The sequence below is a fragment of the Photorhabdus kayaii genome, from assembly GCF_025384895.1.
GTDB classification, from domain to species: domain Bacteria; phylum Pseudomonadota; class Gammaproteobacteria; order Enterobacterales; family Enterobacteriaceae; genus Photorhabdus; species Photorhabdus kayaii.
Genome location: NZ_JAJAFZ010000021.1, coordinates 1 through 57,671, shown reverse-complemented (window position 1 = coordinate 57,671; position 57,671 = coordinate 1). Strand labels below are relative to the sequence as shown.

The 57,671-nt window shown below is 40.3% G+C and carries 41 protein-coding genes, 1 tRNA gene, 2 pseudogenes and 1 other annotated feature; of the genes and pseudogenes, 25 read left to right on the top strand and 19 right to left on the bottom strand.

Annotation, left to right across the window (positions count from 1 at the left end):
• Nucleotides 1-241: 241 nt before the first annotated feature.
• The 3 genes from LGZ98_RS10250 to LGZ98_RS10240 all read right to left on the bottom strand — a co-directional run bounded on the left by LGZ98_RS10250 (nucleotide 242) and on the right by LGZ98_RS10240 (nucleotide 1,872).
• Nucleotides 242-326: transfer RNA gene (locus tag LGZ98_RS10250), tRNA-Tyr, on the bottom strand.
• A 172-nt stretch (nucleotides 327-498) separates the two neighbouring features.
• Entirely contained in the window at nucleotides 499-1,347 is an 849-nt protein-coding gene (gene purU / locus LGZ98_RS10245; RefSeq protein ID WP_113041326.1) for a formyltetrahydrofolate deformylase, read from the bottom strand.
• A gap of 45 nt (nucleotides 1,348-1,392) precedes the next feature.
• A complete protein-coding gene (locus LGZ98_RS10240) occupies nucleotides 1,393-1,872 on the bottom strand; it encodes a YchJ family protein (RefSeq protein ID WP_262978051.1) in 480 nt (159 codons plus the stop codon).
• Nucleotides 1,873-2,029: 157 nt separating this feature from the next.
• On the opposite strand from LGZ98_RS10240, the gene rssB reads away from it, so the two are divergent.
• The 4 genes from rssB (at nucleotide 2,030) to LGZ98_RS10220 (ending at nucleotide 6,792) form a co-directional block, all read left to right on the top strand.
• Complete coding sequence (rssB, locus tag LGZ98_RS10235; RefSeq protein WP_113041328.1) at nucleotides 2,030-3,055, top strand: two-component system response regulator RssB; 1,026 nt, start codon at nucleotides 2,030-2,032, stop codon at nucleotides 3,053-3,055.
• 398 nt (nucleotides 3,056-3,453) lie between these two features.
• Nucleotides 3,454-4,401 carry a UTP--glucose-1-phosphate uridylyltransferase GalU gene (gene galU / locus LGZ98_RS10230; protein WP_113041329.1) on the top strand — a complete coding sequence of 316 codons (948 nt, stop codon included), beginning with the start codon at nucleotides 3,454-3,456 and terminating at the stop codon, nucleotides 4,399-4,401.
• 25 nt (nucleotides 4,402-4,426) lie between these two features.
• A complete protein-coding gene (locus tag LGZ98_RS10225) occupies nucleotides 4,427-5,770 on the top strand; it encodes a UDP-glucose dehydrogenase family protein (protein WP_113041330.1) in 1,344 nt (447 codons plus the stop codon).
• An 8-nt stretch (nucleotides 5,771-5,778) separates the two neighbouring features.
• Complete coding sequence (locus tag LGZ98_RS10220) at nucleotides 5,779-6,792, top strand: NAD-dependent epimerase (protein ID WP_262978050.1); 1,014 nt, start codon at nucleotides 5,779-5,781, stop codon at nucleotides 6,790-6,792.
• Between the two features lie 298 nt (nucleotides 6,793-7,090).
• Here the strand turns inward: LGZ98_RS10220 and hns are convergent, their stop codons facing one another.
• Nucleotides 7,091-7,495, bottom strand: coding sequence for a histone-like nucleoid-structuring protein H-NS (gene hns, locus LGZ98_RS10215; protein ID WP_113041332.1), 405 nt, complete (start codon nucleotides 7,493-7,495; stop codon nucleotides 7,091-7,093).
• 645 nt (nucleotides 7,496-8,140) lie between these two features.
• Between hns and LGZ98_RS10210 the strand changes: the two genes are divergently transcribed.
• Nucleotides 8,141-8,746, top strand: coding sequence for a thymidine kinase (locus LGZ98_RS10210; RefSeq protein ID WP_113041333.1), 606 nt, complete (start codon nucleotides 8,141-8,143; stop codon nucleotides 8,744-8,746).
• 130 nt (nucleotides 8,747-8,876) lie between these two features.
• Here LGZ98_RS10210 and adhE read toward each other — a convergent pair whose 3' ends face one another.
• Entirely contained in the window at nucleotides 8,877-11,510 is a 2,634-nt protein-coding gene (adhE, locus tag LGZ98_RS10205) for a bifunctional acetaldehyde-CoA/alcohol dehydrogenase (protein ID WP_113041334.1), read from the bottom strand.
• A gap of 424 nt (nucleotides 11,511-11,934) precedes the next feature.
• Between adhE and LGZ98_RS10200 the strand changes: the two are divergent.
• The 7 genes and pseudogenes from LGZ98_RS10200 to oppF all read left to right on the top strand — a co-directional run.
• A pseudogene (locus tag LGZ98_RS10200) lies at nucleotides 11,935-12,164 on the top strand (MarC family protein); the annotation flags it as partial.
• 554 nt (nucleotides 12,165-12,718) lie between these two features.
• Nucleotides 12,719-14,356 (top strand): ABC transporter substrate-binding protein, encoded by a 1,638-nt coding sequence (locus LGZ98_RS10195; RefSeq protein WP_113041335.1) that lies wholly within the window; start codon nucleotides 12,719-12,721, stop codon nucleotides 14,354-14,356.
• Nucleotides 14,357-14,493: 137 nt separating this feature from the next.
• Nucleotides 14,494-16,134 (top strand): oligopeptide ABC transporter substrate-binding protein OppA, encoded by a 1,641-nt coding sequence (gene oppA, locus LGZ98_RS10190; RefSeq protein ID WP_262978049.1) that lies wholly within the window; start codon nucleotides 14,494-14,496, stop codon nucleotides 16,132-16,134.
• 85 nt (nucleotides 16,135-16,219) lie between these two features.
• Nucleotides 16,220-17,140: an oligopeptide ABC transporter permease OppB gene (gene oppB, locus LGZ98_RS10185; RefSeq protein ID WP_113041337.1), complete on the top strand. Its 921-nt coding sequence runs from the start codon at nucleotides 16,220-16,222 to the stop codon at nucleotides 17,138-17,140.
• Between the two features lie 14 nt (nucleotides 17,141-17,154).
• Nucleotides 17,155-18,063 carry an oligopeptide ABC transporter permease OppC gene (oppC, locus tag LGZ98_RS10180; protein WP_113041338.1) on the top strand — a complete coding sequence of 303 codons (909 nt, stop codon included), beginning with the start codon at nucleotides 17,155-17,157 and terminating at the stop codon, nucleotides 18,061-18,063.
• 9 nt (nucleotides 18,064-18,072) lie between these two features.
• On the top strand, nucleotides 18,073-19,071 hold the full coding sequence (gene oppD, locus LGZ98_RS10175) for an ABC transporter ATP-binding protein (RefSeq protein WP_113041339.1): 999 nt from the start codon (nucleotides 18,073-18,075) through the stop codon (nucleotides 19,069-19,071).
• Nucleotides 19,068-20,069: a murein tripeptide/oligopeptide ABC transporter ATP binding protein OppF gene (gene oppF / locus LGZ98_RS10170; RefSeq protein ID WP_113041340.1), complete on the top strand. Its 1,002-nt coding sequence runs from the start codon at nucleotides 19,068-19,070 to the stop codon at nucleotides 20,067-20,069. The genes oppD and oppF overlap by 4 nt, the downstream gene beginning before the upstream one ends.
• Nucleotides 20,070-20,263: 194 nt before the next feature.
• On the opposite strand, the gene LGZ98_RS10165 is transcribed toward oppF, so the two are convergent.
• Together LGZ98_RS10165 and cls are read right to left on the bottom strand one after the other, a co-directional pair.
• The gene (locus LGZ98_RS10165) at nucleotides 20,264-20,593 is read right to left on the bottom strand and encodes an HI1450 family dsDNA-mimic protein (RefSeq protein ID WP_228901988.1); all 330 of its coding nucleotides are present in this window, start codon (nucleotides 20,591-20,593) and stop codon (nucleotides 20,264-20,266) included.
• 111 nt (nucleotides 20,594-20,704) lie between these two features.
• Nucleotides 20,705-22,165, bottom strand: a complete 1,461-nt coding sequence (cls, locus tag LGZ98_RS10160) for a cardiolipin synthase (protein WP_113041342.1) — start codon at nucleotides 22,163-22,165, stop codon at nucleotides 20,705-20,707.
• Between the two features lie 246 nt (nucleotides 22,166-22,411).
• On the opposite strand from cls, the gene LGZ98_RS10155 reads away from it, so the two are divergent.
• Together LGZ98_RS10155 and tonB are read left to right on the top strand one after the other, a co-directional pair.
• The gene (locus tag LGZ98_RS10155) at nucleotides 22,412-22,594 is read left to right on the top strand and encodes a YciY family protein (RefSeq protein ID WP_112875877.1); all 183 of its coding nucleotides are present in this window, start codon (nucleotides 22,412-22,414) and stop codon (nucleotides 22,592-22,594) included.
• Nucleotides 22,595-22,696: 102 nt separating this feature from the next.
• A complete protein-coding gene (tonB, locus tag LGZ98_RS10150) occupies nucleotides 22,697-23,377 on the top strand; it encodes a TonB system transport protein TonB (protein WP_113041343.1) in 681 nt (226 codons plus the stop codon).
• Between the two features lie 61 nt (nucleotides 23,378-23,438).
• On the opposite strand, the gene yciA is transcribed toward tonB, so the two are convergent.
• Together yciA and LGZ98_RS10140 are read right to left on the bottom strand one after the other, a co-directional pair.
• Nucleotides 23,439-23,870, bottom strand: a complete 432-nt coding sequence (yciA, locus tag LGZ98_RS10145) for an acyl-CoA thioester hydrolase YciA (RefSeq protein ID WP_113041344.1) — start codon at nucleotides 23,868-23,870, stop codon at nucleotides 23,439-23,441.
• A 77-nt stretch (nucleotides 23,871-23,947) separates the two neighbouring features.
• Nucleotides 23,948-24,484, bottom strand: a complete 537-nt coding sequence (locus LGZ98_RS10140; protein ID WP_112875880.1) for a septation protein A — start codon at nucleotides 24,482-24,484, stop codon at nucleotides 23,948-23,950.
• 213 nt (nucleotides 24,485-24,697) lie between these two features.
• Between LGZ98_RS10140 and LGZ98_RS10135 the strand changes: the two genes are divergently transcribed.
• The 3 genes from LGZ98_RS10135 to LGZ98_RS10125 all read left to right on the top strand — a co-directional run bounded on the left by LGZ98_RS10135 (nucleotide 24,698) and on the right by LGZ98_RS10125 (nucleotide 28,311).
• On the top strand, nucleotides 24,698-26,455 hold the full coding sequence (locus LGZ98_RS10135; protein ID WP_165577560.1) for a SulP family inorganic anion transporter: 1,758 nt from the start codon (nucleotides 24,698-24,700) through the stop codon (nucleotides 26,453-26,455).
• Nucleotides 26,456-26,720: 265 nt separating this feature from the next.
• A complete protein-coding gene (locus LGZ98_RS10130) occupies nucleotides 26,721-27,260 on the top strand; it encodes an Ail/Lom family outer membrane beta-barrel protein (RefSeq protein ID WP_262978048.1) in 540 nt (179 codons plus the stop codon).
• A gap of 523 nt (nucleotides 27,261-27,783) precedes the next feature.
• Nucleotides 27,784-28,311 carry an Ail/Lom family outer membrane beta-barrel protein gene (locus LGZ98_RS10125; RefSeq protein WP_011146703.1) on the top strand — a complete coding sequence of 176 codons (528 nt, stop codon included), beginning with the start codon at nucleotides 27,784-27,786 and terminating at the stop codon, nucleotides 28,309-28,311.
• Nucleotides 28,312-28,478: 167 nt separating this feature from the next.
• Here LGZ98_RS10125 and LGZ98_RS10120 read toward each other — a convergent pair whose 3' ends face one another.
• Nucleotides 28,479-29,249, bottom strand: a complete 771-nt coding sequence (locus LGZ98_RS10120; protein WP_011146702.1) for a YciC family protein — start codon at nucleotides 29,247-29,249, stop codon at nucleotides 28,479-28,481.
• Between the two features lie 449 nt (nucleotides 29,250-29,698).
• Between LGZ98_RS10120 and ompW the strand changes: the two genes are divergently transcribed.
• Nucleotides 29,699-30,340: an outer membrane protein OmpW gene (gene ompW / locus LGZ98_RS10115; RefSeq protein ID WP_262978047.1), complete on the top strand. Its 642-nt coding sequence runs from the start codon at nucleotides 29,699-29,701 to the stop codon at nucleotides 30,338-30,340.
• A 36-nt stretch (nucleotides 30,341-30,376) separates the two neighbouring features.
• Here the strand turns inward: ompW and trpA are convergent, their stop codons facing one another.
• Genes trpA through LGZ98_RS10085 form a run of 6 tightly spaced genes read right to left on the bottom strand, consistent with a single transcriptional unit; the run spans nucleotide 30,377 to nucleotide 36,963 of the window.
• Entirely contained in the window at nucleotides 30,377-31,183 is an 807-nt protein-coding gene (trpA, locus tag LGZ98_RS10110) for a tryptophan synthase subunit alpha (protein WP_262978046.1), read from the bottom strand.
• Nucleotides 31,183-32,373, bottom strand: a complete 1,191-nt coding sequence (gene trpB, locus LGZ98_RS10105) for a tryptophan synthase subunit beta (protein WP_011146690.1) — start codon at nucleotides 32,371-32,373, stop codon at nucleotides 31,183-31,185. Before trpB ends, trpA begins: the two co-directional genes overlap by 1 nt.
• A 58-nt stretch (nucleotides 32,374-32,431) precedes the next feature.
• Nucleotides 32,432-33,796, bottom strand: coding sequence for a bifunctional indole-3-glycerol-phosphate synthase TrpC/phosphoribosylanthranilate isomerase TrpF (gene trpCF / locus LGZ98_RS10100; protein ID WP_262978045.1), 1,365 nt, complete (start codon nucleotides 33,794-33,796; stop codon nucleotides 32,432-32,434).
• Nucleotides 33,797-33,798: 2 nt separating this feature from the next.
• Nucleotides 33,799-34,797 carry an anthranilate phosphoribosyltransferase gene (gene trpD / locus LGZ98_RS10095; protein ID WP_262978044.1) on the bottom strand — a complete coding sequence of 333 codons (999 nt, stop codon included), beginning with the start codon at nucleotides 34,795-34,797 and terminating at the stop codon, nucleotides 33,799-33,801.
• Nucleotides 34,798-34,810: 13 nt separating this feature from the next.
• Nucleotides 34,811-35,389, bottom strand: coding sequence for a glutamine amidotransferase-related protein (locus LGZ98_RS10090; RefSeq protein ID WP_262978043.1), 579 nt, complete (start codon nucleotides 35,387-35,389; stop codon nucleotides 34,811-34,813).
• Entirely contained in the window at nucleotides 35,389-36,963 is a 1,575-nt protein-coding gene (locus LGZ98_RS10085; RefSeq protein WP_113041355.1) for an anthranilate synthase component 1, read from the bottom strand. The genes LGZ98_RS10090 and LGZ98_RS10085 overlap by 1 nt, the downstream gene beginning before the upstream one ends.
• Before the next feature lie 28 nt (nucleotides 36,964-36,991).
• Nucleotides 36,992-37,092 (bottom strand) — a sequence feature (Trp leader region).
• Between the two features lie 919 nt (nucleotides 37,093-38,011).
• Between LGZ98_RS10085 and LGZ98_RS10080 the strand changes: the two genes are divergently transcribed.
• From LGZ98_RS10080 to LGZ98_RS10050, 7 genes are all read left to right on the top strand, one after another.
• Entirely contained in the window at nucleotides 38,012-39,646 is a 1,635-nt protein-coding gene (locus LGZ98_RS10080; RefSeq protein WP_262978042.1) for a glycoside hydrolase family 18 protein, read from the top strand.
• Between the two features lie 96 nt (nucleotides 39,647-39,742).
• Nucleotides 39,743-43,270, top strand: coding sequence for a Tc toxin subunit A (locus tag LGZ98_RS10075; protein WP_262978041.1), 3,528 nt, complete (start codon nucleotides 39,743-39,745; stop codon nucleotides 43,268-43,270).
• Nucleotides 43,263-47,354, top strand: coding sequence for a Tc toxin subunit A-related protein (locus tag LGZ98_RS10070; protein WP_262978040.1), 4,092 nt, complete (start codon nucleotides 43,263-43,265; stop codon nucleotides 47,352-47,354). The genes LGZ98_RS10075 and LGZ98_RS10070 overlap by 8 nt, the downstream gene beginning before the upstream one ends.
• Nucleotides 47,355-47,481: 127 nt before the next feature.
• Entirely contained in the window at nucleotides 47,482-49,350 is a 1,869-nt protein-coding gene (locus tag LGZ98_RS10065) for a glycoside hydrolase family 18 protein (RefSeq protein ID WP_262978039.1), read from the top strand.
• Between the two features lie 200 nt (nucleotides 49,351-49,550).
• Nucleotides 49,551-50,411, top strand: coding sequence for an RNase RNM (rnm, locus tag LGZ98_RS10060; RefSeq protein ID WP_113041360.1), 861 nt, complete (start codon nucleotides 49,551-49,553; stop codon nucleotides 50,409-50,411).
• A gap of 27 nt (nucleotides 50,412-50,438) precedes the next feature.
• Nucleotides 50,439-51,059 (top strand): L-threonylcarbamoyladenylate synthase, encoded by a 621-nt coding sequence (locus LGZ98_RS10055; RefSeq protein ID WP_113041361.1) that lies wholly within the window; start codon nucleotides 50,439-50,441, stop codon nucleotides 51,057-51,059.
• Nucleotides 51,060-51,379: 320 nt separating this feature from the next.
• A complete protein-coding gene (locus tag LGZ98_RS10050; protein ID WP_262978038.1) occupies nucleotides 51,380-52,528 on the top strand; it encodes a C2 family cysteine protease in 1,149 nt (382 codons plus the stop codon).
• Nucleotides 52,529-53,040: 512 nt separating this feature from the next.
• Here LGZ98_RS10050 and LGZ98_RS10045 read toward each other — a convergent pair.
• From LGZ98_RS10045 to LGZ98_RS10035, 3 genes and pseudogenes are all read right to left on the bottom strand, one after another.
• Nucleotides 53,041-53,523 (bottom strand): immunity 42 family protein, encoded by a 483-nt coding sequence (locus LGZ98_RS10045; protein WP_262978037.1) that lies wholly within the window; start codon nucleotides 53,521-53,523, stop codon nucleotides 53,041-53,043.
• Nucleotides 53,520-56,123 (bottom strand): DUF637 domain-containing protein, encoded by a 2,604-nt coding sequence (locus LGZ98_RS10040; protein WP_390904669.1) that lies wholly within the window; start codon nucleotides 56,121-56,123, stop codon nucleotides 53,520-53,522. Before LGZ98_RS10040 ends, LGZ98_RS10045 begins: the two co-directional genes overlap by 4 nt.
• Nucleotides 56,124-57,091: 968 nt before the next feature.
• A pseudogene (locus tag LGZ98_RS10035) lies at nucleotides 57,092-57,671 on the bottom strand (DUF637 domain-containing protein); the annotation flags it as partial.

Below are 57,671 nucleotides of genomic sequence, written 5' to 3'. Positions count from 1 at the left end.
TAAGCTTCACATAAAGATGTGATAAGAAATATGATCGTGGGTACATTAAGGTTGGGGGAGCGCATGTTTCGTTGAGTACTTTTAAGGGTGCTAATAGCCAATTCAGAAATGTGCAGACTCAGATTAGGTTTAGGGGATGGAGAGTATAAGAAATCAATCCGGTTGCCACTTCTAAGAGAAAATTTATCGGATTGAGAATTTGAGGTCTTGCTTTAATGTCTGGAGGCTTGAAGAATATTTATGGTGGTGGGGGAAGGATTCGAACCTTCGAAGTCTGTGACGGCAGATTTACAGTCTGCTCCCTTTGGCCGCTCGGGAACCCCACCAGATTTTGAAATGTATCACTGTTGATTACAGCGGGCGGAATCATATCAAATGAGCCGCCGCTGTAAAGCATATATTTAAAAATAAGTTACCGTATGCTGTTTTTTTATCCTTATTGATCCCGTTGTGAGCAAATGAGCGGCCTGTTTGTTGGTTGCCCCAACTAATTCAGCTTTAAAGAATTACAGTACGGTTGCCGTAAACAAAAACCCGCTGAGCAAGAACCCAATATAAAGCATGGCTCAGAACATTTTTTTCAACATCCCGGCCCGCTCTCATCATATCTTCAGCCGTGTATGTGTGGTCTATGTTAATGACATTCTGAGTAATAATTGGACCTTCATCCAGATTATCATTCACATAATGCGCTGTTGCTCCGATGATTTTTACCCCTCTTTCATAAGCTTGATGATAAGGACGTGCCCCGATAAATGCCGGTAAAAAGGAGTGGTGGATGTTAATAATCTGATTTGGATAATGCTGGACAAATTCTGGTGTCAGTACTCGCATGTATTTAGCTAATACCACGTAGTCAGGTTTGTATTGGTTAATTTGTGCAATCAGTTTTTCATCGTGTTGTTCACGAGTTAAACCCTCGTGACTGATTAAATGGAAAGGAATGCCAAATTGTTCAACCAACGATTGTAATATTGCATGGTTGCCGATAACCGCCGCAATTTCAACATCAAGCCCGTCATAAGCGCTTTTCATGAGCAAATCCCCAAGACAATGCGCTTCTTTTGTCACCATAATGACAATACGCCGACGCCCCGCGCTATTTAATTCCCGTTGAGAACCCACCGGCAGTGCATCATCTAAATCAGCAAGAAATGTCTCATCATTGAAAATGCCTTCAAGCTCTGTACGCATAAAAAAACGGCCAGTACGATGATCGACGAATTCATTATTCTGAACTATATTCAGTTGGTGTTTGTAGCAAATATTAGTAATTTTGGCGATCAGTCCTTTGGCATCAGGGCAAATAGTGCGTAGAATTTTCTTTTGTATATGTTGGTGCGGCATGAATGGGATTATCCTTAAATATTTTGCGTTTTCTGTTTATGGGTCTTAACCACAACATTTTTTGTATTTTTTACCCGAACCACATGGGCAGGGGCTATTACGGCCAATTTGAGGCTTTACACCATCAATAGGTTTTACTCCATCAATATAGTACCAACGCTGGTCTATACGAAGAAAACGTGAACGCTCATGAATAAGTTGCTTATCTTGGGATTTCTGATCAAGAAAGCAAGCTGAAAATTCAACATAGGCTTCGTTATCATTTTTGCCTTTTTCAGTGGTAATGACATGTAGTCCGAGCCACTGGGTAACAATAAAACTCTGCTCTATGTCTAAACGCCACTTTTCAGCCTGGCAGTTAGGATGCCAACTGGTAATTAGATAATCGGCGTTGTGCTTTACATAGGCACTGTATCGGGAACGCATCAGTGATTCAGCGGTTGGGGCAAATTTTATGTTTTGGAGATAAGGGGAACAGCAATCCGCAAAATCTATTCCACTACCACAAGGACATAGCTCTGTCAAAATAACTCCAATTGTAAAGGGTGAAATACCATTTTTATGGGTTTTCTATTGCAAAGAAACGTAAGAGAACAAATGATAGTCACTTAATTGAACTAATATGAGTGATAGTACCTAAGAAAAGGTGAAGGTCGCAATATTAAGGTAAGGGAGCGTATTTATGGAAAAGGCATTGGCAGGCAAAAAAATTCTGATTGTGGAGGATGAACCTGTTTTTTGTTCTTTGCTGGCAGGGTATTTGCGAACGTTGGGCGCTAAGGTATTAGTCGCATCTAATGGCGCTGTCGCACTACAGGTGCTAGGACGCGAAGCTCATGTTGAACTTATTTTATGTGATTTAGATATGCCGGTCATGAATGGCATTGAATTTATTGCGAAATTGACGAATGAGGGTATTAGCATTCCAGTTATTATTATTTCAGCAACTAACAAGATGGCCGAAATTGATGAAGTGCTTCGTTTGGGTGCAAAAGATGTTTTATTAAAACCAGTGTCAGATCTTAATGAGATAAAAAAATCGGTGTTGGCCTATTTACATCCTACGGTCTTTATGTCTGGTGCGATTGAACAGAATAACTTGAATAAAGATTGGTTAACCCTAAAGCATAATTCAGATGAAGCATTAAATATGCTTAAGCAGTTGCAACCCCCAGTTTCTCAAGTGATTGCCCACTGTAAAGTCAATTACCGAAAATTAAATATGATTGATAATCCAGGATTAATTCTCGATATGGCGGCGTTATCTGACAATGAATTAGCTTTTTATTGTCTAGATATTAGCCGTTCAAAAGAGTATGGCGTGATTTCAGCATTATTACTTAGAGTCATATTTAATAGTTTGTTACAAGAGCATATCATCCACCATTCCCGACGTTTACCCAATATGGCAGGTATTCTAAATAGAATTAATAAGTTACTGGAAGGTGCAGGGTTACAAGGGCAATTTCCATTGCTGCTTGGGTATTATCATACAATCAATAAAACGGTTCTGCTCACTTCTGCGGGGTTACATGCCAGTATTAAGTCGGGTAATCGCCAAATCCAATTAGACAGTGGTGTTCCTCTTGGGACATTGAGAACGATTTGTTCGAACCAAGTTTGTTCTCATAGCGCTGAATGGCAATGTCGGATTTGGAATACAAATAGTCAAATAAATCTGATGCTTTCTTCAATGTATTCTGAGTGAATATTACCAAGGTGGAATGTTGTTTAAAATGGATTTTAAACATCAAGTCACGGTAATGTAATTAAGCAGAATGGTGATGTTTATCGAAGAGAATTAGCTGGTATACTCCGCCTATTATGCTTGGAAGTCTATCTAATCAGGCTATTTTATTTGCCGCTCTTTAGTACAAAGAGCGGATTTAGTACTGCTCAGATAAAAGTGATAACTTTTTGAGTGGTCAGAAGGGTGAACTGAACGAAGCAGTGAACTTTTGTATGCCTTGGTTCCTGTGTGCTGTTCGTGTGCGCGGTTTATTGACACAAAATAATCAGTAATAGTGATGCCTTATTAAAGAATTGGCACTGATTTTGAGTTGAAGACAGATTTGTTTTAGCCAAAAAACATCGGGAGAAAGGTTAATGCCATCAGTAGAAAAACGATCAGTAGACAAACTATCAGTAGGAAAAATAGTAAAGAAAGCTGTTATTCCAGTCGCGGGCTTGGGAACGAGGATGTTACCTGCTACGAAAGCAATTCCTAAAGAGATGTTACCTTTAGTAGATAAACCTCTTATTCAGTATGTTGTTAATGAATGTATTGCCGCTGGCATTAATGAAATTATCTTGGTAACTCATTCATCAAAAAATTCAATTGAAAACCATTTTGATACCAGTTTTGAGTTAGAAGCTATCCTTGAGAAAAGGGTGAAGCGTCAGTTATTGGACGAAGTTCAATCTATTTGTCCAAGTCATGTCACTATTATGCAAACTCGTCAGGGAATTGCTAAAGGATTAGGACATGCGGTGTTATGTGCCAAGCCTTTAATCGGTGAGGAACCTTTTGCTGTGATACTGCCTGATGTGATTCTTGATGAATACAGTACAGATCTGACTAGATATAATCTGAGCGAAATGTTGGTTCGGTATAATGAAACGGGTGCTAGTCAAATATTAGTAGAACCTGTACCTCATGAAGAAGTTTCTAGTTATGGTATTGTCGATTGTCAGGGAGAAAATCTTCAACCCGGTGACAGCAAACTCATTAAGCGCGTAGTTGAAAAACCTCAACCTAAAGAAGCACCATCAAATCTTTCCATTGTTGGCCGTTATGTGTTGTCCGAGAAAATTTGGTCATTATTAGCAAAAACAGCGCCAGGTGCCGGTGATGAAATTCAACTCACTGATGCAATCGCTATGTTAATAGAAAGGGAGCCTGTGGAAGCCTATCATTTGCAGGGTGTAAGCCATGATTGCGGTAATAAGCTTGGTTATATGCAGGCATTTGTCCGGTATGGTATGAAACATCATACTTTAGGCAAAGAGTTTACTGATTGGTTAGTGGCTTTGCAGGATCAAGCTAAAGAATAATCTTGTGGAAATTTTTAGGTATCATATGAAAGTTACAGTATTTGGTATTGGCTATGTTGGCCTGGTTCAGGCTACGGTTTTAGCTGAAGTAGGGCATGATGTCCTTTGCATTGATGTAGATGAAAATAAAGTTGAGAACCTGAAAAATGGTCAAGTCCCCATTTTTGAGCCTGGTTTAGCGCCACTGGTTAAGAAGAATTATGAAGAAGGCCGTCTGAATTTTAGTACGGATGCAAAGGCCGGTGTTGCACACGGTAAATTGCAATTTATTGCTGTCGGTACTCCTCCTGATGAAGATGGTTCAGCGGATTTGAAGTATGTGACAGCGGTTGCTCGTACTATTGCGGAACATATGGATAGCTATAAAGTTATTATTGATAAATCTACGGTTCCTGTTGGTACCGCAGATAAAGTTAATGCGGTTGTCAATGAGACTCTGCGTAAACGCAATATTGATATCCCATTTGATGTGGTTTCTAACCCGGAGTTTCTCAAAGAAGGGGCCGCTGTTGCAGATTGTATGCGCCCTGAGCGGATTATTATTGGGTGTGACAACGACAGAGTCGTTGACCTGATACGTGAGTTGTATGAGCCATTTAACCGTAATCATGATCGTATGATTGTGATGGATATCCGCAGTGCAGAACTGACTAAATATGCCGCGAACTGTATGTTGGCAACGAAAATCAGTTTTATGAATGAGATATCTAATTTAGCTGAGATGCTTGGCGCTGATATTGAGCATGTTCGTCAAGGAATTGGTTCTGATTCCCGTATTGGCTATCATTTTATCTATCCGGGCTGTGGTTATGGTGGCTCATGTTTCCCGAAAGATGTGCAGGCGTTAATTCGTACCGCAGAGCAAATTGGTTATCAGCCTAAAATTCTTCGTGCTGTGGAGCAAGTGAATGAACTGCAAAAGCATAAATTACCTTCTTTTGTAACGCGCCATTTCGGTGAAGATTTATCCGGTAAGACATTTTCTGTCTGGGGATTATCGTTCAAACCGAATACCGATGATATGCGTGAAGCATCAAGCCGTGTTTTGATGGAAGCATTATGGCAGGCCGGAGCCAAAATACAGGCTTATGATCCTGAGGCGATGCAGGAAGCTCAGCGTATTTATGGTCAGCGTGATGATTTATTATTGATGGGAACTAAAGAAGCAGCGCTTAAGGGAGCCGATGCCTTGATCATTTGTACTGAATGGCAAAGTTTTCGTGCGCCAGATTTTGATGTAATCAAAGAGTCTCTCAAAACGCCGGTTATCTTTGATGGCCGGAATCTCTATGATCCTGAACGCCTGCAATCCCGAGGTTTTACTTATTATGGGATTGGTCGTGGTGCATCCATTAATCCGGTTATCTGAGTAATACAATGAAATTCTTAGTCACAGGTGCTGCTGGTTTTATTGGCTTTCATGTGAGCCAGAGATTATTGCAAATGGGGCATGAGGTTGTGGGTATCGACAACCTTAATGACTATTATGATGTGAGTCTCAAACAAGCACGGTTAGATCTATTATTTGATAAGTCAGGTTTTAAATTTAAAAAGCTAGATTTAGCTGACAGAATAGCCATTCCCGATCTTTTTTCGCGACACCAATTTCAGCGGGTTATCCATCTGGGGGCTCAGGCGGGTGTTCGCTATTCGTTGCAAAACCCAATGGCTTACATTGATTCGAATATAATAGGGCATATCAATATCCTGGAAGGTTGCCGTCACAATAATGTTGAGCATTTATTATATTCTTCTTCTAGTTCTGTTTATGGATTAAATAGAAAGCAACCGTTTTCTACAAATGATTCAGTTGATCATCCAGTTTCACTATATGCGGCAACGAAAAAATCAGATGAATTAATGTCTCACAGTTACTCTCATCTTTATCAGTTGCCAACGACAGGCTTGCGCTTCTTTACAGTATATGGCCCGTGGGGACGTCCTGATATGGCTTTATTTAAGTTCACCAAGGCCATGTTATCAGGGCAGCCTATTGATGTTTATAACCACGGTAATATGGTTAGAGATTTTACGTATATAGATGATATCGTTGAATCAATAATCAGATTGCAAGACATCATTCCCACACCAAATGAGAGCTGGGTGGTTGAAGATGGGCAAATATCTGCCAGCTCTGCCCCTTACTGTATTTATAATATTGGTAATGGTCAACCAACTAGACTAGGTGATTTTATTGAAGCAATAGAAGAATCATTAGGCATTCTGGCTAAGAAAAATTTTATGCCCATGCAAGATGGTGATGTTCTGTCGACCTGTGCTGATTCAAGTGACATTTTTCAAAAAATAGGGTTTGCCCCAAATACATCTGTGAAGCAGGGTGTGAAGCAGTTTGTAGAGTGGTATTTGAGTTTCTATCATAAGTCTAAATAAGATAAGGAGCCGTTGGCTCCTTATCTATTGAATCAACGACAGTGACCAGAGAGAAGTAAATAGTTGTGTCTGTTTGATTATTAATTTATCTATGCATTGGCTAAGTGAGTAACTGGCCTTGCTTTACCATAAAGAAATGATACAAAAAACGGGCAACTCGACTAAATTCTTCTCAAGGATACTTATCTCGCTTATACGATAGACGTTAATTCTTTTGTCAGCTAAGTTGTTTTATAATAAAAACACCCTTCTATTTTAAAAGGGTGTTTTTAATTAAATTAACTTGAAAAACAATGACTTAGAGTAAGAAGCTTTCCAGCGTTCTTCCTTCTTCTTCAATTGCTTTTTTGATAACAGCAGGTGTACGTCCTTGGCCAGTCCAAGTTTTAGTTTCACCGTTTGTATCAACATATTGGTATTTAGCTGGACGTGCAGGACGTTTTGCTTTACCAGCAGATTTGCCGGCGCTCATTGTCTGAAGCAATTCGCTTGGATCAATTCCTTGGTCAAGAATCATTTTACGAACTTCTTCCAATTTACGTGTACGTTCCTCTAATTCAGCTTGTACCTGACTTTCTTCTTCACGACGTTCTTCAACAACGACGGTCAGTTTTTCAAGTATTTCATCTAAGAACTCAAGTGGGCATTCTCTTGCTTGGGCTCGTAAAGTACGGATGTTATTTAGGGTTTTTAAATCGCTCATTGTCCTGGTCTCAAATTATTAATGATGATTGCGGATGTGGATATAATAATAGAATGCTATTTTATTTTCTGCAATAGTCAATTTCTCATATTCCGATAAAATAGCTCTTTTTTTTAAACGTAATTTCTTTACAAAAGTTATATAGTGCTTTTTATACAGCTATTTTGATTGTCATTCCCCAATAACATGTTCAGGGTACCTTTAACAAAGAGGAGACATGATAATCTCTCTAATTTATAAACCAGGTATATACTAAATCGGTAAGTAATTTTAACTGTTTCTTATCATACCTGATAAACCAGGATAATACTAAGTTAAAAAAAACTTATGACTAATCCATGAGTTATCGCTGATTTACTGTTACCGTTTTCTGGAAGTAAATCACGCACATTATTAATTTGCATACGATATGCAACAAATCAGACTAGCTTTCATTTTTTAATTTAAACATGAACATTTGTCATTCAAATGCGCTTTATTACTCGGCTGGTGTGATGGTGGTCATGAATCATTAAGACATCACTAAGCTAAATATTTCGGTATATCAACCAGTGTAGCTTACTGAGATGGATAATCACAACTCAAGTTTATGGTAAACTCATCTGACTATTATGGCCTTATAAATTTTGTTAAGGGGCAGGGTTGATGGCTCAACTTTATTTTTATTACTCCGCAATGAATGCTGGAAAATCGACATCCTTGTTGCAATCCTCTTATAACTATAATGAAAGAGGGATGAAAACGCTGGTTTTTACCGCGGAAATTGACACCCGGTTTGAAAATGGAAAAGTCAATTCTCGGATTGGATTATCTTCTGATGCACTTCTATTTAGTCAACAGACAGATATTGGTGAGTTGATCAGAAATGAAAATAAGCAGGCAAAAGTGCATTGTGTGCTTATTGATGAGTGCCATTTTCTCACGAAAGCACAGATTGAACAGATATGTAAGGTGACCGACTACGATGATATTCCGGTTCTTTGTTATGGGCTGAGAACTGATTTCAGAGGCGAGCTTTTCAGTGGTAGCCAGTATCTTCTAGCGTGGGCTGATAAGTTAGTTGAATTAAAAACTATTTGCTATTGTGGACGCAAAGCGAACCGTGTATTACGTTTTGATAGCGAAGGCGCGGTCATTTATGATGGCGAACAAGTTGATATCGGTGGTAATGAAAAATATGTGTCTGTTTGCCGTAAGCACTATATGGATGCTATTAGTGAGGCGAGGAAAAACAGAAAAGACAGCGTGTAATGGATAGGCTTTCTGTGAAGCGGTCGGGTGCTCTGTTTGAGAGTTTGTATTAAGAATAGAGCAGCGGTAAGTTAAAGGGAGCTGATATCAGCTCCCTTAAGTGGTATTTAATCAGTTAATAAATTTGTTCTTATTGGCTTTTTTCTGTTGCAACGGTTTCTGTAAATTCTCGTCCATAGTATGAATCCAACAGCAATTGTTTCAGCTCAGAAATCAGCGGGTAGCGCGGATTAGCACCGGTACATTGGTCGTCGAAGGCATCTTCAGATAACTTATCAATTTTTGCCAAGAAGTCAGCTTCTTGAATGCCCGCTTCACGGATAGATGTCGGGATACCTAGCTCAGACTTGAGCTCTTTCAGCCAGGCTAACAGTTTTTCAATTTTTGTGACAGTATGGTCACCAGTAGCAGATAAACCGAGATGATCGGCAATTTCAGCGTAACGACGGCGGGCCTGTGGGCGATCATATTGACTGAATGCAGTCTGTTTGGTTGGGTTATCATTAGCGTTATAACGAATAACATTACAAATCAGCAATGCGTTAGCCAGGCCATGCGGGATATGGAACTCAGAACCCAGTTTATGCGCCATAGAGTGGCATACCCCCAAGAAGGCATTAGCAAATGCAATCCCTGCAATAGTTGCTGCATTATGAACCCGTTCACGGGCAACTGGGTTAGTGGCCCCTTCATGATAGCTGGTTGGGAGGAACTCTTTCAGTAGTTTTAGCGCTTGCAGTGCTTGTCCGTCAGAGTATTCGTTTGCTAAGACTGATACATAAGCTTCCAAAGCGTGAGTGATGGCATCTAATCCACCAAAAGCACAGAGTGATTTCGGCATATCCATGACTAGATTGGCATCAACGATAGCTATATTAGGCGTCAATTCATAATCAGCCAGTGGATATTTCTGACCGGTTGCATCATCAGTGACAACGGCAAATGGTGTCACTTCAGAACCGGTGCCGGAAGTTGTGGTAATGGCGACCATTTTCGCTTTAACCCCCATTTTGGGGAATCTATAGATGCGTTTACGGATATCCATAAACCGTAGAGCTAGCTCTTCGAAATGAGTTTCAGGGTGTTCATACATCACCCACATAATTTTGGCCGCATCCATTGGGGAGCCTCCCCCCAGGGCAATAATGATGTCCGGTTTGAATGAGTGCATTTGTTCCGCACCCTTACGAACAGTGCTCAGGGTAGGGTCTGCTTCAACTTCAAAGAAAACTTCTGTTTCTATCCCATGGGATTTCAGCACATCAGTGACTTGATCAGCATAACCATGATTAAATAAGAAACGGTCTGTTACGATAAAAGCGCGTTTTGCACCGTCGGTTGCAACTTCTTCTAATGCCACAGGCAGGGAGCCGCGACGGAAGTAAATTGATTTCGGAAGTTTATGCCACAGCATATTTTCTGCTCTTTTCGCCACGGTTTTGGTATTGATGAGATGTTTTGGCCCGACATTTTCAGAGATGGAATTCCCTCCCCAAGAGCCGCAACCTAGTGTCAGAGAGGGAGCAAGCTTGAAGTTGTAGAGATCACCGATACCGCCCTGAGAAGCAGGAGTATTCACGAGAATACGAGCTGTTTTCATTTTATCGCCGAAATACTTGATTCGTGCCGCCTGATTGTCCTGATCGGTATACAAGCAGGAAGTGTGACCAATTCCGCCCATTTCAACCAATCTTTCTGCCTTTTCTACGGCATCTTCAAAGCTATTGCCACGATACATAGCGAGAAGTGGAGACAATTTTTCGTGGGCAAAGGGTTCTGCTTCATCAATCAAACTCACTTCTCCAATCAAGATCTTGGTCCTTTCAGGAACATTAATGCCTGCCATTTCGGCAATTTTTGTTGCAGATTGACCAACAATTTCCGCATTTAGACTCCCGTTTTTCAGAATGATATCTTGAACAGCTTTCAGTTCCTTGCCTTGTAACAGATAACCGCCATGAGTAAAGAAACGTTTACGCATCTGATCATAAACGGCATCCACCACGATAACGGATTGTTCTGAAGCGCAAATGACGCCGTTGTCAAAGGTTTTAGACATCAGAATAGATGCGACAGCACGTTTAATATCAGCTGATTCATCAATGACAACCGGGGTGTTACCGGCACCGACGCCGATTGCGGGCTTACCAGAGCTGTACGCCGCTTTTACCATACCTGGGCCACCGGTCGCCAGGATTAGATTGATGTCTTGGTGGTGCATCAATGCATTGGAAAGTTCAACGGAGGGTTCATCAATCCAGCCAATAATATCTTTTGGCGCACCAGCGGCAACCGCAGCGGATAGAACCAATTCTGCTGCTTTGGTTGTTGCTTTTTTGGCGCGTGGGTGGGGTGAGAGAATAATACCGTTACGGGTTTTTAGGCTGATGAGGGCCTTAAAAATAGCGGTAGATGTTGGGTTGGTGGTTGGCACGATACCGCAGATTAAGCCAATAGGCTCGGCGATAGTGATGGTGCCGAATATTTTGTCCTCAGACAAAATGCCGCAGGTTTTATCATCTTTATAAGCGTTATAGATATACTCGGAAGCAAAGTGATTTTTGATTACTTTGTCTTCGACAATGCCCATACCGGATTCTGCTACGGCTAATTTTGCTAAAGGGATACGTGCATCTGCCGCTGCAAGGGCCGCTGCGCGGAAGATTTTGTCAACTTGCTCCTGAGAAAAGTTAGCAAATTCACGTTGTGCTTTTTTTACCCTGGCAACGAGTTCGTTCAGTTCAGTAACATGAGTTACAGTCATAAAGAAGTACTCCTGAAAATATTTAAAATCTTTTAATATCAATGAATAAGTATTTTTTAGACTATTTAACTTGGTGATTTTTTGGTAACTAAAGGTTACCATTTGGTATTAAATATATATTGATCTTAATCACATAAATCCCCAAGCTGATTCCTTTCAGCTTGGGTTAGCGATAGTTATTATTGATTGGGTTTAAATAACGTTAAGAAGTTGAATTTTTAATCTAATAAAAATATCGGGTTAACAACTTGTTATATAAGATATTTTAAATTAAAAAATACGTTGTGGTTGATGGAAAATAGAACTTCGCCAGTATAAGGTGAAGAGAAAATTAAGTTTTCTATGATTTTTGGGAGAGCAATCATGAGAATGTTTTTAACAACACAGCGTAACTCAATAGAGGTTCTTTGTGGGGGACTTACTGCTGGATCTGCCTGACTCGATACTGCGTATGTTTGGCATTTCCATTGACTCTTTTCGTACTGCCGGTAGGATTTTGGTTGTGACCATCGCGATGTCGATGATTAACGGTAAACTTGGAGAGGACAAACAGGCATTAACGTTATCACCCGAATTATGGGACTGCTATTGATGTCTTTGGGAATTGAACTGATTGTGACAGGGATCAGAGCGCTATTCCCAGGGTTGCTTTGATATGATTTACGATAAAAGGTGTTAGTTTTCATTCTAGTGAAATTACAAATTATAATATTCTTATCATTTTTATTATAAAGCCTATTTCATAGGCTTTTCTCCCTTCTTTTACCGGTACTTCCTGAATTTTATACAAATAACCCAATATTTTTCTAAATGATTCTTTCCTGTTAGTTCGATGTGTAACTGGTTGCTTCCACCACTGTTTTGTGATGAATGTAGGTTTTTAATTTGCATTGATTGCAATTTGTTAAAATTATGTTTATTTTCATCTTTGGTCTCGCTTTGTTTACTATTTTATTTAAGTTCTAAGTTAATAATGCTATATATATCAACTTGTTATAATGAACTTTGGGATGTTTTATCAATTAATGTAATAAGTCGTACTAAGTTGTTTGTAAGGATGATTTTTACAATATGAGAGCGATATTTTAACAATCGATATGATAAGTTGCCTTTAATATTTAATCCGTTACTTTGGGCTAAATAATGTGAAGATACCGGCCTTGATGGGATATGTGGAATGAACCGGTCCATCAAACTGGAGGTAAAAAATGAAGATTAAACAATTAAAATTACATAAGTTTATTTCCTGTATATTTTTATTATCAGCATTTCCTGTTACCGCCGTGTCTGCCGTTGAACTTCCAGATGGTGTGAAACTTGCGGATAAACAACAAATTATTATTAATAATGGCACCGAAGTTGCCTCGCTTGATCCACATAAAGTTGAAGGTGTACCAGAAAGCAATATTATTCTTAATCTCCTGGAAGGGTTAGTGAGGATGGGTTCTGAGGGAGAAGTTGTGCCAGGCGTTGCGACCCATTGGGAAAATCAGGATTACAAGGTATGGACTTTTTACCTGCGTGATAATGCTAAATGGAGTGATGGAACGCCCGTCACTGCCCACGATTTTGTCTATAGCTGGCAACGGTTAGCTGACCCAAAAGTGGGTTCACCTTATGCCAGCTATCTTCAATATGCTTACGTTGAAAATATTAGTGATGTTCTAAAGGGTAAAAAATCGCCTGATCAGTTGGGCGTAAAAGCGCTGGATGATCATCGTTTACAGGTGACTCTGACGCATCCTGTGCCTTATTTCGTCAGTATGCTCAGTCATACGGCAATGAAACCCGTCAAAAAGGATGTGGTCGAAAAGTTAGGTAATAAATGGACGCTACCAGAAAACTATGTGGGTAATGGGGCGTATCTGTTAAAAGAGTGGGTGGTCAATGAGCGGATAGTGATCGAACGCAACCCGCAATATTGGGATAATGCAAAAACAGTTATTGATCAAGCGACGCTTTTACCCCTTCAATCCGAAACCAGTGATATAAACCGCTATCGTAGCGGAGAGATAAATATTACCAACAGCGTCATTCCGCCGAATCTATATCAGAAAATGAAAAAAGATATCCCTGAACAGATTCGTGTCAGTCCTTATCTTTGTACGTTTTATTACGAAATTAACAATAAAAAACCGCCGTTTACGGATGTTAGAGTCCGCGAAGCCATCAAATTAAGTCTCGACCGGGATATTATCGCTGGAAAAATTATGGGTCAGGGGCAAATACCGGCTTATGGTTTCACGCCAACATTTATCGGTGGTGGCGATTTCGCTAAGCCAGAATGGGCTAATTGGACACAAGAGCAACGCAATAAACGCGCCAAAGAATTGTTAGCCCAAGCCGGTTTCAATCAGGCGAATCCATTGAAGTTCACATTGTTGTACAACACCTCTGAGCAAAATAAACAACAGGCTATTGCTGCCGCTTCCATGTGGAAAAAGAATCTGGGAGCGGATGTGATTTTGCAGAATCAGGAATGGAAAACTTCTCTTGAAAGCCGCCATCAAGGGAATTATGAGGTGACCAGAGCGACCTGGTGTGCTGATTACAATGAACCTACCGCATTTTTAAACATGTTGTTGTCAGACAGCAGCAATAACACGACTTTTTATCAGAATAAAAATTTTGATAGCTATCTGGAACAGGCATTAATCGCTAAGGATGCTATTGAGCGTAAGAAATTATACCAACAAGCCGAGTTTCAATTGGATAAAGACTCGGTGCTGATTCCCGTTTATTACCGGGTGAGTGTACGGCTTGTTAGCCCATCAGTGGGAGGGTTTTCAGGGAAAGACCCATTGGATTATATGGATATTAAGCGACTGTATATGATAAAAAATTAGACAGTAGCTTTATTCAAAAGAGTTACTAGACCCTGCAAACAAAATCGTTCCTTTTGTATGCAGGTGGTAATCCACCCTTTATTTCTGGGCCGTCGGCTGATAACAAATCTGACGGTATAAAATTGGAGTAGAAAAAGATGATAAACACAACGAAAAAGAGACTACTTACTGTCAGCATCAGCGCTGCACTGAGTATGATAATGGCGAGTCAGGTCTTTGCTGCAAAAGTGCCTGATGGTGTTCAATTAGCTGATAAACAGGTTTTAGTCCGTAATAACGGCTCTGAACCGCAATCGTTAGACCCGCATAAGATTGAAGGAGTGCCAGAATCACATTTGGCACGCGATCTGTTTGAAGGTGTTGTCATCGTTGGTCCGAATGGCGAAATTTTGCCAGGTTCTGCGACCAGTTGGGAAAATAAAGACTTTACCGTCTGGACATTGCATATGCGTAAAGATGCTAAGTGGTCTAATGGTGATCCTGTCACGGCTCATGATTTTGTTTACAGTTGGCAACGTCTGGCCGATCCTAATACTGCTTCTCCCTATGAAAGTTACCTCCAGTATGCCCATATCACCAATATTGATGACATCATCAGTGGTAAAAAGAAACCAGATACTTTGGGAGTAAAGGCGCTGGATGACTATACATTGCAGCTTACATTGAGCGAAGCGGTTCCTTATCTGCCAAGACTTTTAGCCCACTCTTCAATGTCACCGGTGCATAAAGCCACGGTAGAAAAATATGGCGAAAAATGGACTCAGCCACAGAGTTTTGTCGGTAATGGGGCTTATAAACTGAAAAATTGGGTAGTTAACGAACGTATTGTGATGGAACGCAGTCCGACATACTGGGATAACAAGAATACCGTTATTGATCAGGTTACTTTCTTGCCAATTTCGTCAGAGGTCACGGATGTCAACCGCTATCGCAGTGGCGAAATTGATATGAGTCATACTAATTTACCGATTGAGCTATTCCAGAAACTGAAAAAAGAGATCCCGAACGAGCTGCGCATTAGCCCATATTTATGTACTTATTACTACGAAATTAATAACGAAAAACCCCCATTTAATGATCCCCGCGTTCGTACCGCACTGAAATTGGCTATGGATCGCGATATTGTGACCAATAAAGTAAAAGCACAGGGTGATATTCCCGCTTCTGGTTATACACCGCCGGTTACTGATGGTTTTAAAGAAATAAAACCAGTGTGGTTTACTGGTTGGAGTCAGGAACAACGCAATCAGGAAGCCAAAAAATTACTGGCTGAAGCCGGTTATACTAAAGACAATCCACTGAAGTTTAACCTGCTTTATAACACCTCTGATCTACATAAAAAAATTGCAATCGCCGTAGCTTCAATCTGGAAGAAAAATTTGGGTGTTGATGTTCGTTTAGAAAACCAAGAGTGGAAAACTTTCCTTGATACTCGACATCAAGGGAATTATGACGTGGCCCGTGCTGGCTGGTGTGCCGATTACAACGAACCTTCTTCATTCCTGAATTCAATGCTTTCTTATAGTAGTAATAACACGGCTCATTATAAGAGTGATGAGTTTGATAAGCTGATGAAACAATCTCTGAAAGTGGCAACAGATGATGAACGTGCTGCTGTTTACCAGCAAGCAGAAGCGCAGTTAGATAAAGATTCGGCTATTGTCCCTCTCTATTACTATGTAAATACCCGGTTAGTGAAGCCCTATGTTGGTGGCTATACAGGAAAAGATCCTTTGGATAATTTACACACCAAAGATTTTTATATTATCAAACAATAATCGTTGTAAAGCAGCCCGGAAAGGGCTGCTTTAGTGTCAAATTATTTTAAGGCCAGGGTTAAGGGCCAATACATAGGAACGGGCAATGCTTAAGTTTATTCTACGCCGTTGTTTAGAGGCTATCCCGACACTTTTTATTCTTATCACTATTTCGTTTTTCATGATGCGGTTAGCGCCGGGCAGTCCATTTACCGGTGAGCGGAAATTGCCACCAGAGGTGCTGGCAAATATTGAAGCGAAATATCATCTGAATGACCCAATTTATAAACAATATTTTGATTACTTAATTCAGCTCACTAAAGGAGATTTTGGGCCTTCGTTTAAATATAAGGACTACACCGTTAATGATCTGGTCGCCGTGGCATTTCCGGTATCTGCCAGGTTAGGTGCTGCGGCATTTATTATGGCAGTTGTGTTGGGGGTCAGCGCCGGGGTTATTGCCGCACTTAATCAAAATACCAAATGGGATTATACGGTTATGGGGTTCGCCATGACGGGGGTTGTTATCCCGGGGTTTGTCGTAGCGCCGTTACTGGTGCTGGGGTTCGCTATTCATCTTAAATGGTTGCCGGGAGGCGGCTGGAATGGTGGTGCGCCTAAATATATGATTTTGCCAATGGTAGCACTCTCTTTGGCCTATATCGCCAGTATCTCCCGTATTACCCGGAGTTCGATGATAGAAGTGTTGCACTCTAACTTTATTCGTACTGCGCGAGCCAAAGGGTTGCCATTGCGCATCATTATTTTCCGCCATGCTTTAAAGCCCGCATTGTTGCCGGTTATCTCTTATATGGGGCCTGCTTTTGTCGGCATTATTACTGGTTCGATGGTGATTGAAACGATCTTTGGGTTGCCGGGAATAGGGCAGTTGTTTGTTAATGGCGCATTAAACCGTGACTATTCGTTAGTGTTAAGTCTGACTATTTTAGTTGGTAGTTTGACTATTCTGTTCAATGCGATTGTTGATGTGTTGTACGCGGTTATCGATCCGAAGATTCGTTATTAAGATTGGAGCACGCAATGATAGTTAATAAACAAAACAGCGAAGCTTTGGAAAATTTCTCTGAGCAATTAGAAATTGAAGGCCGTAGTTTGTGGCAGGATGCACGGCGTCGTTTTATTCACAATCGGGCAGCGATTGCCAGTTTGTGCCTGTTATCTTTGATTACCTTGTTTGTGATCCTGGCGCCGATGTTAGCTCAATTCACCTATGACGATACTGATTGGGCCATGATGTCGATGCCGCCTGATTCTGAATCAGGTCACTATTTTGGTACCGATTCTTCCGGTCGTGATTTGCTGGTGCGTGTTGCCATTGGAGGGCGTATTTCATTGATGGTTGGGGTGTCTGCTGCTTTGATTGCGGTAGTCGTCGGAACCTTATATGGATCATTATCCGGCTATCTGGGGGGAAAAATAGATTCAGTCATGATGCGTCTGCTGGAAATTTTGAATTCATTTCCATTTATGTTCTTTGTGATCCTGCTGGTGACCTTCTTCGGACAGAATATTTTTCTGATATTTGTCGCTATCGGCATGGTGTCATGGTTGGATATGGCGCGTATTGTCCGAGGTCAGACACTGAGCTTGAAACGTAAGGAGTTTATTGAAGCGGCGTTGGTGTGTGGTGTGCCAACCCGTCATATTGTGCTGCGCCATATTGTTCCTAATGTATTGGGAGTGGTGGTGGTTTATGCATCTTTATTAGTGCCAAGCATGATTTTGTTTGAATCATTTCTTAGCTTTCTGGGATTGGGAACTCAAGAGCCGTTAAGCAGTTGGGGCGCATTGTTAAGTGATGGTGCGAATTCGATGGAAGTTTCCCCGTGGTTGCTGATGTTTCCTGCCGGTTTTCTGGTGGTGACACTGTTTTGTTTTAACTTTATCGGCGATGGCTTGCGTGATGCCCTCGATCCGAAAGATCGTTAAGGAGGTAACATGGACAGCGTTAAAAACCAGAAAAGTTCTGAGCCGTTGTTAATTGTTAAAGAGTTGGACGTGACTTTTAGTACCCCGGATGGGGATGTTACCGCAGTGAACAAGCTGAATTTTGATTTACGAGCGGGGGAAACACTAGGAATTGTGGGTGAATCTGGTTCTGGAAAATCACAAACCGCTTTTGCTTTGATGGGGTTACTTGCCAGAAATGGCAAAATTGGCGGTTCCGCTATTTTTAATGGCAGGGAAATTCTTAACCTTGAAGAGAAAGCGCTTAATCGCATGAGAGCGGAAGAGATATCAATGATATTTCAGGACCCAATGACATCTCTCAATCCCTATATGCGTATCGGCGATCAACTGACAGAAGTATTGATGTTGCATAAGCATATGAGTAAAAGTGAGGCATACCTTGAATCGATACGGATGCTGGATGCCGTCAAAATGCCAGAAGCACTTAAGCGAATGCGGATGTATCCTCATGAATTTTCTGGTGGGATGCGTCAGCGTGTGATGATCGCAATGGCGTTGTTATGCCGACCAAAATTGTTGATTGCTGACGAACCGACAACCGCACTTGATGTCACGGTTCAGGCTCAGATTATGACTTTACTGAATGAGCTGAAACGGGAATTTAATACTGCAATTATTATGATTACTCACGATTTAGGGGTGGTTGCTGGTATTTGTGACAAAGTGTTGGTGATGTATGCGGGGAGAACGATGGAATATGGTTCGGCCCGTGAAGTATTTTATCAACCAACCCATCCTTATTCTATTGGCCTGCTTAATGCTGTTCCGCGTCTTGATGGTGATGAAGTATCATTGACGACCATTCCCGGAAATCCACCTAACTTATTACGGTTGCCGAAAGGGTGTCCGTTCCAGCCACGCTGCCAGTTTTCAGTAGACCGTTGTGTAAATTGTGAACCAAGGTTAGAGACATTTGGCAACGGGCGTTTGCGAGCTTGTTTTAAAGCACCGGGGGAATTGGTATGAGTCCGATTGAAGAAAGACGTGTGCTGCTGGAAGTAGCAGATCTGAAAGTTCACTTTGATATTAAAGATGGTAAACAATGGTTCTGGCAACCAACAAAAACTTTGAAAGCGGTTGATGGCGTTACATTAAGGTTATACGAAGGGGAAACCCTTGGTGTGGTTGGTGAGTCCGGTTGCGGTAAGTCGACTTTTGCTCGTGCAATTATCGGATTGGTTAAGTCTTCCGGTGGTTCAGTAACTTGGTTGGGAAGAAGCCTGCTGGATATGGATGATAAACAGTGGCGGGATATTCGTAGTGATATCCAGATGATATTCCAGGACCCATTAGCATCCTTAAACCCGCGAATGACGATTGGCGATATTATCGCTGAGCCACTGCGCACTTATCATCCGAAGATGAAAGGGCTGGAAATTAAAGAGCGGGTAAAAGCCATGATGATGAAGGTTGGGTTATTACCGAATTTGATTAACCGTTATCCACACGAATTCTCTGGTGGTCAATGTCAGCGTATTGGAATTGCTCGTGCACTTATCCTTGAACCTAAATTGGTGATTTGTGATGAGCCGGTATCCGCGCTTGATGTATCCATTCAGGCTCAGGTAGTTAACTTGTTGCAAAAATTACAACGGGAAATGGGGCTGTCGCTGATTTTTATCGCCCATGATCTGGCGGTGGTTAAACACATATCTGACCGTGTATTGGTGATGTACCTTGGGCATGCGGTGGAGTTGGGGACTTATGATGAGGTTTACCATAATCCACAACATCCTTATACCAAGGCGTTGATGTCAGCCGTGCCAGTGCCTGATCCAGATAAGGAACGAAATAAACACATTGAATTGCTGGAAGGTGAATTACCGTCACCTATCAACCCGCCATCAGGATGTGTTTTCCGTACTCGTTGCCCAATGGCAGATCCTGAATGTGCTAAAACTCGGCCATTAATGGAGGGGAGTTTCCGCCATGCCGTGTCTTGTTTGAAGGTTGATCCATTGTAGTTAAGATTGATTGTAGTTAAGATTGATCGATTGTCGTTAAGGTTAATCAATTGTAGTTATTGAGGAACTTTGTAAGACATTCAATGTGAGAGTTACTTTTGGGATTTTATATCAGGATTCAGACCTGCATTAAAACGGGTAGCTCTCACTTTTTGCGGAAAAAAGAGCAGATCAAAATAACTGACTTTAATTTTTCACTCTTTCCACAAAATATGGTAAATCAGGTGAGATTTTTCCCGGCAAATGAGGATACGGGCAAAAACATCGTTGATCTCAGCATCTTCAGATTCTGCTAGCCCGATAATGACTTCGGCAAAAAAATCGGGGTTTGGATTGAAATCCACGTGTTCAAGCCACTCATCAGAAAGGGGCAGTAATTCTGCGCCGCCACGTATTTCGAATTGCAAGCTAAATAGCAGAATATCAGCGGGATCAAGGTTGAACGAAGCCAGTTCAAGAAAGATGTCATAGGCTTTCTCAAGGGTTTCATCTTCTGTCATTCGATTATTGAGATCTAAATCCATAGTTTGTGAGGATCTGTTGTCCATATTGATTTATTTGTGGGTCGTGATGAAGAATTAAAACATGATGAAGTCTTGATTGATACCCCCGTCTTGTAAAGACGAGGGTATTGATCACAGTAGTGGACTAAAAAAGTAACAAATACGCTCAATAATCCGATGCCACAAAGGGCGTTGTTCCCACTCATTGATTTCCAGCAATGTGGAATGGGCGATATAATCGTATTGCACCAGCGTCAGATCATGACCAAAGTTTTCATCATCAATAACCACGGTAATTTCGAAATTTAGCCACAGGCTACGCATATCAAGATTAACGGAACCCACCATACTGAGTTGACCATCAACTAAAACGCTTTTGGTATGTAGCAATCCATCTTCAAACTGATAAATCTTAACACCGGCGTTTAATAGTTCAGCAAAAAATGCCCGGCTTGCCCAACGAATTAAGAAGAAATTGTTTCTGCGTGGAACGATAACAATAACTTCAACCCCTCGTAAGGCTGCGGTGCAAATAGCATTTGTCAGGTCATCACTGGGAACAAAATAAGGGGTAGTTAAAATCAGTTGCTTACGAGCAGAGAAAATAGCCGTCATTAAAGATTGTTGAATCAATTCCTCAGGGAATCCGGGGCCGGATGCAATAATCTGAGTTGTGTGTCCGCTGGCCTGTTCAAATGGCATGATATTGTTATCTGGTGATGGCGGAAAGATACGCTGACCTGTTTCCATTTCCCAGTCACAAGCGTAAATAACCCCCATAGTCGTGGTAACCGGCCCTTCCATTCGCACCATGATGTCGATCCATTGCCCAACGCCGGCATCTTGTTTAAAGAAGCGTGGATCGACCATATTCATACTGCCGGCATAAGAGATATAATTATCTATCAAGATAATTTTACGATGCTGGCGCAGATCCATACGGCGTAGAAATAAACGGAATATATTGACTCGCAAAGCTTCAACAAATTCAATTCCCGCCTTGCGCATGATATCCGGGTATTGGCTACGGCAATATAACCAGCTACCGGCTGAATCCACCATAATACGGCATCTGACTCCTCGGTGTGCTGCGGCCATAAGAGCATCCGTCACTTGTTCAACCAAGCCGCCGGTTTGCCAGATGTAAAACACCATATCAATACTGTGTTTGGCATTCTCAATATCTTTGATAATGGTTTTTAGTGAATGGTCGTAGGTTGTCAGTAGTTGGATCTTGTTACCTTTAACACCGGCAAGCCCTTGCCGTCGTTCGCAAAGCTGGAATAGCGGTGTCGCGACTTCGCTATTTTCTGTAGCGAAGATATGACGAGATTTGCGCAATTCTTCAAGCCATACGGTTGTTGAAGGCCACATGGCTTTTGCTTGTTCAACTCTGCGTTTTCCCAAATGCAGCTCACCAAATGACAGGTAAGCGATGATTCCAACTAAGGGTAGGATATAAATAATCAGCAGCCAGGTCATGGCAGAAGTGACAGGCCGGCGTTTTATCAGAATGCGTAAGGTGATACTGGCAACAATCAGCCAATAAAAGAAAATAGCAAGCCAACTTAGGACGGAATAAAAGGTTGTCATATTAGGCAATCAATCCTGTTTTGTTCAGACATCTTTGGTGGCGTTTAACATGGTTTCCTCAAGACTCAAGCTATAAACGATCTCATTAACTTGGTGAATTTACCAAAAAATCGGCAAATATACTGCAAGCATCATACTTGATATTGGTCATTTCGCATTATTGATATAAAAAGTACTATCCAGATACGCCTTGGATATCTTTTTTAAAGGCTTATAATGAGCGTGATGTTTTTATAGGTAGGTTTTATGAAACGTAGTCGGAATGAAGTAGGGCGGTGGCGGATATTGCGCCAGAATTTCAACCGCCGTCGCCGTTGGCTGGAAGGGCAGTCAAGACGTAATTTGCGTATTTATTCACTACGTAAATTAGATGGTTATAAGCAGCGTCGAGCTTTATTGTTTGTTCAGCATGGCGAATGGATACATTGAAAAAATAATATTTTTGGCCTTATATTCACGCTCACCTACAATCTTTATTGAATATGATTGCTATTTGCATTTAAACTAGCAGTCATTCGAGGATTGACTATTATGCTGCTAATCAAGAATTCCCTTATGCGCTGGATACATTGGCCAATATTGTTGTCAGTTTGTTTACACGTTTCTGTTGCTGCCGCACTTTTTTGTTCTGCAATACAGGAAAAGCAGCCTGATGCTGCACTTATGTCTGTTGCTATGATTCAGTTAGCTGCCGAGGAAACTCCTGTTTCAGAGCCGGCAGCACCAGAACCTGAGTCAGAGCCAGAGGAGCCGGAACCTGTTCCAGAGCCGGTAATTCCAAAACCAGAGGTGAAGAAGCCGAAACCGGAAGTGAAGAAAAAGGTTGTTAAAAAGCAATCTGAACCCGTTGAAAAGAGGGCTGAACAACCGGAAAAGCCGTTGTTTAATCAGAATGCATTGGCTAACCGTACTGATAATAATCAGAATAAACCGGTGGTTAAACCGCAGAATGGGCCAAGAGCATTAAGTAAAGCGTTACCTGTCTACCCATCCAGAGCTTCAGCATTGGGCACCGAAGGTTATGTGAAAGTCAAATATGATATTGATGAAGACGGACGGGTAAAAAATATAGAAGTGATTGGCGCTAATCCACCCAATGTTTTTGAAAGGGAGGTGAAAAAAGCGATGAGAAAATGGCGCTTTGAAAAAATACCCGCGATGGGTTATATCACAACCGTCGAATTTAAAATTACGGGTATATCTCAATCCTGATTGTTGGGGAAATGCAAATAAAAAAGGAGCATTATTAACATGCTCCTTTTTCCATTAATGTTTATTCGCTGGTACTGCTAGCGAGTTGGAACTGGGTTTTACCTTCTGGTAACCGACGTGAGGTATTATCTTCATTAACCGCAACATAAGTGAATATCGCTTCGGTTGCACGATAGCGTTGACCGACAGGTTCAGAGGCGACTTTCTTCACCCAGACTTCGATGTTGATGGTAATCGAACTGTTACCGGTTTTGAGACAATGCGCATAGCAGCAGACGACATCACCAACGGCAACAGGTTTCAGGAAAGTAATACCATTTACTCTGACAGTGACAACACGGCCTTCCGCAATTTCTTTTGCCAGAATTGCACCACCAATATCCATTTGTGACATTAACCATCCACCAAAAATATCTCCATTGGCGTTGGTATCAGCGGGCATAGCCAGTGTGCGGAGGACTAACTCTCCGTTAGGTAATTGTTGTTGTGTCATTGAAAACTTTACTTTATTTGATGAAAAAACAATACCTGCCTACAGACGATAGCAGGCAGGTATCCATTTGAATAAGGTTACTTCTGTTCGCGTGGCAGGTGACGATAAATATATACTACACTGAGCACGGTGAAAACCAGAGTCAGGGCAGTCAGACCAAATACTTTAAAGTTAACCCAGACATCTTGTGGTAACCAGAATGCGACATAAATATTAGCCAGCGCACAGGCTGTAAAAAACAGCGCCCATGCCATATTGAGCTTATTCCAAACAAGATCGGGTAAAATTAACTCTTTTCCTAGCATTTTCTGAATGAGTGGTTTTTTCATAAACCACTGGCTGCCTAGCAAAGCTAATGCGAATAATGCATAGATTACAGTGACTTTCCATTTAATAAATAGATCACTATGGAAAGCTAAAGTTAACGTACCGAAAACAGCAACCATGATAAAAGTGATCAGGGAGGCTTTCTCTACTTTCCGGTAGATGGAATAAGTAATAGCGACAGCTAAACCGGTGGCGGCGATCAACGCCCCGGAAGCGTAGAAAATGTCATACATTTTGTATACGACAAAAAAGACGACTAGAGGTAGAAAGTCTAAAAGTTGTTTCATATTTGAACCTATTGTAATTCCGGCATCTGATTATCATCCGATAATGGACTAGCAGCAACAGTACGGTTTTATCTTTCAATAAAAAAGGTTTTTATCGATCGGTTTCGCACAATTTTACCATAAAGAGCGGCGTAATTAACTTCCGGTTGTCAGTGAACATATAAGGCAGCATTATAACGAAAACCCGTTGAAAAATAAGAGGGCATAAACCAGATGCAGTGGAAAAAACTACAGCGTTGGATGCCAGGGTTGGGCAATTTTTCTCATTATCGCAAGGAATGGTTTAGTCATGATTTAAGAGCTGGGCTTTCTGTTGCCGCAGTTGCTCTGCCAGTTGCTATTGCTTACGCCGAATTGATGGGAATAAGTGCAATTATCGGTCTTTATGCATGCATTTTACCCATGTTCGCTTATGCACTATTTGGTACTTCAAGACAGTTGATTGTCGGGCCAGATGCCGCAACGTGTGCTGTTATTGCAGCGGCTGTTGCGCCATTGGTTTTTGGTAATGAAGATGTACGCTGGCAGCTCACGATCGTAATGACCTTAATGACCGGGATATGGTGTGTTCTCGCCAGTCACTTCCGGTTAGGCGCATTTGCTGATTTTCTTTCCAAACCGATCCTGAAAGGATTAATGAACGGTGTTGCATTGACAATCATTGTGGATCAGCTAGCTAAAGTCTTTGGTTTTGCTGGCGTTCCGGTGGGATTGATTGAACGGGTGATCGCATTACCTGCCAAGCTCATGAGTACACATTTACCGACGTTAGCAATGTCTGTTGCTATGGTATTGATTTTGCTCACTGTTCGTTTCTTGCGCCCGACTTGGCCGGGGCCTTTGTTGGCAATGGTATTAGCGACTTATATAAGCTGGCAATTTGATCTGGAAAAATATGGCATTCAGATTGTTGGCAGTGTCAGCGGTGGGGGATTACCTGTTGTGCCAATGCCCGATTTTCAGCCAGGCATTATGCGTGAGCTAGTTATCCCATCTTTGAACCTTGCTGTTATCAGTTTTGTCAGTTTTATGATGACGGCCCGTAGCTTCGCCAGTAAAAACGGTTATCAGATTGATGCAGATTGTGAACTTAGGGCCTTAGGCATTGCGAACATTGCTTCTGCTTTATCACAAGGATTTGCTGTCAGTGCTGCCAGCAGTCGTACTGCGGTTAATGATGCGATTGGTGGGAAAACGCAATTGGTCTCTGTTATTGCAGCGACCATTATTTTGCTGGTTTTGTTATTTATGACTCGTTTTCTGGCTTATATCCCATTGTCATCTCTTGGTGTGGTGCTGATTTATTCGGCATCGTCATTGTTAGGCTTACGGCAGATTTGGTCACTGAGGAAACGAAATCATCAGGCATTTACTTTATCACTATTTACATTCATTGCCGTGCTGGTGGTTGGTTTGATTAACGGTGTTGGTTTCGCCGTTCTGCTGGGTTTATTACAGTTTTTGCGAATTATATTCCGCCCGACAGATCAACTCTTGGGAGTGAATGACCAAGGAATGATTCATTCAATTAATCATGGCAATGATATTAAACCAATAGATGGTGTGATGATGTACCGATTTAACTCGCCATTGACTTATTTCAATGTTAGCTATTTTAAAAAACGGGTACTACAGCATGTCGACAGAATTCAAAAAATTAACAAAACGCAAAAACGTCCGGGTTGGCTGGTTGTCGATGCGGCTGTTAGTTTTACCCATGATGATGTCAGTGTCTTTGCTGCTATTGATGAGTTGATTAGTGAATTGAAAGTAAGAGATATCACCTTGGTGCTCGCCGGTCGTCGGACAGAACTTACCCGTTGGATAAAACAGAATAAACTGCGAAGTAGTGATGACGATCTGATTGTGGTGCCCGATCTCTATTTTGCGGTCCGAATGATTCAAAGTAAGCCTGAATGGTACTCTAATTACGCTAAAAGATATAATAGCGTTATTGAAATCAACCAATGAATACGATAAATAAAATAATAACATTGATGATTATAATCGAGAAAAATAGTTCTTAATTCCCGAACGTATGATTATTGACTGCTGCTCTTCTATTATCTGAGATATCAGATCCTGAATACCTGCTTTATTTAAAAATTTCTTGTTAAAAAACAATATGATTGGAATATTAAGTATTTTATACCACGTTACATTTTGTTTTTCGATAAGTATATTTTAACAAAGCAAAATCATGATTACTTGTACAATAACTATTTAGGACGTTCCAATGAAAAAGGCATTGATAGCCTCAGCAGTGGCAGTGGGTTTATCTGTATTCGCATTTGCAGCAAATGCTGGTGAACATACGATTTCTGGTGGATATGCTCAGAGTCATGTGAAAGTTGATGGTGAAAAGCTTGATGAAAACCCAAAAGGCTTTAACCTGAAATATCGCTACGAGCTGGATAATAATTTTGGTGTTATTGGTTCATTTACGCTGACACATCAGGGTTATGATTTCTACGATTATGGCAGCAAAGTTGGCACGGGTGATTTAGATTATTATTCTCTGATGGTTGGCCCTACATACCGCTTTAATGAATATGTGAGTGTATACGGTCTGGTGGGTGCTGCACATGGAAAGGTAAAGGGTGAATTTTCTGCCTATGACTTTGAATATAAAGAGAGTAAGACCTCTGCTGCTTATGGTCTAGGATTGCAATTTAACCCTATGCCAAATTGGGTTATTGATGCATCTTATGAATATTCAAAACTGGGTGATTTCAAAGTTGGCACTTGGGTAATTGGTGCTGGTTATCGATTTTAAATAGTGTTTCCAATGTAGTCGTTCCTTTAAAGGGAATTCAGTCCAACTTTTGTGATCTGTGCAATCACATTAAGTGACTGAAGATAATAAATGAATGTTAGAACCAACTCTCTGTTAGCTTGTTAGATAGTTTATCTATTAAGTCTATCGAAATAATGAGAATAGAGAGAACATATTTTCATCAGGGATTATTGAAAGCGGGTATCCAGGTTTAGCCATGTAATCTGAAGATTATTCCTTTATTAGTTATCACTATCTATTCTATACTCTATACAAAATTCCCTGTGGTAAAACAGGGAATTTTTTTGCGTTTATTCCAATAGTAATAAAGAACTAATAAGTACGAACAATAGTCGATTGCAGTGGGAAGATTTCCATGATACAGCGGAGCAGTCACTAGTTTCTTAGTTAAACGGGAAATTAACAATAAACGAGATTGAGTTGTTTTCTATTGATTGTTGATAAATAATCGCGCCTCGTAATTAATCTTTTCTATAATTTTATATAACATTAGGGATTTTCAATGAAAAGAACATTAGTGGCTTCAGTGGTAGCGGTAGGTTTATCTGTATTTGCATTTGCGGCAAATGCCGGTGAAAGTACGATTTCGGGTGGTTATGCTCAAAGTCATGTGAAGTTTAATGGTGAAAAGATTGATGGTAATCCAAAGGGAAAGGGTTTCAACCTGAAATACCGCTACGAGTTGGATAATAATTTTGGTGTTATTAGTTCATTAACATATACCCACAAGGGTTTCGATAAATTTGATGTGAATTATTATTCCTTGATGGCGGGCCCTGCATATCGTTTTAATGACTATGTTAGTGCATATGGTATGATTGGTGCTGCACGTGGAGAGTTTGAAGTTCCTGTTTTGAATGGGTCATATACCGAGGGTAAATCATCTGTTAGTTACGGACTGGGATTACAGTTTAACCCTGTTCCAAACTGGACTATTGATACATCCTATGAATACGCAAAATTTAATGACGCCAGATTGGGTGACCTTAAAGTAGGCACTTGGGTAGTTGGTGTTGGTTATCGGTTTTAATAGAAATTTGCTAATTTGTACTTAATTTAGCTAACTTTTCTACAGAAATTCCCTGTTATATGACAGGGAGTTTTTTGTGTTTATATCAATAGCAACGATGTGCTCACCCAGTTATCACTAGCTTATTCTGTTTACCCCATAGTTTTATCACTATGGGGCTTTGTTTGTTATATTGATTTTTGTTGTGGAGAGGCAATCAGCATATACAACCGGTATAGATAAATCAGCAAAATAGCTGAAATGAGGTTATTAAACACACCGAGAATAATCCCTGCCATCTCGCTGTGAATGAATGTTAGGCGGTCAATAATAAACACCAGCAAGAGCCTCGCGGTCAGCCATAAAAGAATTGCCGGAACCAGCAAGCGAATATTGGCAAATGCCAGTTTCCAGCTTATTTTCATAGAAGCAAAAACGCCGCGACGCTCGGCAGTCATAATCACGGGTGATAACGCCAGTGCGATCGACAAAATAATGCCTGGTACCAGCATCAGCATTAAGCCAAATTGAATCAACAGAGTGCAGATAAGCAGTAACAGGAACAGTTTCGGTAATTGGCTTGCTGATAAACCAATTGCCTGTAATGAAGAGATACGATTTCCCGCTGAAACTGCCGCCACCAGTGTCAATACACCCCCAACCAGTAGCACGCTACCAATCATGCTTGAGAAAATGGTTCCGATTCCCGCCCGCATGATCATTGATTGTTGCTCTGGAGTCATTTGAGACACCAGCTCCTGAATACCGGCCTTGCCTGAGGTAGCAAACGTGAATTCTGCTTCTGTCAGCAACTTCATCTGTTCGCTGTCAGGAATAAACAGGTGCCCCAATAAGGTGGTAACCAGAGCCGCCAGAACGGCCAGGGTCAGGGTACTTAACAGTTGATTCTTGAAAAAGTTAAAACTGTCACGGTACAGGGTATTCGCCGTGATTGGCATGAAGACAGCTCCTATCAGGTTAAACAACAATTATCAGGTTAAACAACAATGCATAGGGGATGATTGTACCTTGTTATGGGGAAACGTGGATAGTAGAAACGAGATGAAACGGATAAATTAATGGTTAGTTGTGATTGTTGATAACAGAAAAAAATTCTTCACATTATATTCTTAAGATAAAAATAAACATAAAATTAACCTTATTAAAACATAATGGAAATATCATGAGAGGAAAGATAAAACATCGGAATAGTAAAAAGATGACTAACTGATTAATAATAAATAAACTTTGATTTGGATCAAGTTAAAATAATTCCTAATTGAAATAATAATATTATAGATATGCGGTTTTACTGAAATTCTTTGAAAGATGTGATCTGTCTTGGATCATAATTTCTAATATATGAGTATATTTTGATTGACTTTAAATCACAGGAATGGGATGAATAATGAAAAAAATTTCTGCATTTGTATTAGCAGCGGCAACTTTAGTACCCTCATTCGCTTTTGCTCATGAAGCGGGTGATTTTATTTTCCGCACAGGCACTGCAACAGTAAGACCTAATACAGGTTCTGATAATGTATTGGGGGTGGGTTCTTTTAGTGCGGATAATAATACCCAGATGGGTTTAACTTTCAGTTATATGATGACCGATAATATTGGTTTTGAATTACTGGCAGGGACACCCTTCCAGCATCGGGTAAGTTTACCGGGTGCTGGTGATATTGCCAAAGTAAAACATCTACCGCCGACATTAATGGCGCAATACTATTTCGGCTCTAAAGAAAGTAGTTTCCGTCCTTATGTTGGTGTTGGTCTTAACTATACCACTTTCTTTAACGAAAAATTCAATGGTAATTCGGCTGTTAAAGATAATAATTTACATAGTTTGGATTTGAAAGATTCCTGGGGTGTGGCGGGGCAGGTTGGTCTGGATTATGAGTTAGATCAGAATTGGATGTTGAACGCCTCTGTGTGGTGGGTAAACATTGAAACGGATGTGAAATTTAAAGCAGGTGACCAGCAATATAAAATTGATACCCGGCTTGATCCGTGGGTATTTATGTTTGGGGTTGGCTATCACTTTTAATATAAAAATGGGGCAGATTTTGCCCCATCTTTTGTATTAAAGTTGCGTGGCAGACTTCATTTTTGATACAAATTCAGTCAGTTCTTTCAGCATTATTTCTGGCTGAGAAAGATTTTCTTCGATAATTTTAACGATGGCAGATCCTGAAATGGCTCCTGCTGCGCCACTCGCTAATGTTTCTTTTACCTGCTTAGGTTCTGAAATACCAAATCCCTGTAACGGTGGTGCAGCATGATATTCCCATAGTTTATTGACTAGATGATTTAACGGTTTTTCACCTCGTTTTTCTATACCGGTCACTCCTGCTCTTGATAATAAGTAGGTATATCCGCGGCCATAAGAAGCAATTTCACGTAATAGTTCATCTTCCGCGTTGGGGGGACAAATAAAAATGGGGGCAATCCCATGTTTCATGGCTGCGGTACGGAATGGCCGTGATTCTGACATAGGAACATCTGCAACTAATACTGAATCGATATCGGCATCTTTGCAACGGCGGTAGAACTCATCTATTCCATGATGAAAAACCAGGTTAGCATACATTAATAAACCAATAGGAATATCAGGATATTTTGCCCTTATCTTTGTTAATAGTTCAAAACAGAGCGTGGGAGTCACATTTGAGGAGAAAGCGCGCAAATTAGCATTCTGAATTGTCGGGCCGTCAGCCAGCGGATCGGAAAAAGGAATACTTAACTCAAGAGCGTCAGCGCCACCGATAATCAGTGCATCAATAATTTTCAATGATAATTCTGGGGTTGGATCACCGAGTGTGACAAAGGGGACAAAAGCACCTTGTTTACGGCTTTCCAGTTGTTTAAATAGCTGCTCGTAACGCTCCATTAGATTTCCCCCCTGGATTTTAAAATATCGTGGACAGTAAATATGTCTTTATCACCGCGACCGGATAGGTTAACGATCAGTAATTGCTCTTTATCAGGAGCTTGATGGATCATTTTCAAAGCATAAGCCAGCGCATGAGAGGATTCGAGGGCTGGAATAATGCCTTCCTCACGGGAAAGGGTTTTGAATGCTTCTAATGCTTCATCATCGGTGATGGAAACATAGTCAGCCCGTCCAATGCTGTTCAGATAAGCATGTTGAGGGCCAACGGAAGGGAAATCCAGACCGGCGGAAATAGAATAAGATTCTTCAATCTGGCCTTCATCTGTCTGCATCATTGGCGATTTCATACCAAAATAGATACCCAATTTGCCATGTTTCAATGGCGCACCATGTTTACCGGTTTCGATACCGAGCCCGGCAGGTTCAATACCAATCAGGCGGACCGATGTTTCAGGAATAAACTCGGCAAACATGCCAATGGCATTGGAACCCCCACCAACACAGGCCAATACGGCATCGGGCAGGCGTCCTTCTCTTGCCAGAATCTGGGATTTGGCTTCTTCGCCAATCATACGCTGGAACTCTCGGACCATCGTCGGATAAGGGTGCGGTCCGGCGGCAGTTCCTAATAAATAGTGGGCTTTATCATAGCTACCAGACCAATCACGTAACGCTTCATTGCAAGCATCTTTTAAGGTGGCAGAACCGCTGTGAACCGGAATAACTTCGGCTCCCATCAGACGCATGCGGAAAACATTAGGGGATTGGCGCTCCACATCTTTAGCGCCCATATAAATGCGGCATTTCATATTTAAAAGTGCGCAGGTAAGGGCGGTGGCTACACCATGTTGACCAGCGCCGGTTTCTGCAATAATTTCGTTTTTGCCCATGCGTTTCGCTAATAGAGCCTGACCAAGTACCTGATTGGTTTTATGAGCACCGCCGTGTAATAGATCTTCTCGTTTCAGATAAAGGCGAGTTTTGGTGCCCTTCGTCAGATTACGGCATAACGTTAATGCCGTTGGCCTGCCTGCATAATTTTTCAGTAGATCTTGAAATTCTTGCTGGAATTCAGGATCTTGCTGAGCGGCAATAAATGCGGCTTCTAATTGTTCAAGGGCTGGAATAAGGATCTGTGGTACAAATTGTCCACCGAAATCACCAAAATAGGGGTTAAGCTTACTCATCATTCTATTTGTCCATCGTAATTAATCAGAAAACAGTAATTAATCGGAAAATTGCTGTTTATTGGTAACAGCGTAGTAGCTGAAACACTTTATTTAATTTATGACTGCTTTTGATGCCGGGTGCGTTTTCGACGCCAGAGTTAAAATCAAGTCCACAACAGCCATATTTTGCTGCTTGTTGGCAATTTTCTTCATTTAATCCACCGGCGAGCATGATGTTGGCGAGTGATTGTTTTTCAAGTAATTGCCAATCGAAACTTTGGCCGGTTCCACCTTTGCCGTTATCAAGTAAATAACGGTCAACATTTCTGGCTTTGGTGTGAAATTCATCTTTCGACATATCAATCGCTTTCCAGATTTGACAATTTTCAGGCAATGTTTTTCGTAATTCCTCAATATAAACTTCGCCTTCGGCGCCATGGAGTTGCACCGCAGCCAGAGAAAGGACACGAGCGGTATGACTGATGAATGCAGATGATTGATTTTGAAATACCCCGACATATTTGAGATTTGCTGCATTGATAATTTGTTGGGCCTGTTGGATATTAATTTTACGTGGTGAATGTTCAGCAAATATCAAACCACCATAAACAGCACCTGCCTGTAATGCCACTTTCGCATCTTGTGGGCGAGTTAATCCACAGACTTTATTTTCACCCAGAATCAGTTGACGTAATGCTAAGTCCAGATTGGGTTGGGCCATCAAAGCACTGCCAATGAGAAAGCCATTAGCATAATGACTAAGCTCACGAATTTGTTGATGCTGGTGGAGACCCGATTCGCTAATAACAATAGTTTCTTCCGGTAACTGTGGCGCAAGTTGTTTGGTACGGTTTAAATCGATAGAAAGATCTCTCAGATCACGGTTATTGATACCAATAACTTTAGCTTTTAGTGCAACTGCTCTGGCTCGCTCTTCTTCTGAGCTGATTTCAGTCAGCACGCCCATATTCAGGCTATGCGCCAGTTCAGACAGCGTAATATATTGCTGATCATCAAGAACAGAAAGCATCAGCAAAATCGCATCGGCTTGATAATAACGGGCAAGATAAACCTGATAAGGATCGATAATAAAATCTTTGCACAATACTGGCTGGTGAACGGTATCACTGACTAAACGAAGAAATTCATAGTTGCCTTGAAAATATTTTTCATCAGTTAATACAGAGATGGCCGTTGCATAGGGCTGATAAATTTTCGCTATTTGAATGGGATCAAAATCCTGGCGAATGACGCCTTTAGAAGGAGATGCCTTTTTACATTCCAGAATAAAAACGGTCTGTTCACTGTTTAGTGCCTGATAAAAATGACGGTTGCTGGCAACAACAGCATTAATAAAACTTTCCAATGGTTGTTGCTGTTTACGATTAATAAGATATTCGGCTTTATCATTAACAATTTTCTGTAAAATGGTAGCTTGCATGATTAACTCCTTGTTGCAAGTGCAATAACTCGTTCATAAGCTCGGCCACTGTGAATGGTTTCGAGAGCTTGTTGGGTGTTATGACGTAAATCTTCCTGTCCATGAATTTTCATTAACAGAGCAACGTTAGCCGCAACGGCATCAGCATGGGCTTTCTTACCCCGTCCTTGTAACAATAAACTGAGCATTTCACGATTATCCACGGGTGAACCTCCTTTTAGTGCTGACATTGGATGGCGTTGTAAACCAAAATCTTCAGCATTTAATTGATAATGGATAATTTCTCCATCGTTAATTTCTGCCACTTTCGTTGGTGCATGCAGTGCGACTTCATCCATGCCACCACTGTGTACAACCGCTGCCCGTTGATAGCCGAGAACCAGTAAGGTGCGGGCAATAGGTTCAACGAGTTCCGGGCTGTAGACGCCAATTAATGCTAATGGCGGACGTGCCGGATTAATCAAAGGACCTAATATATTAAATATAGTCCGTGTTTTCAGTTGTTGACGTACCGGCATCGCATGACAGAATCCCAGATGATAATGTGGCGCAAATAGGAAACAGATGCCGATTTCATCCAGTGCGCTACGAGCACATTCCGCGCTGATGTCAAGGGCGATACCAAACGCTGCCAGCAAATCAGAAGAACCTGATTGGCTGGAAACACTGCGGTTACCATGTTTGGCAATTTTAATCTGGCAAGCCGAGGCGACAAAGGCACTGGCGGTTGAAATATTGATACTGTTCGCACCATCACCGCCCGTTCCGACGATATCGCAGAAAGTGTAATCCGGCCGTGGAAATGGCAGGGCATTTGCCAATAATGCTTGGGCTGCACCGGCAATCTCCTGTGGTTGTTCACCCCGTAATTTCATGCTGATAAGTACAGCCGCGAGTTGTGGTTCATTTAATTCTCCTTGAATAATGGCGGCAAATAGTTGCTGGCTTTCTTGTTGTGTCAGTGTTTGCGCATTAAACAATTTATTGAAAATAGCTTGCATTTTCATCTCCCTTTTAATTTAGTGCCCAAACCAGAGTTTGTTCAAGCAATTTAGCGCCATGAGTTGTGAGAATCGATTCTGGGTGAAATTGAAATCCACAAACCTTATGTTTATCGTGGCGAACTGCCATCACGGTGTCGCCACAACGGGCAGAAATAGTCAGTTCAGACGGAATTAGGCTACCCATGAGAGAGTGATAACGGGCAACGGGTAGAGGGTTTTCCAGATTAGCGAACATAGCTTGATTATCGTGTTTTGCCAGAGAAGCTTTGCCGTGTAGGATTTCATCAGCAGCAGAAATTTTTCCACCATAAGCTTCAATAATGGCTTGATGCCCAAGACAGATGCCGATCACTGGGATTTTGCCGATGACTTGTTGGAGTAATTGAGGCATACAACCGGAGTCAGATGGTTTACCCGGTCCCGGTGAAAGCATCAATAGCGGAGAGGAGAGCATTCTTAATTGCTGCATAATCATTTCAGTAGCAACAGTATTGCGATAGATAACAACCTGATGACCATGATTACGCAATTGATCGACGAGGTTATAGGTGAATGAATCCACGTTGTCGAGCAGAAGAATATTTGCCATTAGAAAGTCTCCTCTGCCTGATGAGCCTCAATAATTGCACGAATGACTGCTCTTGCTTTGTTACGAGTCTCTTCGCATTCTGCTAAAGGTTCGGAATCCAGTACGATACCGGCGCCAACCTGAATAGTTGCTACGCCGTCTTCCACGTAAGCAGAGCGAATAACGATGCAATTATCCATATCCCCTTTGCCGGTGAAATAACCGACAGCACCACCGTAACTGCCACGGCGTTCGCTTTCATAGTGAGCGATAAGTTGCATTGCGCGTACTTTCGGCGCGCCGGTGAGGGTACCCATATTCATACAAGCTTGATAGGCATGAAAGGTGTCTAAATCATGGCGTAATGTCCCCACGACGCGGGAGACCAGATGCATAACAAAAGAGTAGCGATCGACTTTTGTCAGATCCGCGACATAGCGGCTGCCCGGCTCACAAATGCGGGCCAGGTCATTACGGGCCAAATCGACCAGCATCAGATGTTCGGCTAATTCTTTATGATCTGTTCGCATCTCCAGTTCGGTCCGGCTGTCAAGATCCGCATCCAGCTCGCCAGCCGCATTGCGCCCACGGGGACGTGTGCCGGCGATCGGGTAGATTTCAATTTGGCGATTGGACGCATCATATTTAAGCGCGCTTTCGGGAGATGCGCCAAACAGACAGAAATCTTTATCCTGCATGAAAAACATGTAGGGACTTGGATTGTGGTACTTAAGTTTTTGATAAGCATGAAGCGGTGCCGGGCAGGGCAAAAAGAAGCGTCTTGATGGCACTACCTGAAAGATATCCCCCTGGCGGATGTATTGTTGTAATTGCGCCACCATTTCTGCATAGGCCGAGTCATCCCGATTGTATGAAACTTTCATGGTTGGCAGAGAGATTTGTTGTACTGGTTCAATGGGTTTGGTAATGAGCGCCACTAATGTTTTTAATCGTTGCTTAAGGCGTTGTTCTTCTGCTTGAGAATCACTGAAAAGAGAGATTTGCAAGCGTGCATTTTTGTTCTGGTGGTCGATCACCAATAACGTTTCTGCGAGATAAAAACAGAAATCAGGGCAGCGTTGAACAGTTTTTACTGCGGGTAATGGTTCAAATCCGGCCACCAGATCATAGGAAAAAAGGCCGCCAACGAATATCGCTTCTGCGCTTGACGAATTGTATGTTGACGGCTCTTCCGCCAAAGAAAGCAGGGCACGCAGTGCATCAAATACGGATACCGCTTTTAGACGATTATCTTCATCTATATTGTGATTGATTGGTGGGAAAATCACTTGAAGAGTATTGTGTGTTATTTCAGATTGGACGTTGCTGGAAAATTTGTTGGCCAAAATGGGTAATAAATTTCGGCCATTTTCTGTTAAAGCGTCAAAAGTAACCTGATTGCCGTTGGCACTGATGCGCAAGGCACTATCGATAATTAGCAGACTTTTTAAGTTTTTTTTGCTGTTAATTTCCGCAGATTCTAGCAATAAAGTTGCTGGTCGCTCACCGCAGAGTTGGTTGAATAGTCGCGTAGGATCAGGTTGGTAAGCGGTTTCCTGCTCAATTACTGTGATTTTTGGTTGTTTATCCGTCATTTTTTCGTCCTGTCAATAAGTTATGCATATAAAAAAACCCGCTGATTAGGCGGGTTTTGGTAATTTGGCACTGTTGATTTATGTGCGTGACCATACCGCCCTTACTGGGAAGTTATGCCACCAACGGATAGACATCATAAATACAGCCATTTTCAGTGCCTCTTTAGTATTGATATAAGATGGGATACAAGACAATATCGCTTTCACTTGTGTACTAGTAAACTGGAACGAAATTGGTGTGTCAAGTATTTTTTGGCGCGTTTATTAATTTGCTGTGTGATTTCTCGAATTTGAAATGACCAACGTTACAGGTAGTGAATTTCCCACAGAATCTATTCAAGAGATAACCCTATTTTAATATGACTAGATAAAATTGAAGGTTAATTTGGTGACATTTTATTACGGTGTAACATAAACTGATTAATAGTTAGAGATCAGATAATATCGGATACTTAATTTTAATAAAATTATTATCTTATTGTCACAAATATCTCATCATATTATTTTATGATATAGCTATGATATATATTTAGTAATATTAAGTATGTAAATCATGTTTCATGAAAAAAAGAATTTAGCGATAGTACAAATTGGTTAAAGAGCAGGATTAGCTGGATTTTTTTTGAGTCAATAGGCAAACGGGAAGAATAGATAATCAATTTTTATATCTGTATATGAAAAAAAGAGGTTTAACCGATATTACTGTGAGAAGTAGTATTCATAGCTCTAACATATCGTGTTATTTAAAATTTAGATCTTTATAAGTTAAAACTATGTAATTATTTGTATTTAATACGTTATAGGTATACCTGAGGAACGATTTTTAATCTGAATACTTATACCCAATAGATTTTAAGATGCATCGCGACGGCAAGGGAGCGAATCCCCGGGAGCATAGATAACTATGTGACCGGGGTGAGAGAGTGCAGCCAACAAAGAGGCAACTTGAAAGATGACGGGTATATAGATCTCTACTTAATTCTGGCATTGGTCGCCATGATTTAACTCTCTGATGTTTAAAATAATTGTACTATTAGTGGAGTAAGATATGAGTGAAAATGAACCAAAAGCAGATAGCCAATTGGTGTATGAAACTGATCCATATAAGGTTAAGGATTCGGAAGAAGGTGCGGCGCAGAAAACTTATCGGTTAAATAGTTTTGATCCTAAGACAACCGATGGTGCATTATCTTATACACCAACAAGGCTTGCTAAAACAGTTTTCAATACTTATGAGGAGAAGGATGATTTTGGTGTTTTCTGTTATTTAACTGATTGGTCAATTTATGATGCGCGTTTTATTGACACAGCAAGCGAAGATGATTTTAAAAAGAATGGTGGCAGAGGCTCTGATTTAATGCGCTTTAAGGGTGATAAAGACAAGGGAAAGCCGTTTCAGAGAATTATCTTTAGCTTTGCAGGTATTATTGGTGACACTGGGGAGAAGAAAGAAACTATCATTGCTGCCGCGGGTAAAAATGGATGGCAAATGGGGGAGGCCGAACAAGATATTCTAGAGAATCACGAAGGTAAACCTATTCCAATTGATCCTTGGGCTGATGTTGGTGCTTATCTTAATTGTGGCTTTACTAATTGGGTGGGCAATCCTGTAGACTTATATCAGCAAGATAAAGCCCAAGGGGTATTAGGAGGATTGCGCTTACTCAAAGAACAAAACCCGGATCTGGAAATTTCTGTTAGTGTTGGCGGTTGGTCAATGAGTGGTGCTTTTTATAAAGTTTGTCGTGATGAGAAACTGCGCCAACGGTTTGTTGAGGGGGTTAAAGATTTATACACCAGATTCCCCATGCTAACCCATATTGATCTTGATTGGGAATATCCTGGTTCTGCGGGGGAAAATAATCAATTTGATAAAGATGATTATAAGTACTTTGCTGAGCTTATTAAGGATTTGAAGAGTGCAAATATCAGTAATTTGAAAGGCATTAGTATTGCAGCTTCTGCTGATGTAGAAAAAATTAAAGCAGCGAATATTCCAGAATTGATCGCCGCCGGTGTCAATGAAATCAACTTAATGACTTATGATTTCTTTACATTGGGCGATGGAAAACTTTCTCATCACACTAATCTTTATCGCAATCAGGATGATCAGTATTCTAAATATTCAGTCGATGATGCAGTTAACTATCTTATCTCTTTAGGTATTAATAAGAAATTTATTTATATCGGTTATTCTGGTTACACTCGTAATGCCAGAACTGCGGAGTTAGAGAGTAAGGATAATGAACAACTGGTTGGGAAATATACTGATGGAACATCCACAGTAGGGAGTTTCGAATACAGTGTAATTGAATGGACAGATATTATCTATAACTATGTTGATTATGAAAATCAAATAGGTCGTAATGGTTTTGCGGTTCTCCATGATCCGGTGGCGAAAGCCGATTATCTTTACAATAAAGATCTCAAAGTATTTATGTCGTTAGATACGCCACGCTCAGTAAGAGAAAAAGGCCGCTATGTTAAAGAAAAAGGGCTTGGTGGCTTATTTATTTGGACCGGTGATCAAGATAATGGTTTGCTAACTAATGCTGCTCATGAGGGATTGGGGCGTAAGGCGATTAAAAAAGTTATTGAAATGGAACCGTTTTATTTCGAAGGTGAACTTCCTTCTTACGATAAACCGAAAGAGAAACGGTGTGAAGCATGTAAATTAAATTGAATTTATGCTTTAAAAAATCTCACTACTTAAAATGGTTATAGTCTCTATAACTGTTCTGTTCAGGTGTTTCCGATTAATTAGGTTGGGAATAATATAATGGATAAATATAAAAGCATTTCTCGTGAAAAACAGAATATAACAAAAGTATCACCATTATTAGCTGCGGTGGCAGAAGTTAAATCGTCAAAATCGCCATCAGGTTATAGGTTATTAAACGCAGTAGAGAAAGAAGATAATTCCACTATCACGCTGGTTAATACACTCCAGCGTCTGGGATATCACTCAATTTTTGATATTGCAGAAGTATCAAAGCAGCGATTTATTAAACGCCATAATCAATCTTTATCAGGTCATGCGGAGGTCATTTTTGATAAAGCAGTGAGTGCGGCGAATCAATTGGTACAAAGTTATCGGCAAAGACAATTGAGGGATTACGATGACACATCATTAACAAAAGCGAGTCATCAGGCAAGATATTTTTCTTATCGCAATAATGATGCAGATGAGAAAGAAAAATTACCTGATTACAGTAATCTATTTCCTGAGCCTTGGGATAGCTTCTGTCAGCCAAACGCTATTGAATCCCTTGACAGTCCGGTAAATTACCTGCTTGATCTTTATAAGTTTGTACAACAAATAGAGTTAGATGGCTCTAATAATGCCGTGGGATTGGAGCAAAGGCGTGCTGATATTCCTGACTTATTACTTAATAGTGATAATCTTTACAAAGAGATCACGGCAATATCTATTGTGAATGATGTTTTGTCGAAAAGTGCCAGGGAATATATTGATCAGACAGGTCAGGCGGAAAAACCGGTTAATCAGGTTTTGGGAGAGACTCGTTTTCCCTTTACATTACCTTATAGTTTACCCTCTCAACAGATCAATAAAGGTTTGGCCGAAAAAGAGACTGAATTAGGTACCGTTATTCAGCAAGTGAATCAACAATTTCCTTGGCATATCTTAACGGAAAAACGTGATCAGGCTCTGCTTGCTTATACCCAATTAAGTAAAGAGCAAATGAGTTTACTGACAGAGAAAAGCCCATTTGCGCAACACTTTTTATCACGCGAACAACTTATTAATAGCTATTTCAGTACAAGTACAACAGAAGTATTGCCTGAACGTGATGTTGCAAAACATGCTTATATTATTCATGCTGATGAAAATATCACTGGCCCAACATTATTGAGTGGTAATGTTGATAAAGCCTATGATGAAATTGTCGTTACTTGTGAAAATAAAGCTAAAGAGACGATCAAAGTTAAACTTCGTGGTGAAAATGTTCTGACCTACAATCGCATAAAAGCGAGGATGGAGCCTTTCGATAATTCATCACCATTTAGTCGGCAGTTAAAATTGACTTATGTAGAAAGTGATAATAGTGATATCGGTAATTTAGATAAAGGTCCTTTCTTTGGTGAAATGACAGTTTATGCTGCGGTACCCAAAGAAAGTACAAATAATACTGCGGTAAATATTGAAGGCATTAACTTCCTGACCATGACTTATCGTTTTGCTATTGCTAAACAAGGGACTGCACAATCAGAATTATTGCCAGAAGCAGAGCGGTTTTTCCAAGATAACTATGGCGTTTCTGCGGATGAAAGGGTGAAATTAACAGAGATTTTATCTTTTGGTCAACAAACAGGATCGAAAGTGACAGATCTCGAACACTTGTTTAGTAGTGGTGATTTCCGGCCTTTAGTTTCGCCAAATGTGGTATTTTCTAATCCTATCTTCGATAGTGGGCAAACATCAGAACACTTTCCTGCACCTTATCACTGTGGTGGTGTTTATATAAATGCAGGGCAATTGGATGCATTAAGCATTGTGAGAACGGACTCAGGACGGGAAATAGATGCAGTTTCTGATTTTCGCTATGATCGAATGAACCGCTTTATTCGTTTACAGCGTTGGTTAGCGTTACCTTATCATCAACTTGATTTACTGGTAACCTCAGCAATAAAAGCTGAACCGAAAAATAGCGATCTGGCTATCTCTAATAATACATTAAGAGCATTAGGTTTATTCCGTCATTTATCGACACAATATAAAGTATTACCGGAGACGTTTGCCGGATGGATATATCAAATTACGCCATTTGCCATCAGCAATAATATTCCATTTTTTGATCAAGTTTTTAATCAGTCTAAACTTTTTGACCAGCCGTTAATTCTGGATGGGAAAGAATTTAACTATGCAGAAAATCAAGGAGATGGCGCAAAAACAGTTAAACAATTGTGTGCAGGGTTAGCTATTTCTTTATCCACGTTTCAAGTGATTGCACCTATCGTTGAGAAAGCACTGAAACTCTCTTCTGGCAAATTAGTGCGTAATCTTGATGTCGTATCCAGACTTTATCGCTTGGTGACTATTCCACGATTATTTGGTTTTTCTGCGGAAGATGGATTAATTCTGGTGGATATTTTAACGGATAAAAGCGAATATCTGGTAAATATACCGGCTTTAGGAGAGAAAGATGACATCCTCAGTATTATTGCCCAAATGGAGGTTTTAACTTCCTGGCTCACTAAAACGAAACTGACACCGATTAAGCTTTCTCTATTATTAGGTAAAACTCAGCTTCCGGTCGTGCCAACAAGTGGTATGTTAACTTTTTATAAAGGAATTTCTGACGGTCTTACTGATAATGTACGTTTGCAAGACTCTGATTTTAATCGGCAAGAAATAAATGGTACAGATTGGTGGACCATTTTGTCAGATGAAAATGGTGTTTTTGATAGGGATAATGGATTAATCAAAGATATTCCATTGATATGGGGAAAAACAGACGAAGAATCTCTGAGGAAAAAGATAGAAGATATTGTAAAAGAGAAAAAGATAACTCCAGATAATAATCAAATTAATATTGTCTTGCAGATCATATTGCAATCTAAAACCACACAAGAGAGTCTATTATCTAGCACTATTGCGGGTGAATATGGGGTATCAAGAGATATTGTGCCACTACAATTGCGTTGGTTAGGAAGTAGTGTTTATTCAGTGTTGAAAATGGTGTTAGATAATACACCAGAAAAAGTTGAAGATATTAAAAAAGAGTTTCTGGACTTGACCTATAGTCTGTTAGTTTATACCCAATTAATTAATGCGTTGAGCATAGGTAATAATCTATTATTATTGCGCCTGACAAATCCTAAATGGCTTGGACTAATCATAGATGAAACCACAGAAATATCATTGTCGTTAGATGAAATTTTCCTGTTGAATCGCTATCAAGATTTACTGGAAAATGCGAAACAAAATGAGGATAAAGTTCAGGAATATTTTACTTTTGCTAACAGTGAAATTTTACCGAAGACAGAAGAGGATGATAATAATTATAAATGTGCGCAATTACTGGCGGAAATTTTAGATTGGGGTCCTGATGAAATTTATCTTGCTTGCGATAAAGGAGGATTAGAAAGAAAACGTGCGATGACCTTATCCCAAATAGATTGGATACGACGGCTACAACAATTTTCTGTGAAAACCAATTTATCCGTTGAGCCTTTATTAGGTGCTGGTGCACTTGATGTTAATTCAGATTTTGAAGCTTTCCAAAGCATTGGTGAAGCAGTAATGGCTGCATTAAAAGCGCAAGGAGATGATGAGAATGTCTAGTTTAATTGAAGCTAAATTACAGGAAAATTTGCGTGATGCATTAGTTGATTATTATCTTGGTCAGATTGTTCCGCATGATACCGCTTTTCAATCCTTGCGTGAAAGAATTCAAAATGTTGATGACTTGTATGATTTTCTCTTGTTAGACACTCAGGTCTCTTCTAAAGTAAAAACAGCCCGTGTCGCACATATTACCCAATCTATACAACAATATATTAACCGTATTGTTTTGAATTTAGAGTCAGGTTTATCAATGACTCAGGAAGAGGCAGATAATTGGCAGGAGTTTGCTAATCGTTATGGTTATTGGGCGGCAAATCAACAATTGGCTATTTATCCAGAAGTCTATGTTGATCCCACATTACGTTTAACCAAAACAGAATTCTTTTTCCAACTTGAAAGTGCGCTTAATCAAGGCAAGCTCACCGATGATGTTGCTCAAAAAGCGATATTGGGATATTTGAATAACTTCGAAGAGGTCAGTAATTTAGAGGTTATTGCTGGCTATGAAGATGGTATTGATATTACCGATGATAAGATCTATTTCATTGCTAAAACACGAACTCAACCTTACCGTTATTTTTGGCGAACTTTAGATGCCAAACAGCGTAATAATCAGACTGATGAACTCTATCCTACCGCCTGGAGTGAGTGGAAGCTGATTAATGTTCCTTTAGAAAATGCGTATAACGGTATTGTTCGTCCAATTATCCTAAATAACCGGTTATATATTAGTTGGTTTGAAGTCTCTGAAGAAAAACAAGATCAAGGTAATAGCGTTAAATATCGTACCAAACTTAATTTGGCTCATTTAGCATTTGATGGTACCTGGAGTACCGGGACAACTGTTCGTGAGGATTTACTCGACCACTCAATGAAAGAGTTGATTGCGGTTCTCGATCGTACCGGAAATGTTGAACGTTTAGCGTTGGTCGCATTTGTGCGCTTGCAAGGTACAGATAATGATGGAAAAGCATACGATTATGATGAAGTTTTCACCTATGTTTGTGACAACTTATTAATGGAAGCAACGGATTTGCCCAAATCCACTTCAAAGCTATCCGACCTTGATGCATATGGCGCTGCTTTAGTCTGGTTCTATTTTCGGGAACCCTCAAATGGCGGGCCGGAAGAATATAAGCAATTGGTACTTTATCCCGTTAATAATAATATGAAATGGCCGATAGCCGAACCACCAACATTTGAAGGACAACTGGGTAAAATAGACGATTTTAAGCTGGAGGCGCCTTATGTTGACGGGACATTAAATATGCATCTTACGTCCACTTCAACGTATAAATATGATTTTAGCAGAAGTAAAAATATCCTTTATTGTATTTGGCTGGAAGATAGCAAGGGTGAACGCTGTTGGCTTGATTATAAGATACTGACTCCAGAAGATTATGATCCAAATCTGAGTTTCATATTGAACCGTTGTGATAGAAATGATGTAACGGTTGTTACGGGTTTTAGTTTGCCGTCGGAAACTGGAGATGTTGCGGGTAAAATTAAAACTAAACTCAGTGTAGGTAAATTGCTCCGTGATAAGGTTCAGATTAAACAGACTAAACAAACTCAGTATTTGCAATTTCCAAAGGAACAGAAACCAAAGGAACCATTAGAAAGTTGGTATTCTGACAAGGCGATTCGTTTAAATACCCTGTTTGCAAAAGAATTAATTAGTAAGGCGAGTCAAAAACTGGACAAAGTTCTCAGTTGGGAAACGCAAAATATTCATGAAGAGCCGATTACCGGCAATGTTTCAAAACCTATCGACCTTAAAGGAGCAAATGGTATTTATTTCTGGGAATTATTCTTCCATATGCCATTTATGGTGGCCTGGCGGTTTAATGTCGAACAGCGTTATGAAGAAGCCAGTCGCTGGATTAAGTTTATTTTTAATCCTTTTGAAAGTCATGATGAATCGGCGCTGGAACAAAATAAGCCACGTTATTGGAATAGTCGCCCGATCATTGACGAGCCAAAGAGATTACGTAGTTTAATAGAACCGGCTGATCCTGATGCAATTTCTGCCAGTGAACCTATTCATTATCGTAAGGCTATTTTTAACTTCTACGTTAAGAATATTATCGATCAGGGTGACATGGAATATCGCAAATTACAGACTACTGCCAGAACGGTGGCACGTCTGAGCTATGCAACGGCAAGTTCATTATTAGGTGCGCGTCCTGATCTCCAATTAGCCAGTTCATGGCAGCCGATAACTCTTGAGGATGCATCATATAGGAAGAGTAGCACAGTACGTGCATTGGAGATGATAAGTTATCCTTTGCCTTATGCCCCGGTGGTTCATGATAAAACGATTCGTGCGCTGGATAATGATCTCTTTATGAAACCGATTAATGAAGAGTTAACGGCCCTGTGGGATAAAATAGAAAACCGGATTTACAATTTACGGCATAATTTAACGCTGGATGGTAAAGAAATTTCTATGGATCTTTATGATTCGAAAATTTCTCCTCGTGGATTAATGAATCAGCGTTATCAGAAGGTTGTTGCTGCCAGAAATGCCAGCAGAATGAATTTCAGAGTGCCAAATTATCGTTTTGAACCGATGTTGGCGCGGGCGAAATCGGGTGTCGATACATTGATACAATTTGGCAGCACGTTGTTAAGCCTGTTGGAACGGAAAGATAATTTGAGTTTTGAATCATTCCAGATGGTGCAGAATAATGATCTCTACCGTTTTGCGGTTGACCTTCAGCAACAAGATATCAATATTAATCAGGCCAGTCTTGATGCATTGCAAGTGAGTAAACAATCTGCTCAGGAGCGGTACGAACATTATAAAAGTCTTTATGATGAAAATATTTCGTCAACGGAACAACAGGTTATTGAATTACAGGCTCAGGCATCTTCTGCTCTGTTAGCTTCACAAGTATCAAGAACAGCGGCGGCGGCACTGGATTTAGTTCCCAATATTTATGGATTGGCAGTCGGGGGTTCACATTGGGGGGCCGCTTTAAATGCTGTTGCTGAAATAGCAACCTTGAAACATCAGTCTGATAGTACTAAAGCTGATAGCCTCAGTGTTTCTGAATCTTATCGCCGTCGCCGGCAAGAGTGGGAACTGCAATATAAACAGGCTGAATGGGAAGTAAAATCTATTGATCAGCAAATTAATATTCAGCAGTTGCAGGTCAGCGCCGCACGTAAGCGTTTGGCGCAAGTAGAAGCACAGCAACAACAATCTCAGGCACTGTTGGCGTATTTCTCCAGCCGTTTTACTAATGAAAGCTTATATACTTGGATGATTAGCCAGATCTCAAGCCTTTATTTGCAGGCTTATGATGCTGTTTCATCGTTATGTTTATCCGCACAAGCCTCTTTACAATATGAACTTGGACTAGGCGAGCAGAATTTTATTGATGGCGCGAGCTGGAATGATCTCTATCAAGGGCTGTTGGTCGGTGAAAATCTGAAATTGGCGTTGCAACGCATGGAACGCACTTATGTTGAGCAAAATTCGCGTAAATTGGAAATTATCAAAACAATTTCACTTAAATCTTTATTGGGTGAGTCTTGGGAAAATAATCTCAACGCTTTAAAAGCGCATACTGCAATTACCTTTAATTTGGATGAGTTAAAACAATTTGGTGTGGATTATCCGGGTTTATTTAATCGGCGGATTAAATCAGTTTCAGTGACGCTGCCGATGTTAATTGGGCCTTATGAAGATATCTGTGCCAAATTAAGTTTGTCGGGTGTGAGTAGTTATACGACAAAAGCGGATCTCAAAACCGTTGAAAAAATGTTGAAAGAAGGAATTCGTGCAGAAACGCCTTATACGGTGCGCAGTATCCAGCCTAATCAACAAATCGCTTTATCTACGGGGATTAATGACAGCGGAATGTTCACGCTTAATTTCGATGATGAACGTTTCTTACCCTTTGAGGGGGTAGGAGTAGGATCGAGTTGGAATTTCCAATTTACCAATACCTCGCAGGATTTAGAAAGTTTGACCGATATTATTCTTCATATTCGATATACCGCGCAAGAAGGATCTGCATCATTTGGTCTGGCGGTTAAAGAGTTATTAAAAAAGGAAAACCCAGATTTGTGATAACGAGAATTAAGCATTAAATGAATCAGTCACCTGAATTTAAAATGCTTACTCATTATCTTTAACATTCAAATTAGCCTCTTCTAATTATGTGGAGGCTAAATATAAATCGCATTGGAGTTTATAAATGGTAAATAAATATACTTATACCTCATCGAAATCCATGTCCGACATCAGTGATATTGTTGGTGAACCATTAACTGCATGGAATAATCAGGCAGGTGGCCAAGTTTATAATGTTATTTTTAATAGTGGTGTTTATACCAATACGTATTGGGTTGAGCGCTGGCATATTCCCGATCCTACGGCTAAAGAGGGAACACCGCATAATGCCTGGAAATATATTCGTCCAGCGACGGAAGATGAGATAAAACAGCACGGAAATCCTACCGATGGGCGCGTTGATCCAACCGAAGATATTCCTTCACCGGTTTTACAACCGGATGCGATTACAGAACAAACCTATCAACGACCAGATGTTAATTTTAAACCTGATGGTTCAGCGGGTAACCTTTCTTATACTGCGACGCGTGTTTGTCGCCCGATGTTTAATGAATATAAAAGCGATAAATCCAGGCCAAAACTTTCTGCTTATATTACTGATTGGTGCCAATATGATGCACGTTTGGATGGTGAGGATGAAAAGGTTGGTGATCGGGGAAGAGGGTTTGATTTAAGCACTATCAATGTGACTGCCTATGATAAATTAATATTCAGCTTTTTGGGTATTTACGGTGATACTGGTGTGAAAGGGGATAAAATCAAAGAGGTTGCCGATGGTTGGAATAGCCAGAGTGAAATAAAAATTATTGAAGGCCATATTGTCCCTCTTGACCCTTATGGTGATTTAGGAACTGCCCGTAATGTGGGATTACCGAAAGAAAGCGCGAATACTGCTATCGGTCCGGGAACATTCTTGCCTTATTATCAACAAAAGAGAGCTTCGGGTTTATTAGGTGGGTTGCGTGAACTGCAAAAAACGGCACGTTTAGCGGGCCATAAACTTGAATTAGCTTTTAGTATTGGTGGCTGGAGTATGTCCGGTTATTTCTCCGTGATGGCGGCTGATGCGGTACTGCGTCGTGTTTTTGTTGACAGTATTGTTGATTTCTTTGAGCGTTTTCCTATGTTCAGTTGTGTCGATATTGACTGGGAATATCCTGGAAGCCCGGGAGAGGAAGGTAATGTTATTAGTGATAAAGATGGAGAACATTATGCTCTGTTAATTAAAGAATTACGTGAATCTTTGGATAGTCGATTTGGACGAGAGGATAGAAAAGAGATCTCCATTGCTTGTAGTGGTGTAAAAGCGAAATTAAAAACCTCTAATATTGCTGAATTAGTCAAAAATGGTCTGGATAATATTTACTTAATGAGTTACGACTATTTTGGTACTGGTTGGGCACCTTATATCGGCCATCATACTAATCTCTATTCGCCAAAAGATCCTGATCCATCAGAGGCATCTGATTTATCCGCGGAAGTTGCTATCAATTACTTACATCAGGATCTTGGCATACCTTTGGAGAAAATTCATTTAGGTTATGCTAACTATGGCCGTGCGGGCAAAGGGGCAAATCTTGAAACGCGCGAATATAATAAAACTGGCGATGCATTAGGAACAATGGAAAAAGGTTCACCTGAATTCTTTGATATTGTTAATAATTATCTGGATAGTGAACACACTCTCGCTACCGGGAAAAATGGCTTTGTGTTAATGACAGATACCAATGCTGATGCTGATTTCTTGTTTAGTGAAAAAGAGGGGCACTTTATCTCATTAGATACCCCTCGCACGGTGAAGCAAAAAGCGGAATATGTCGCTAAGAATAAACTGGGAGGCATATTTTCTTGGTCAGGCGATCAGGATTGTGGCTTGTTGGCAAATGCGGCCAGAGAAGGGATGGGCTATATTGCCAAATCTAATGATGAAACCATCGACATGGGGCCACTTTATAATCCGGGTAAGCCCTATTATTTGAAATCTATTGGTTAGGTGAAGAAAAACGCCGGTTAATTTTTCTTTGCCAATAAAAAGGGATATTGCTTTTCTTATCTGTTAGTTTTTTCATGCTTAAAATAATCATGTTCAACCCGATATTCTAGGGCTGAACATGATTATTTCTGTAAAACGCGACCATTTACCGTTAAGCTATCCCATCAAGCATTTAAGCTATTTGGGCAGAGAAAGAGATAATGACAAATTCAGCCACTGAGTTAGTAACAATTTACGATCTGCATAGCCATACGACTGCATCGGATGGTTTACTTTCACCAGCAGAATTGGTCGAACGAGCGGTGGCAATGGGCGTTAATGTATTGGCCGTGACTGATCACGATACGACAGACGCTATTTTGCCGGCCCATGAATATATTAACCAACATGATTTGCCATTAAAGCTCATATCAGGGGTTGAGATATCCACACTGTGGCAAAATATCGAGATTCATATTATTGGTCTGAACATTGATATTCAGTCAAATGCAATGATTGAATTACTTAATAAACAATCTGAACTTAGGAAAGAAAGAGGAATTGAAATAGGTCGCAAGCTGGCAAAGGTGGGTATTTCCGATGCTTGGGCAGGAGCGAGCCGATTAGCGAATGGTGGACAAATAACACGAGGCCATTTTGCCCGTTATTTAATTGAAATGGGCAGAGAGCCAACAATGGCGAAAATATTTAAAAAATATCTGGCAAAGGGAAAAATCGGATATGTTCCACCGCAATGGTGTACAATTGAACAAGCTATTGATGCCATTCATCAATCAGGTGGTCAAGCAGTCATTGCGCATCCGGGACGATATGATTTATCGACCAAATGGTTGAAGCGTCTGATTGTTTGGTTTAAACAACATGGTGGTGATGCAATGGAAGTTGCACAGTGTCAGCAGGCACCTAACGAGCGGCAATATCTTGGTCAGTTGTCACGGGAACATGATTTGATGGCTTCGTTAGGTTCTGATTTTCACCAGCCTTGTTCATGGATAGAGTTAGGGCGTAAATTGTGGTTACCCGGTGATGTGGTACCAATATGGCGTAACTGGTCACTGTAGGGGCAGCATAAAATTAAGAGGTAATTTATGAGCCAGTTTTTTTATATTCATCCAGATAATCCGCAGCCCCGCTTAATAGGGCAAAGTGTGGATGTGTTGAAAAAAGGTGGGGTGGTTATTTACCCCACTGATTCCGGTTATGCGATTGGTTGCCATCTGGAAGATAAAGATTCGATGACTCGGATATGTCGTATTCGCCAGTTAGATAGTCATCATAATTTCACCTTAATGTGCCGGGATTTGTCGGAGATATCGACTTATGCTTATGTCGATAATCCGGCTTTTCGTCTGATTAAGAATAATACTCCGGGCAATTACACGTTTATTTTGCGTGCGACGAAAGAAGTCCCTCGTCGTTTGATGAATGATAAGCGGAAAACCATCGGATTACGTGTTCCATCTAATCCAATTGCCTTGGCGCTTCTTGAACAAGTGGGTGAGCCATTGATGTCCACGAGCCTGATTTTGCCAGGCAATGATTTTGCTGAATCTGATCCTGAAGAAATTAAAGATAATTTGGGAAAACGGGTTGATCTGATTGTTCACGGGGGTTATTTAGGGCAACAACCTACCACCGTAATTGATTTAACCGAGGATACGCCGGTTGTAATACGGGAAGGGGCTGGCAATATCACGCCATTCTTATAAGCTACGCAGTAATTATTTTCAGAATCTATATAAAGCCTGTATATTATACGCAGGCTTTATATTTTTGGTTTTTTAATTGAATCGAAATGGTTATTATTGTTTCGAATTATTAATACTGACTCAATAAAATAAAACCATCATCTATTTAATAATTAAGTTGATTTTAATAACGTGATAAGGAAATATTTACCTAACCAAAGGTAAGTGTGTTCGCCAATTATTTGACTATACCATTAGATATAAAACCTTTGGTCTGGGCTATTTAATATAAATAATAGCGCAAGGCTATTCATCCATTATAAAATCAAGGGATATTGAAAATGTCAGTTATTAATTTCTCCGATAAACCAGTTGATGTCGCTAATGTTCATGCATGGCCGAAATCACCAGATAGGGATTTAATTGCATGTGGACGTGACGCATATGCTGAAAAATCAGTGCAAGAAGCATTGAGCGGAGATCCTGATAAAGCGGTAAAATTAAGTGAATTAAATGATATTTTGGCTGCCTGTGAACCTTTTGACTTTAAAGGCGTCACGTTATATGCAAAAGATCCTGTATTAACCTTAATTAAAGCGTTATCAGAGAAGAATGCCTATTTAGTCGATGATTCATATCCTCCTGAGCAATGGCAAAGCGGGGGAGTTGATAAGCATGACCGTATTAAAGATTTTATTGAATCCCCTAACATGTTTATTAAAGGGATAGAGATGATCGATATGGGCCAGCTTTATCTTGGTAATTGCGGCTTTGTTAGTACCATTGGGGCAATTGCATCCCATCCTGAAGGGCATAATTTGTTATTTTCTGCTATCTATCCGCCGGTTTATAACCCAACGGGGGTTTATTCGATTAGAATCATCAATCAATCGAAAATTGGTTATTTATTGATTGATGATGATCTGCCACGAGTTAGTTTTTCTGATATGGAAGATAAAAATGAGTTTTGGTATTACCTGATTGAAAAAGCATTTGCGAAATTGCATGGAAGCTATGAGAATTTAGGCGGCGGTAATGAGATCTATTTTGGTATAGAATCGACAGAAAATACCAGTATTAATCGGGATAATCAGGATCGTATTTGGGATGAAAAATTTATCGATATCTTCAAAATAAAACATCATGTGACTTATCAAGGAACGGGTTACTCTACGGATTTGGTATCAGGTCATGCTTATTTAATATTAGATGCTCAGCAATGGAATGATATTAAGTTAGTACGATTGCATAATCCGTGGAATTTCGTTAAATATAAAGGTCCATATTCTCCGGGCTCTGCTGAATGGGAAAATATTCCAGAAGACGTGCAAAATGATATATTCCAGAATAACCGATTTGAAGGAAAATCATTCTGGATGCCATACGATCTCTATGTTAAGAATTTACCAAAAATCAGCGATATGTATCTCAGAGAAACTGTTCCTGATTCACTGAAAAGTATTGCAAATCCCTCTCCAATTCAAGAGTGATAGGATATCAGTTTTGTCAGGATTGATTTGTAAGCCTCTAATTTAATATTAGTACCTGGTAATTAATAGTAATTTAATGAAATGGTGGCCTGAAATTTATAATTTATGGTCACCATTATATTGTTTGAAATTATATTTATTAATTATTTGATAATTGAAAGAATAAGTGGGTAAGTCAATTTGGTTATCAGTGCACCTTTTTCCCAGGCGGGCAGAGAATTATACAACAGCCCTAAATCGTTCTGGTTTTCTGTCGTCACAAACTGGCTGAGATGGTTGAAATTTTTAATCCTAACTCTGTATCAGACTGATAAATAGAAAATATTAATATAAAGTTAAAGTAATCCCAGCCGTAGCTGACTGGGATTAGAGTTTTATCTATACCCGTCATCTTTCAAGTTGCCTCTTTGTTGGCTGCACTCGCTCACCCCGGTCACATAGTTATCTATGCTCCCGGGGATTCACTCCCTTGCCGCCGCGATGCATCTTGAAATCCATAGGATATAGACTTACTAGCCATTAGTAGATATTTTAGTTAACGGACATTGTGACATTTTTTGAATTACAGAATGAACTGTACCAGCAGGTAATAATGTCTCCTTTATTGTATTCCCATCATCAATACTCCAAATTAGGCGATCATTTTGGCTTGTTTTCATAAAGTAAATATAATAGCCATTATCCCCCATTGCAGTACAAGTCATATCAAACAAGCCATCAATAAGATCTTCTCCTTCTCCTGTAAAATAACTTTCTGCATTTCTGTATAAGGTAATAGGATCAAAGGGAATATCATTACATGGCAACTCATCTATTTTCATATTTGAGTAAAAGCCAATTGTTGTTCTTAATTCAAAAACATCAACGATGTCAAATAATTTATTCCCTTCTAAGTAGAAAAAAAATACTCCATTTTTCCAAAAGTTATCTGGAGAGTTCCATGACTCAACAATGTCAAATTGAAGAGAAAAGTAAAATGGATCACCATAAATCATTTTAGTTTCACTCCTAGTTTTTTCTGAATATCACTTGGCACCTGTTTGCTTGTTAAGGCATTGTTAATATCTCCGGTGCTGCCATTCCAATGATATTCTCCGTTAGTTCCTTCGAATCGGTGAACGTTACCGTTCTTGTCTACTGAGAATCGAACCTCTTTATTGTTATAGTTTTTTGAGCTTGGTATAGAGTTTTCAAAAAGAATTAGAGAATCTCTTGGTTCTATTCCTGCATTTTTGCGATTTCCATCACCTCCGGGAGTATGTTTAGGATTTGATTTGTAAATTAACCCATTAGAAGCGGTTATGGGTTCCGGTACTGGTATTGCGCTTCCTCGGTGTTTCCCAACAATCGAAGCAACGGAAACTTTGCTGCCGATAGCACCACCAATACCGGCAGATTCTACCGCCTCTTTGGCTATTAGTGCACCTTTTTCCCAAGCAGGCAGCGAGTTATACAACAGCCCTAAATCGTTCTGGTTTTCTGTCGTCACAAACTGGCTGAGACGATGAGTATCTTCAGCCGATAAGCCAAACATCCATCTCAGACCATTGATGGCATCTGCTGTTTTTATTCCTCCTTCCATTTCGGCCTGATAGGTCAGTGTGCATAACCCACCATTCCCGGCACAATGAGATAACATGTCTGCCCGTTGTGCAGCGCTCAGTTTGTTGTATTTGTTCCAGATTGCTTCGGTAGGCGTTCCTTGCTCATTGGCTTCCTGGAGCTCTCTGGCCAGATTGTAGGCATTCATGGAGTTCAGGTGGTTAAAGAGAATAACAATTTCCCCAGCATTAGCCCCACTGTTAGCGCCTTTGGCGCTGTTGGTCGCAATGGCACCTGCGACGCTGCCGATGATTTTGCCACCCGCCTGAATTTTCATTGGATCATTGAATGTTTTATCCAATGTTATCGCGGCCAGTTCTGCGGCTAATGCTCCAGCCGCCGCCCCTTTGGCATCACCGCCGCCAATTTCCGCAGCAAGGGCAGAAACCGCCGCATGGCTGATAGCTTTTCCGGGTAAATCTAACACCTGACCGTTAGCCCCAATCAACCCGGCACCTTCGGCGTTAATCTGGCTGCCAATATTGGCAAATAATGCGGTAGTAAAATTGTCCTTAAAACTACCGCCATTGATGGCTGTACCCAGGCTGGAACTGATAATGGATTGACCTGCGATCCGTTGAGCCACTTTGCTCCAGTCGCCGTTGCTCAGTTTAGGTAATGTCACTTTTGCCGGGTCAATTTGAGCGCCATTGGCGGCTTTATCCCATCCCATGGCGTTATCAAAACCCGCCAGTGCGCCACCAATTGCCATTGATGTGACAGTTGATTTAACGGTATCGCTGTTTCCCATATCCTTAAGGGTTTTCGATAGGTTTCCTTCATTATTAATAAGCTTAACCGCTGCCGTAGCAGCTAGAGATGAGATACCCGCAGAAACTGCGCCGTATGTGGCGGTACTCACTGTTGCCGCAGTTGCAGCACTGGCTCCGGCTGCGGTAGCGGCACCACTGGCTGCACCCGCGGCACTATTGGCAGCAGCTACAGTTACCCCGGCCCCGGCTGTGACTACAGCAACGGAGATAGCAATAACCGCAGAAACGACAGGATTTAAATGCTGGCTCTTATGATCCCAATTCTCATAAGCATCCTGAACTTCATTCCAGTTGACATCTTGACGTTGGCTTAACTCTTTTAACCAGGCTGTTTCAGAAGTGTTGCCAAGAGCAGCCAATACCGCCTGTAAGGATTGTCCTTTCTGTGTTTTGATATCAGCACTGATCCCATTTGCGGCCTCAATCGTTAATTTTCCACCAATGTGAACTGAAGGCAGCACCCATGTTTCTGCACGATGACCACTATCTCTGTTCTTAATGAAAAATCCTTTAGACTGGCTAATGGTCTGTTCAAAAGAACTGTCTTTAACTGCTTTAAAGTTTATTTTTCCATGTGTACTGGTCAGTCTGGCATTTTTATTTGTTTCAATTTTGCTGGCTTCATATGTACTGTCATCTCGGCTGAGTAAATTAATATCTCCATCAGCAATAAATTCAGTCACTTTATTGGTGACTGAATGATGGGTGGTAGTTGAAGTCTTCTTTTTACCATACCACTTACGTTTAGTACTGGAGGTTGTATATTCAGTCACATCTTCCTGTGCTTGTGCATAAAGATAACCCCCTTTAGCAGCAATATCTATTACACCTTTAGCTAAAAGCTTAGTTGCTTGAAATAAAAGACCTTCTCCGGTAAAAATGGTTAAATTATTACTGCTGGTTAATTTGGCTTCTTTATGGGTAATAGATGATCTGGAATTTGTGTTTTCAGTATCTACTGCGGATTTAAGGTATGTATACCCACCAGAAGTGAGGGTCATATCACTTTTAGAAATTAAACTTGAACCTTCTAACTTTATATTATCATTAGCTATTAAAGTTAATTTATTACCTGCATTAACAGAAGTAATGTGGCTTACTCTTCCTTCTCTCATCAGAAGACCGTCTACATTACCATAAGCAACAGATAAATTGAGATCTCCACCAGAATTCATCAATATGTTTTCTGTTGCATTCAATGCAGAGTTGGTTACATTCAAATCTTTCCCCGTCGATATAGAGATACTATTAGCTGTAATAGGAATTCCCCATAATGTAGAATTTTGAGAAGAGTTTATTATAACGTCTTTTCCTGCGATGAGTTTTACACCACTAATATCCAGATTTATACCACCATTAATGGATATGGACTCGGATGAGTCTAGAGTGGTTTCACTTCTGCTTATTTTAATATCTCTGACCGCAGTTAAAGTCGTATTTTTGTTTTTTGTTAAATAATTGATAAAATTTAAATCTAAGTTTGTTCCTGAATAAAATGTTAAATCTCCTGATGAGTTTATTATATTACTTCGATCATCAATATCAGGCCCGATACTAAATCTTGTAGATTTATAAGCGGATATTCCTGAATTTTTGCTTATTAATGAAACATTATGTCCTTTTAATACCGTTGATAAAATATTAATGGCATCTGGAAATAATAATTTACCCCAAAATTCATACGGTGCTTTATAATAGGTTGAAAGTATAGATAAATCACCTGATTTAGATATGATTTTAGAATCGGTAAGATCGACAACGTTAGCATCTGATGAGATAATGTTGATATCTTTTTCAGCATTTAATCGTGCTGATTTTAATGTAAATCCATTTGCATTTAATATAAGATTATTTTTAACTTTGATATCATCAGTTTCTGCATTTAATAGATTTAATGTTTTTTCTTTCCAGCCAGGTGTAATCGGCGTATTCAACTTGTTTTCATTAATAAGTTCCTTATTTGACGTAATTTTAACCTCGCCAAGAAAATCAATAACTAAATTCCTTCCAGAAGATAGCATTGTCTTATTTGTGAATGAGTCAATTTTTGTTTCATTAGAAGGATTATTTCGAAGAAGATTCCAATCTTGCTGTTTTATATCTGTGTTATTTCTATCTAATACATGTATACCCGTCATCTTTCAAGTTGCTTCTTTGTTGGCTGCACTCGCTCACCCCGGTCACATAGTTATCTATGCTCCCGGGGATTCGTTCCCTTGCCGCCGCGATGCATCTTGAAATCCATTGGGTATATTTCTCTGTCGTTTTCCTGCCTATTTCTGTATTTATAGTATGGATTATTAAATACAGGATGTGAACTATTTATTATAAAATGTGGATAGGTATTTCCATTATCATTATATAGATTTTCAGTATTTATAAATTTAGTGCTTGTAAAATGACTTCCGGTCAAAAATACATCGCCTTTTCCATGTATTTCACTGTTTATATTTAATAAATTATCACTATTTATATATAAATTTCCTCCAGATGAAATTAAACTGCTATCATAATTTTCTATAAAGAACCAATTTCTCATGTCACTGAGATCATCAATATTACTAAAGTCAAGAAAATCGTTTTTTTCAGGTTTAATATTAGAAAGGAGATAAAGATCTCTTATATTGAGCATCTTATGAGATCTGGCAACTAAATCGCCTTTATTCGTCTTTATAGTGGCAGATCTATTTTCAATAAGATGACTTTTATCTCCTTGTGCATTTTTCTGTATCCACATATTATTATTGGCTTGCAGCAAGGCTTTATTA

What these genes read in the sequence shown, in the direction of transcription:
- purU (WP_113041326.1), bottom strand. Translation starts at nt 1,347, where the DNA reads ATGCCGCACCAACATATACAAAAGAAAATTCTACGCACTATTTGCCCT.
- rssB (WP_113041328.1), top strand. Translation starts at nt 2,030, where the DNA reads ATGGAAAAGGCATTGGCAGGCAAAAAAATTCTGATTGTGGAGGATGAA.
- galU (WP_113041329.1), top strand. Translation starts at nt 3,454, where the DNA reads ATGCCATCAGTAGAAAAACGATCAGTAGACAAACTATCAGTAGGAAAA.
- LGZ98_RS10225 (WP_113041330.1), top strand. Translation starts at nt 4,427, where the DNA reads ATGAAAGTTACAGTATTTGGTATTGGCTATGTTGGCCTGGTTCAGGCT.
- LGZ98_RS10220 (WP_262978050.1), top strand. Translation starts at nt 5,779, where the DNA reads ATGAAATTCTTAGTCACAGGTGCTGCTGGTTTTATTGGCTTTCATGTG.
- hns (WP_113041332.1), bottom strand. Translation starts at nt 7,495, where the DNA reads ATGAGCGATTTAAAAACCCTAAATAACATCCGTACTTTACGAGCCCAA.
- LGZ98_RS10210 (WP_113041333.1), top strand. Translation starts at nt 8,141, where the DNA reads ATGGCTCAACTTTATTTTTATTACTCCGCAATGAATGCTGGAAAATCG.
- adhE (WP_113041334.1), bottom strand. Translation starts at nt 11,510, where the DNA reads ATGACTGTAACTCATGTTACTGAACTGAACGAACTCGTTGCCAGGGTA.
- LGZ98_RS10195 (WP_113041335.1), top strand. Translation starts at nt 12,719, where the DNA reads ATGAAGATTAAACAATTAAAATTACATAAGTTTATTTCCTGTATATTT.
- oppA (WP_262978049.1), top strand. Translation starts at nt 14,494, where the DNA reads ATGATAAACACAACGAAAAAGAGACTACTTACTGTCAGCATCAGCGCT.
- oppB (WP_113041337.1), top strand. Translation starts at nt 16,220, where the DNA reads ATGCTTAAGTTTATTCTACGCCGTTGTTTAGAGGCTATCCCGACACTT.
- oppC (WP_113041338.1), top strand. Translation starts at nt 17,155, where the DNA reads ATGATAGTTAATAAACAAAACAGCGAAGCTTTGGAAAATTTCTCTGAG.
- oppD (WP_113041339.1), top strand. Translation starts at nt 18,073, where the DNA reads ATGGACAGCGTTAAAAACCAGAAAAGTTCTGAGCCGTTGTTAATTGTT.
- oppF (WP_113041340.1), top strand. Translation starts at nt 19,068, where the DNA reads ATGAGTCCGATTGAAGAAAGACGTGTGCTGCTGGAAGTAGCAGATCTG.
- LGZ98_RS10165 (WP_228901988.1), bottom strand. Translation starts at nt 20,593, where the DNA reads ATGGATTTAGATCTCAATAATCGAATGACAGAAGATGAAACCCTTGAG.
- cls (WP_113041342.1), bottom strand. Translation starts at nt 22,165, where the DNA reads ATGACAACCTTTTATTCCGTCCTAAGTTGGCTTGCTATTTTCTTTTAT.
- LGZ98_RS10155 (WP_112875877.1), top strand. Translation starts at nt 22,412, where the DNA reads ATGAAACGTAGTCGGAATGAAGTAGGGCGGTGGCGGATATTGCGCCAG.
- tonB (WP_113041343.1), top strand. Translation starts at nt 22,697, where the DNA reads ATGCTGCTAATCAAGAATTCCCTTATGCGCTGGATACATTGGCCAATA.
- yciA (WP_113041344.1), bottom strand. Translation starts at nt 23,870, where the DNA reads ATGACACAACAACAATTACCTAACGGAGAGTTAGTCCTCCGCACACTG.
- LGZ98_RS10140 (WP_112875880.1), bottom strand. Translation starts at nt 24,484, where the DNA reads ATGAAACAACTTTTAGACTTTCTACCTCTAGTCGTCTTTTTTGTCGTA.
- LGZ98_RS10135 (WP_165577560.1), top strand. Translation starts at nt 24,698, where the DNA reads ATGCAGTGGAAAAAACTACAGCGTTGGATGCCAGGGTTGGGCAATTTT.
- LGZ98_RS10130 (WP_262978048.1), top strand. Translation starts at nt 26,721, where the DNA reads ATGAAAAAGGCATTGATAGCCTCAGCAGTGGCAGTGGGTTTATCTGTA.
- LGZ98_RS10125 (WP_011146703.1), top strand. Translation starts at nt 27,784, where the DNA reads ATGAAAAGAACATTAGTGGCTTCAGTGGTAGCGGTAGGTTTATCTGTA.
- LGZ98_RS10120 (WP_011146702.1), bottom strand. Translation starts at nt 29,249, where the DNA reads ATGCCAATCACGGCGAATACCCTGTACCGTGACAGTTTTAACTTTTTC.
- ompW (WP_262978047.1), top strand. Translation starts at nt 29,699, where the DNA reads ATGAAAAAAATTTCTGCATTTGTATTAGCAGCGGCAACTTTAGTACCC.
- trpA (WP_262978046.1), bottom strand. Translation starts at nt 31,183, where the DNA reads ATGGAGCGTTACGAGCAGCTATTTAAACAACTGGAAAGCCGTAAACAA.
- trpB (WP_011146690.1), bottom strand. Translation starts at nt 32,373, where the DNA reads ATGAGTAAGCTTAACCCCTATTTTGGTGATTTCGGTGGACAATTTGTA.
- trpCF (WP_262978045.1), bottom strand. Translation starts at nt 33,796, where the DNA reads ATGCAAGCTACCATTTTACAGAAAATTGTTAATGATAAAGCCGAATAT.
- trpD (WP_262978044.1), bottom strand. Translation starts at nt 34,797, where the DNA reads ATGCAAGCTATTTTCAATAAATTGTTTAATGCGCAAACACTGACACAA.
- LGZ98_RS10090 (WP_262978043.1), bottom strand. Translation starts at nt 35,389, where the DNA reads ATGGCAAATATTCTTCTGCTCGACAACGTGGATTCATTCACCTATAAC.
- LGZ98_RS10085 (WP_113041355.1), bottom strand. Translation starts at nt 36,963, where the DNA reads ATGACGGATAAACAACCAAAAATCACAGTAATTGAGCAGGAAACCGCT.
- LGZ98_RS10080 (WP_262978042.1), top strand. Translation starts at nt 38,012, where the DNA reads ATGAGTGAAAATGAACCAAAAGCAGATAGCCAATTGGTGTATGAAACT.
- LGZ98_RS10075 (WP_262978041.1), top strand. Translation starts at nt 39,743, where the DNA reads ATGGATAAATATAAAAGCATTTCTCGTGAAAAACAGAATATAACAAAA.
- LGZ98_RS10070 (WP_262978040.1), top strand. Translation starts at nt 43,263, where the DNA reads ATGTCTAGTTTAATTGAAGCTAAATTACAGGAAAATTTGCGTGATGCA.
- LGZ98_RS10065 (WP_262978039.1), top strand. Translation starts at nt 47,482, where the DNA reads ATGGTAAATAAATATACTTATACCTCATCGAAATCCATGTCCGACATC.
- rnm (WP_113041360.1), top strand. Translation starts at nt 49,551, where the DNA reads ATGACAAATTCAGCCACTGAGTTAGTAACAATTTACGATCTGCATAGC.
- LGZ98_RS10055 (WP_113041361.1), top strand. Translation starts at nt 50,439, where the DNA reads ATGAGCCAGTTTTTTTATATTCATCCAGATAATCCGCAGCCCCGCTTA.
- LGZ98_RS10050 (WP_262978038.1), top strand. Translation starts at nt 51,380, where the DNA reads ATGTCAGTTATTAATTTCTCCGATAAACCAGTTGATGTCGCTAATGTT.
- LGZ98_RS10045 (WP_262978037.1), bottom strand. Translation starts at nt 53,523, where the DNA reads ATGATTTATGGTGATCCATTTTACTTTTCTCTTCAATTTGACATTGTT.